This is a genomic window from Curtobacterium sp. USHLN213 (genome assembly GCF_037144815.1).
GTDB lineage: Bacteria > Actinomycetota > Actinomycetes > Actinomycetales > Microbacteriaceae > Curtobacterium.
Genome location: NZ_JBBCYQ010000005.1, coordinates 1 through 55,067 on the forward strand (window position 1 = coordinate 1; position 55,067 = coordinate 55,067).

Here is a 55,067-nt window from a genome sequence, read left to right on the forward strand (position 1 = left end):
CGGCGCGGCGCGCGGCGCGCGGCGCGGCGCGCGGCGCAAGCTGCCGGCGCACAATCAAAGTCACCCCGAACCGCGCGCATGCGCGGCTCGGGGTGACTTGCGTTGTGCGCCGCGCGCCGACGCGCAGCGTCGAACCACGAATCCGACGTCGAACCGCAACCGAAGGCCGGTTCGACGTCGGAAACGTGGTTCGAACGTGCGCCCGACGCCAGCCGCCGCGCGAGACGCCAGCTCGCGCGCGGCGCGCAAGCGCGCGAAGCGCAGCAGGGCGCGCAAGCGCGCGCCGCGCGCCCTGCGCTACGCGGACTTCTCGACGCGCTTCGCCCTCGGCCGCGGGACGATCGTCGGCGCAGCGTTCTCGAGCACCGACTCGCGGGTGATCACGACGCGTGCGACATCGTCGTCCGACGGCACGTCGAACATCACCGGCCCGAGCACCTCTTCGAGGATCGCCCGGAGCCCACGAGCACCCGTCTGCCGCAGTACCGCGAGATCAGCGATCGCCTCGAGCGCACCCCGATCGAACTCGAGCTCCACCCCGTCGATCTGGAACATCCGCTGGTACTGCTTCACGAGCGCGTTCTTCGGCTCGGTCAGGATCTGCATGAGCGCCGACTGGTCGAGCTGCGACACCGTGGTCACGACGGGGAGACGCCCGATGAACTCCGGGATGAGCCCGAACTTGTGCAGGTCCTCCGGCAGGACGTCGGCGTAGAGGTCCTGCTGGTCGAGCGGGCTGTGCAGGGGTGCACCGAAGCCGATGCCCCGCTTGCCGACGCGCGACGAGACGATGTCCTCGAGCCCGGCGAACGCCCCCGCCACGATGAACAGCACGTTCGTCGTGTCGATCTGGATGAACTCCTGGTGCGGGTGCTTCCGACCGCCCTGCGGCGGGACGGAGGCGACCGTGCCCTCGAGGATCTTGAGCAGCGCCTGCTGCACGCCTTCGCCCGAGACGTCGCGCGTGATCGACGGGTTCTCGGCCTTGCGGGCGATCTTGTCGACCTCGTCGATGTAGATGATGCCGGTCTCGGCACGCTTCACGTCGTAGTCGGCTGCCTGGATGAGCTTGAGCAGGATGTTCTCGACGTCTTCGCCGACGTACCCGGCCTCGGTCAGGGCAGTGGCGTCCGCGACGGCGAAGGGCACGTTGAGCCGCTTCGCGAGGGTCTGGGCGAGGTAGGTCTTGCCGCAGCCGGTCGGCCCGATGAGCAGGATGTTCGACTTCGCGATCTCGATGTCGTCACGGTCTTCGGCTGCGGTGATCTGCCCCTGCGCGCGGATGCGCTTGTAGTGGTTGTAGACCGCCACTGCGAGGGAGCGCTTCGCCGGGTCCTGCCCGATGACGTACTCCTGCAGGAAGTCGAAGATCTCGCGCGGCTTGGGGAGCTCGAAGTCACCGCTGGCGGTGTCCTCGCCGGCTTCGGCCAGTCGCTCTTCGATGATCTCGTTGCACAACTCGACGCACTCGTCGCAGATGTACACCCCGGGACCGGCGATCAGCTGCTGGACCTGCTTCTGGCTCTTGCCGCAGAAGGAGCACTTGAGCAGGTCAGCGCTCTCTCCGATGCGTGCCATGTCGGTGCCCTCCTTGGTAGACCGATGCAGGTCGACGACCTGCCCGACTCGTACCGAGCCTAATCGCAACCGGTGACACCGACCGCGACGCCGAGCCGGTTTCGCCCGGCGCGTTCGCCCAGGGCGTTCGATCCTGCTACCGTGTCCACGACTTCTCTACAAGTTGTAGAACCGCAGTCGCGGGTCGGAGGACCCGCAGTCCCGGAAGGAACCCCATGTCCAAGCGCCTCGCCGTCGTCGGCACCGCGACCCTCGGCGTCACCGCTGCGATCGTCCTCGGCACCGCGGGTGTCGCCAGCGCCCACGTCTCGGCGACGGCCACCTCGACCGCGGCGAACTCGTACACGACGGCGACCTTCTCGGTCCCGCACGGCTGCGACGGCTCCCCCACGACGAAGATCGAGTTCCAGGTGCCGGAGTCCGTCATCGAGGTCACGCCGACCGTCAACCCGAACTGGACGATCACGAAGGCCACGGCGCCGTACACGAGCCCGTCGGCCTCTGCGGACGACGAGTCCGCCGAGGACGCGGGCGAACGCGTCACGAGCATCACCTACACGGCGAAGACCCCGCTCCCCGCCGACGAGCGCGACACCTTCGCGCTGTCCTTCTCCCTGCCGGACGGCAAGCCCGGCGACCTCGTCGAGTTCCCCGTCCTGCAGACCTGCGAGAAGGGCTCCGTCGAGTGGAACCAGGAGCAGAAGGCCGGAGAAGCCGAGCCCGAGCACCCCGCGCCCTCGATCACGCTGACCGCGGCCGAGGCCACCGACGACGACGGTGACCCGGTCGCCGCCACCCCCACGGCCGCAGCGGCAGCGGAGTCCACGCCCGCCGACCCCGACCTCGTCGGACGCTTCCTCGGCCTCGGCGGCCTGGTGCTCGGCGCAGCCGCCCTGGTCGTCGCCGTCGCCGGCACCCGCCGTCGGAGCGCCTCCAAGTGACGGAGCGCGACACGTCGAAGGGGCGCGTCGCGTCGACGAGGCGCGTCACATCGACGGAGCGGTCACCGCGCCTCCGGCGGGCCTGGAGGCGCGGTGCCGGTGTCGCCGCCACCCTCGCCATCGCAGGCGGTGCGGTCCTCGGCCTGGCCGGCCCCGCCAGCGCGCACAACTACATGATCGCCTCGACCCCGAAGGTCGACGGCACGCTGACCGCGCTGCCGAAGGCCTTCGAGATCACGACGAACGACAAGCTGCTCGACATCGACGACACGAACTCGGGCTTCGCCTACCGGATCGTCGGCCCCGACGGGAAGTACTACGAGGACGGCTGCCTCGACGTGGACGGCCCCTCGATGACCACGACGGCCGCACTCGGCGCCTCGGGGAAGTACACCGTCGAGTGGCAGATCGTCTCCGCCGACGGGCACACCGTGTCCGACGAGTACCGCTTCACGTGGGACGCCCCCGCCGGGTTCACCCCGGCGAAGGGCTCGTCCACCCCGCCCGTCTGCGCCACGGCCGGCAGTGCGGCGAGTGCCAGTGCCGACACCACGGGCACCGCCTCGGGCGACACCGACTCCACGACGTCCGACGCCCTCTGGATCGGTGCCGGCGGCGTCGTGCTCGTCGGGCTCGTCGTCGCGCTCCTGCTGCTCCTGCGTCGTCGCCCCGCCCCCGCGGCCGACGACGACCCCACCGACGACTGACCGCACCGCACGACGAAGGCCCCGCACCGATCGGTGCGGGGCCTTCGTCGTGCGGGACGCCGGTCCTACTTGACGAGCGCCGGCAGGTTCTTGCGGCTCGTGAGGACCTGGTCGATCAGGCCGTACTCGAGCGCCTCTTCGGCGGACATGATCTTGTCGCGCTCGATGTCGTTGTTGACCTGCTCCGGCGTGCGGTTCGAGTGCTTCGACAGGGTCTCCTCGAGCCAGGTGCGCATGCGGAGGATCTCCGCTGCCTGGATCTCGATGTCGGAGGCCTGACCGCCGCCCTGCTGGACCGCCGGCTGGTGGATGAGCACGCGGGCGTTCGGGAGCGCCAGACGCTTGCCGGGGGTGCCGGCAGCGAGGAGCACCGACGCCGCCGAGGCAGCCTGACCGAGGCAGACCGTCTGGATCTGCGGACGGATGTACTGCATCGTGTCGTAGATCGCCGTCATCGCGGTGAACGAGCCACCGGGCGAGTTGATGTACATCACGATGTCGCGGTCCGGGTCCATCGACTCGAGCACGAGCAGCTGGGCCATGACGTCGTCGGCCGACGCGTCGTCGACCTGGACGCCGAGGAACACGATGCGGTCCTCGAACAGCTTCGCGTACGGGTCCTGCCGCTTGTAGCCGTAGGCCGTGCGCTCTTCGAAGCTCGGCAGGATGTACCGATCAGTGGGGGCCGGGACGTTCTGCGCGCCACCGAGCATGGGGAGATGCATTCTCGTTTCCTTTTCTTCGGTGGGTGGGGTCAGGACTGGGCGTCGGGCTCGGCCGCGTCGGTGAGGGTCTCGCCGTCGCCGACGGTGCCACCACCGCCGATGACCTCGGTCGACGATGCACGGAGGTGGTCGACGAAGCCGTACTCGAGGGCTTCCTGCGCCGTGAACCAGTTGTCGCGGTCGTTGTCCTTGAGGATCTGCTCGATCGACTTGCCGGTCTGCTCCGCCGTGAGCTCGGCCATCCGCTGCTTCATGTCGAGGATGACCTTCGCCTGCGTCTGGATGTCGGCGGCCGTGCCACCGAACCCACCCGACGGCTGGTGCAGGAGCACACGCGCGTTCGGGGTGATGTAGCGCTTGCCCGGGGTGCCCGACGAGAGCAGGAACTGCCCCATCGAGGCGGCGAGGCCGATGCCCACCGTGACGATGTCGTTCGGCACGAACTGCATCGTGTCGTAGATCGCCATACCGGCGGTGATCGAGCCACCGGGCGAGTTGATGTAGAGGTAGATGTCCTTCTCAGGGTCCTCGGCGGCGAGCATCAGCAGCTTGGCTGCGATCTCGTTCGAGTTGTCGTCGCGGACCTCGGAGCCGAGCCACACGATCCGGTCTCTCAGAAGGCGGTCAAAAACACTGGGGTTCAGTGTCGCTTCGGCCATGGAAAAGCTCCCGTTCAGTTGTCGCTTGTTGTCGAACTTATCGGGTGCAACGCACCACTTCTCGTCTGTTCGCTGTCGGCAATGCGGTGGTGCCGAAATACGGGACGGGAGGCGTGGTGCCAGCTGGCACCGCGCCTCCCGTCCGTCGTGCTGGTGGCGGCGAGATCGTTACTCGGCGTCCTCCGCAGGCGTCTGCGCGACCCCCGCCGTGAAGGCGGAGAGGTCGACGTCGTCACCGTTGGTGTCCTTGACGGTCACCTTGGAGAGGACGGTCGCGACGGCCTTGGAGCGCGCGACCTCGCCGACCATGCCCGGGATCTGCCCGTTCTGGTCGATGACCTTGATGAACTCGCCCGGCTCCATGCCGTACTGCGCAGCGGCCTGGATGAGGTACTGCGTGAGCTCTTCCTGCGAGACCTGGATCTCTTCCTTCTCGGCGATCGAGTCGAGCAGGATCTGCGAGCGGAAGGCCTTCTCGCTGGACTCGGAGACCTCCTTGCGGTGCTCGTCGTCCTCGAGGCGGTTCTCCTGCTCGAGGTGACGGTGCACCTCGTCCTCGATGAGCTGCTCCGAGATCGGGATGTTGACGTCCTCGATGAGCTTCTCGACGAGCTTGTCGCGAGCCGCGGCGCCCTGACCGAAGGTCTTGGACTTCGCGATCTGCTCCTTGAGGTCCGCCTTGAGCTCGTCGATCGTGTCGAACTGGCTGGCGATCTGCGCGAACTCGTCGTCGGCCTCGGGGAGCTCGCGCTCCTTGACGGCGGTGACGGTCACGGCGATCTGGGCGATCTCGCCTTCGCGGTCGCCACCGACGAGCTTCGACTCGAAGGTGGTGGACTCGCCGGCGGTGAGGGACTCGAGCGCCTCGTCGATGCCCTCGAGCAGGTCGCCGGAGCCGATCTCGTAGGAGACGCCGGTGGCCGAGTCGACCTCGTCGTCGCCGATGGTGGCGGTGAGGTCGATCTGGGCGAAGTCACCCGTCGTCGCCGGGCGGTCGACCGTGACGAGCGTGCCGAAGCGGGTGCGCAGGTTCTGCAGCTCCTCTTCGATCTCGTCGTCCGAGACCTCGACCGCGTCGACGGTGAGCTCGTACTTGTCGTACTCCGGCAGGTCGAACTCGGGGCGGACGTCCACCTCGAAGGTGAGGACGAGGTCGCCCGTGAAGTCCTTGACGTTCGGGAGCTCGGCGACATCGGCCTCGGCACGACCGAGGATGCGCAGCTCCTGCTGCTCCACCGCCTGGCGGTAGAAGTTGTCGATGGCGTCGCCGACGGCGTGGTTCAGGACCTCGCCGCGGCCGACGCGCTGGTCGACGATCGCCGGCGGGACCTTGCCCTTGCGGAAGCCGGGGATGTTGATCTGCTCGGCGATGTGCTTGTACGCGTGGTCGATGCTCGGCTTGAGATCTTCCGGCGTCACGTTCACGGTGAGCTTGACGCGGGTGTCGCTCACCTTGTCGACGGTGCTGGTGGCCAAGGGATGTTCTCCTGTTGGTTGACGTTCGTGTGGTCCTGGTCGGGGCGACAGGATTTGAACCTGCGACCTCCCGCTCCCAAAGCGGGCGCTCTACCAAGCTGAGCTACGCCCCGTTTGACTGGGCCAGGGGTGTCCGCGCACGCCGGTGGGGCGCATGCGACGCCGATGAGTCTAGCGGTCCCCGGGCGCGCGGTTCCCGGCAGGTTCGGAGCCGTCTTCGGCGTCGTCCTGCGCGCGTCGTCGCAGGCCCGTCCGCCATCGCACGCCGACGACGACCTGCACGCCGAGCGCGGCCACCGCGAGCAGGATGCCGGCGACGATGCGCCACGCGTGCAGGAGCGCGTGCGCGGGCTGGGTCTGCGGGTCCCCGAACAGCTCCGGCCGCAACGAGAGGACGATCGCCGCGAGGACGACCAGCACGTAGGAGAGCACGCGCGAGCGCTTGATCCGCCGGGCATTCCGGTCGGTCGGCGGGAGCACGACCCGGGACGACACGGTACGTGGTGACATGTCGGTGCTCGTTCGTCCGCTACGATGGTCGGGCTGCGCCTGGTGCGCAGGCGCGGGGATGTAGCTCAATGGTAGAGCCCCAGTCTTCCAAACTGGCCACGCGGGTTCGATTCCCGTCATCCCCTCCACTCCTCGATCTCGGCCCTTCCGGGCCGTCGATCGGTGTGCGGTGAACCGACTGCAAGGAAGTGTTTGCAACGAACTGTTTGCAAACATCTCTTTGCGGTGTACGGTCGAGCCATGACCGACGAGACCCGCATCCTCGACGTCGCCGCCCTCAAGGCGCTGGCGCACCCGCTCCGGGCGCGCCTGCTCGACCTGCTCTCCCAGAACGGCCCCTCGACCGCGACGTCGCTCGGCGCGAAGCTGGGCGAGTCGAGCGGCTCGACGAGCTACCACCTCCGGCAGCTCGAGCGCCACGGGTTCGTCCACGAGCTCCCCGACCGCGGCAACGCCCGCGAGCGCTGGTGGGAACGCACCGCCGGTCGGATCAGCATCGGCAGCCCCGACGAGGGCCCGGCCTCCCCCGCGCAGCAGACGGCGACGCAGCTCGCGAGCCTCGCCGTGATGGACGCCGAGAACGACCTGGTGCGCGAGTGGACCACCCGTGACCCCGACACCGTCCCGGCCGACTGGCGTGGCGTCTCGGGGTCGTCGACCTACGTCGCGCTCACTCCCGACGAGTACGGCGCGATGTGGCGGGAGTTCGAGGCCGTCATCGAGCGGTACCGCGCCATCCGCGGGCAGGCGGCCGATCTGCCCGAGGGCGTCCGTCGCGTGTTCGCCCAGGTCCGCAGCGTCCCGATCATCGACGAGGAGCCGACACCGTGACCACCTACCAGCCCCGCACGCTCCCGGTCCCGCCCATCTCGCCGATCGAGGTCCTGACCAACCGGCTCGGCACCGCGCTCGTCCGCTGGAGCCTCCGGCACGCCGAACGCCGTGCCCTCCGAGCCGTCACGGCCCGCGAACGCGCTCTCCGTCGCGCGCTCGGTGAGCAGGCCCCGGCGATCACGAGCACGACGACCGACCTGGTCGCGGCCGAGCTCCGTCGGCGCTGGTGACCCGCCCGGCACGACCACCGTCCGCGGACCTCAGGGACCTGCGAGCTCGAGGGTGATCGCCGGTTCGTCGCCCAGCTCGACACCCGCTCGGCGACGTTCCGCGGCCCGGAGGGGCACGAGGTACCCGCCGTCCTTCGGGAAGAGCGAGGTCGTCCAGGTCACCGACCCGATCGTCACGCGGGCGGGGATCACGCCCCAGCCGTAGGTGAGCATCGGAGCGAGGTCGTGGATCACCTCGGCGGCGTCCGGCGGCACGACGGCGTAGAAGAACGGCGCCGGACCGCGCCACTCGATGACCTCGCCGGTGAACTGGAGCTCCACGTCGCGATCGTACGGCGCACCGCACGCGGACGGGCGGGTTCGGCCGCGTTCGTGACCGTTCCGGTTCACGAATCCCGGGTTCCGCGAACCAGGACGGTCAACGCGCACGCGCGCATCCTGCTCCAGCGACGGGAGGCGAGGGACGGGACGGACGCGCCCCGCGCCTCCTGGACCGTGCCGAGGAGACGCGGGGCGCGAGCCGCCGCACCGGACGCGACGTCAGTGGTACGTCGCGGCCTGCCCGTAGAGCACCTGCGTCATCGACGACACGTACGACGAGACGTCACCGTCCGGCAGGTTGTACGTCATGAAGACGCCGTACCCGTCGGCCTTCGTGCGCTGTGCGAGCGACACCGCGGTGGACTGCGCCGTGTTCTGGATGTCGACCGCGGCGGCGGACAGCTTCGCCTTCCCGAGGCCCGGGATCGACGGCGCCGAGTAGGTCCCGTAGTACGGGTTCCAGGCGTAGTCGAGCTTCGAGCCGATGGTGCTGCTCGACGACGAGAGCGACGAGGACGCCGGGCCGATGTCGTAGAACGAGATGAGCTTGCCGGGCATCTGGGCACGGAGCGCGGTGATGAGCCAGCCGATCGACTGCTGGTTCGGCTGCGGCGTGCCGTTCGTGCCGTAGTCGGAGTACTCGTCGTCGAGGTCGACCCCGTCGAGGCCGTACTTCGTGACCGTGGCGGTGACCTGGGACGCGAAGTCCGCGGCGGCGGCCTGGGTCGGGAAGTTCGCGATCCCGGCGCCCTGGTGGTTGCCGAGGATCGACAGCGAGACCTTGATGCCCTTGGCCTGCAGCGGCTTGATCTGCGTCGCCGCGGCGTCGAGCGTCGCCTGCACCTTGTCGTTGTTGTACAGAACGGCCTTCGAGCCGTTCCAGTTGATGTTCGCGGCGAAGATGATCGCCACGTCGAACGCGTTCGCCCCGTTCGCCAGCTGGTAGCGGCCGACGTTCGCGAGCTGGTCGTTGTTGACCTCGACGTACGCGATGCTCGTGGGCCCGGACTTCGTCGCGCTGGTCGCAGACGCGGTCGCTCGCGCCGGGACGGCGGTCGCTGCGGACGGCACGAGTGGTGCCGCGACCATCGCGGCGATGGCCGCCACGATGCCGAACTTCATCGTCTTCTTCATCACATTCCTCCTTGAATGGGTCGGTCGTTCAGTTGTGTGGGAAGCGGAAGGTCCGCACCTCGTAGGCGTCGACGGCGAACGAGGACGCGTCGACGGTCCCGGCCGAGGCCAGTGGCTCTTCGAGCAAGGTGACCTCCGCCCCCGCACCGAACGGGCCGTCGACCACGATCCCGCCGGTCCCCCGCTGCCCGGACGGCTCGTACACCCGCACGACCAGGTCGCCGGACCGGTCGTCGGCGAGCTTGACGCTCGACAGCACGACGTCCCCGGAGACCTGCACGAGCGGGTCGAACCCGTGCCCACCGGTGGTCACCCGCGCAGCGGCGTTCATGACCACGCCGGCCGCCGTCGCCCCGAGCTGGTCGGTGCCGATGACGATCCCGTACCGGTGCGTCTGCACGCCCTGGTCGGTCTCGGGGTCGGGGAACCGCGGTGCCCGCAGCAGCGAGAGCCGCACGGTGGTGGTCACGTGCCCGTCGACGGCGTCGCGCGTGGTGTCGAACCCGTGGATCGAGTCGTTCACGAGGGCGACGCCGAAACCCGGCTCGGACACGAGCACGTAGCGGTGCATCGAGGTCTCGAACTTCGCGGCCTCCCACGAGGTGTTCGTGTGCGTCACCCGCTTCTGCGCCCCGAACTGTGTCTCGGCGACGGTGTGCTCGGCGCGGACGTCGAGCGGGAACGCGACCTTGAGGAACTTCTCGGTCTCGTGCCAGTCGGTCGTCTGGTCGAACTCCAGCGTGCGGGAGTCCGGCGCGAGCACGAGCTCCTGCCGGACCGTCGAGTCGCCGAACGCCCGCTCGACGACGACGCGCGCGACGCCGTCCGCGTCGACCGAACCGTGCAGCCCGGTGACCGACACGAGGTCCTCGACCCGGTTCCGGTAGTACCGGTCGACGTCCCAGGCGTCCCACATGTTCGGGAAGTCCTGGTGCAGCTGCAGCAGGTTCGCCGCCTGCCCGGGAGCGATCGCCTCACGCCCGGTCGCCCGGTCGACGGCGCTCGTCACGAGCCCCTGCGCGTCGACGACGACCCGGACGAGGTCGTTGGCGAGCACGTAGCCGCCGTCCTCCTCGGTCAGTGCCACGGCGGTCGGCTCCGGCACGTCGGTCGCCAAGACCGCGCCCTGCGCGGGTGCACCGGCCTGGAGGAACGGGGCCGGGTTCACGACGACGGCCGCGTCCCCGGTACCGGCGAGCGCCGACAGCGCCTGGTCGATGATCGCGGTCAGGGCGCGGTCCGTCTCGGCGTACTTCGCGACCGCTTCGCGGTGCACCCACGCGATCGAGGTCCCCGGCAGGATGTCGTGGAACTGCTGGAGCAGGACCTGCTGCCAGAGCGCGTCGAGCTCGTCGTACGGGTACTCGAACTCGGTCCGGGATGCGGCGGTCGTGGCCCAGAGTTCGGCCTCGATGAGGAGCTGCTCGGAACGGCGGTTGCCCTGCTTCGTGCCGTGCTGGCTGGTCAGGGTCGCACGGTGCAGCTCGAGGTAGAGCTCCCCCACCCACACCGGCGGGTCGGGCAGCTCGGACTTCGCCCGGTCGAAGAACGTGTCCGGGTGCTCCCAGCGGACCTTCGCACTCCCCTCGAGGTCGGCGAGGCGCTTCGCCGTGCCGGTCATCTCGCGGGTCGTGCCACCGCCGCCGTCGCCCCAGCCGACCGGCGCGATCGACCCCGAGGCGAGCCGGTTCTCGCGGAACTGCCGGGAGGCCTTCGCGACCTCGCTGCCGGACAGCCGCGAGTTGTACGTGTCCATCGACGGAAAGTGCGAGAACACCCGCGACCCGTCGATGCCCTCCCAGAGGAAGGTGTGGTGCGGGAACTTGTTCACCTGGTTCCACGAGATCTTCTGCGTGAAGAACCACTCGAAGCCCGCGCGACGCATGAGCTGCGGCAGGGCCGGGGAGTACCCGAAGCTGTCCGGCAGCCAGACCCCCTTCGGCCGGATCCCGAACTCGCGCTCGAAGAACCGCTGCCCCTGGGAGAACTGACGGACGATGCTCTCGCCCGTCGGCATCACGGTGTCGGACTCGACCCACATGCCGCCGATCGGCAGGAAGCGTCCGGCCGCCACGGCGGCCTTGACCCGGGCGTAGACCTCGGGCCGGTGCTCCTTGATCCACGCGTACTGCTGCGCGCTCGACATGCCGTACAGGAAGTCGTCGGTCTGGTCGATGAGCTCGGTCATCGTCGAGGTGGTGCGGGCGACCTTGCGGATCGTCTCGCGGACCGGCCAGAGCCAGGCGGAGTCGATGTGCGCGTGCCCGACGGCGGAGATCGTGTGGGCGGAGGCCTCGGCGGGCGCGGCGAGGACGTCCGCGAGGGCCGCTCGGGCCTCGGGGGCGGTCGCGGCGATGTGCTGCAGGTCGAGCCGGTCGAGGGCGTCGTCGAGCGCCTGCAGGATCCGCATCCGCCGCGGCCCCTCCGGGAGCTCGGCCTGCAGTTCGAGCAGGACGTCGATGTCGAGCGCGAGTTCGTGCACCTCGGACTCGAAGACGGCGAGGTCCATCCGGCGACTCGTGTAGAGGCGCGTCGACGACGAGGTCTGGACGTCGCCCTCCTGCGTCGGGAGGAAGGGGTGGTAGTCGAGCAGGACGGGGTTCGACGCCGCCTCGACGAAGAGCTCGACGGTCTCGCCGCCGACGGCCTCCTCCGCGACGAGCACCCACTGGTTCCGGGGGTTGATCGACTTCACAGGCGTGCCGTCCGCGCGGTAGACGAGTCCCTCGCACTGGAACCCGGGCATGTTCTTGTCGAAGCCGAGGTCGACGACGGCCTCCACACGGCGGCCGGCCCACTCGTCCGGCACGGTCCCGGTCAGCCGGAACCACGTCGTCCCCCATGCTGCACCCCACGTCGTCCCCACCTCGTACGGCGTGAACTCGAGCGCGAGCCCGGCGGCGGGCGCGATCGGCTCCCCCGGCAGCTCGTGCCACGCGGTCTCGAGCGGCGTCGCGGTGGCGTGCACCGCCGGCAGGATGCGTTCGTCGAGGACGCGTCGCGCCCGGCCGGTGGTGAGGGGGATGTCGTCGTGCATGGGGACCTTCCTGTCGTGCGGTGCTGCTGGACGTGCGGGTGTGCGGGGTGTGCGGGGTGTGCGGGGTGTGCGGCTCAGGCCATCGTGGCCGGGTGGGCCACCGACAGGAGCTCGGTGGCGGTGTCCTCGGGGACGTCGACGTACCGGGTGATGCCCCGGGCGGCGAGCAGCGCGTGGTCGTCGACCCGCGAGCGCAGGACCACCTGGGGCCCGCGTCCGTCCGGTGCCGTCGAGGCGAGGTCGAGCCAGGCGGCGGCGAACCGGCCGCCCGGCGCGCAGTCGGCCCGGAGCCCGCCGCGTTCGGTGCCGTCCGCGAGCACGTCGTCAAGCACGAGGGCGGTGGCCGGCGGCGCGGACACGGCACCGGTCGTGTCGGCCCGGCCGCGGGTGCCGTGCTCGCGGGCGAGGGCGGCGAAGGCCTCCCCCGCCGGCTTCAGCCGACCGTCGTTCGTGAAGAGGCCGAGGTCGTACTCGAGCTCCGGGAAGTCCGCGAGCGACCGCGAGACGTCGTGCGAGCACCACCACGTGACGCCGAGCACGTGCTGCGCGTCGAGCACGTGCCGAATCGTCTGCTCGGTGAACGCGGCGGCGTCGGCGGGGTCGACCACGTTCGTCGGGGCGCCCACCTCCTGCAGCCAGTTCGGGCGCTCGGGGTCGCGGTTCCACGCGCTCGCGAGCTGCAGCAGGTACTCGCCGTGGCGGACCGAGCCGGCCCCGAGTGCGCCGTGCAGGGTCGCCGAGCCGTTGAACACCCACGAGTGCGTGACGGTCGCGTCGCCGTGGTCGGCCGCGTGTTCGGGGCCGAACGGCTGGGCGTCGTCGTACCAGGCCGCGTCGTACTGCGCGACGGTGACCAGGGGCCGTGGACGCGACCCGGTGCCGGGGCGGGCGGGCGGTGCCGAGCCGAGCCGCGCCTCCAGGCCGACCGGACTCGACAGCCCGGCCCGCGCTGCCGCGACCATCGCTGCCGCCCACGCGTGCCCCTGCTCCGCCGTGATGTCGTGCGGCGTCGGGTGCGGCGCGTGCGCGAACTGGTTCACCTCGTTGCCGATGGTGATCCCGAGCAGGTTCGGCTTGTCGGCGACGGACGCGGCGAGCGCCTCGACGTAGGCCGCCGTCGACGCGACCACGTCCGGGTCGGTGAACATGTTCCGGCGGTGCCAGCTCTCGAGCCACGAGGGCACGAAGTCGAAGCTCGACAGGTGCCCCTGCAGCGCGTCGACGTTGACGTCGAGCCCGAACGAGCCCGCGATGTCGACGACCGTCGCGACGTCCCGGAGCGCCGACGGCCGGATGAGCGTCCGGTTCGGCTGCACGACCGGCCAGAGCGGGAAGATCCGCACGTGGTCCGCGCCGAGCGACGCGATCTGCTCCATGTCCCGCGCCGTGTCCGACGGCGAGAAGTCGAGCCACGAGTGGAACCAGCCGACCGAGGGGGTGTGGTTGACGCCGAAGCGCATCAGCCCTTCACCCCGCCCTCTTCGACGCCCTTGAAGAAGAACCGCTGCAGGATCGCGAAGATCACCGCGATCGGGATGAACGCGATCATCGTGCCGGCCGCGATCATGCGCTGGTCGGTCGCGAACGTGCCCTGCAGGTACTGCAGCCCGACGGTCAGCGTCAGCTTGTCCGGCGACTGCAGCACGATGAGCGGCCAGAGGAAGTCGTCCCACGCGCCGATGAACGAGAAGATCGCGATGACGGCGATGGTCCCCTGCACGGCGGGCAGCGAGATGTACCGGAGCCGCTGCAGGGCGTTCGCGCCGTCCATCACGGCTGCCTGGTCGATCTCCTCGGGGATCTGCCGGAACGCGTTGAACATGAGCAGGACGTTGAGCGCCGCGATCATGCCGGGCAGGGCGACGCCGACGAGGGAGTCGGCGAGGCCGAGGTCCTTCACTGTGACGAACTGGGAGATGATCGTCGCCTCGCCCGGGAGCACCAGGGTGGCCAGGAAGAGCCCGAGCACGGCCTTGCGGAAGCGCCACTGCAGCCGGGCCAGCGCGAAGCCCGCGAGGGTCGCGAACACGATGTTGCCGAGCACGTCGATCGCGGCGACGACGAGGGAGTTGCCGATGTACCCGAACACGGGGATCGCTTCGCCCACCCGCAGGTAGTTGCCGAAGGTCGGCTGCGTGGGGATGAAGGACGGGTTCGCCGTGTAGATGTCCTCCCCCGTGCCCTTCAGCGAGGTCGACAGCTGCCAGAGGAACGGCCCGATCGTGATGAAGAGGACCACGACGAGCAGGACGTAGCGGAGCACCTTCTCGCGGGTGGACATGACGCCCCACGCGGCGCGGCGCCGCTTGCGCCCGTTGCGTCCGTTGCGTCCGTTGCGTCCGTTGCGTCCGTTCGGCCGGGAGGCGCGGCTCCCGTCGGTCGCGCCGGTCACGTCCGGCGCGGGTGCGGCCGCGCCGGCGGCGCCCCCGAGGACGGGTTCGGTGGTCGAGGTCGTGTTGGTCACTTGTCCGCCTTGCTGTTCATCCGGGCGAGGGCGAGCATCGGGATGAGCGTCACGACGAAGAGCAGGAGGCTCAGGGCGGACGCGTAGCCGAGGTTGCCGGTGAAGCCGCGGGCGTACTGCTGGATGAGCATGACGAGCGAGTTGTCCTGCCCGCCCGGTCCGCCGGTGCCGTTGGTGAGGATGTAGAGCTCGCTGAACACCCGGAGCGCGCTCACGCACACGAGGATGCCGACGAGGGTCATGGTCCCCCGGACACCGGGCATGGTCACCGACCAGAACCGGCGGACGGAGCCGGCGCCGTCGAGGGCCGCGGCTTCGTGCAGGTCCTTGCCGACGTTCCCGAGGGCCGCCAGGAAGATGATCATGTAGTACCCGAGGCCCTTCCAGACCGTCAGGCTGATCGCGCTGAAGACGAGCAGCCACCGGTCGGTGAGGAACGGGATGGAGCTCTGCACGATCCCGAGGGACTGCGCCATCTCGTTGATGACCCCGCGGTCGTCGAGGATCCAGTTCCAGATGAGCCCGACGACCACGGCGCTGGCGATCACCGGCGTGTAGTACGCGGTCCGGAAGAACGCGATGCCGGGGAGCTTCCGCTCGACGAGCACCGCCATGAGCAGCGGGAGCACCGTCAGCAGCGGCAGGCACACCGCCATGTAGATGACGCTGTTGAGGAGCGCCTCCCACACCTGCGGGTCGGCGAGCAGCGTCTCGAAGTTCTCGAGGCCCACCCACTGGCTCACGCCCCCGAGCGGGCTGGCGTTCGTGAACGACAGCCGGACGGTGTTGATCGACGGCCAGAGACTGAACGCGAGCAACCAGACGAGCGCCGGCAGGACGAGCAGCCAGGGCGTGAACCAGCGGTTGGCGCGCATCAGCTGTTCGCCAGCAGGCTGTTCATCTTGGTCTGCGCGGTCTGCAGCGCCTTTTCGGGCGTCGTGCCGCCCTTCATCGCCAGCGCGATCTGCTGGTCGAGGAAGTCGGTCATCGCCGAGTTCGCCTCGACCGGGTTGAGGTTCTTCGCCGTCTTCAGGGCGTCGTTGGCGAGCACGCGGGCCTTGGCCTCGACGGTGCCGTCGTCCTTCGAGAAGTACGGGTCCGACTGCGACGAGGTGGTCGACGGGAAGATGTTGACCAGGTGCGCGAAGGCCTCCTGGTTCTTCGCGTTCGTCATGAAGGCGGCGAGCGCCTCGGCCGTGGCGATGTGCTTGCTCTTCGCGCTGACGCTGAGGCCCTGCACGTAGAGCGGCGGGTTGTCGAGGGCCGACGACACGACGATGTTGCCCTTGAGCGAGGGGTTGTTCTTCTCGAAGTCGCTGATCGCGGTTGCGCCACCGGTGGTCCAGGCGACCTTGCCCTGCGTGAACAGGGTGGAGTTGCCGAGGTAGTCGGTGTTCAGGACGGACGAGGGCATCAGGCCCTCCTTGTAGGCCTTCGCGTACTTCGCGATGAGGTCGGCCGCCTTCGACGAGTTCGCGAAGGTGAACTTCGTGCCCTGGTCGTTGATGATCTTGACGCCGGCGAGCGAGAAGTCCGACAGGCCGGGCTTGCGGCTCATCAGGTAGTCGTCCGGGCACTTCTGGTGCATGGTCTCGGCCTGCGCGAAGAGCTCGTCGGTCGTCTTCGGCGGGTTCGCCGGGTCGAGGCCGCACTGCTCGAACATCGTCTTGTTCCAGTAGTCGACGTCCGTGTTGAGGTACCACGGGTAGCCGAAGGTGCCGTCGACGCCCTTGTAGTTGTACGCGGCGAGCGCGCCCTTGACGTAGGTGCTCGAGAGCTTCGAGTCGTCCTTCGCGACGTCCTGCAGGAAGCCGCGCTTGGCGAGGGGCAGGGCGATGTCCGGCGGCAGGTTGATCACGTCGGGCAGGGAGTTCGACGACGCCTGGCTGAGGACCTTGTCGGCGTAGCCGTCGCCGGGCTGGTCGACGAGCTTCACCTTCGCGTCCGGGTACTTCGCCTCGAAGTCCTTGATCACGCCGTTGAGGTAGTCCGTGTAGGTCGGGGTCAGCGCCCAGGTCTGCAGGGTGATGGATCCGTCGACCTTGCCGCTCCCGCCGCCGCTGCCCGCGCTGCTGCCGCTCGAGCACGCGGTCAGCACGAGGGCCGTGACGGCCGCTCCGGCGAGGATCGCGAGGGCGCGTCCCGTCGTCCTGCGTGTGGTGTTCTTCATCGCTCGTGACTCCTTCGTCGTGGTGCGCGTCGTGCTGAACCGGTTCAGTCCCCGTCACCGATCCGTGTGAATGGAGCGATGATTTCCGACTAAAGCGTTATAGTCAACCCCGTGGCCCAGAACCGTCGTACGACGATCGCCGACATCGCCGCACGAGCCGGCGTGTCCATCAGCGCGGTCTCGTTCGCGCTCAACGACCGCCCCGGCGTGTCCGACGAGACCCGCGCGCGGGTGCAGGCCATCGCCCGCGAACTCGACTGGCAGCCGCACACCGCCGCACGGGCCCTGGGCGGTGCGAAGGCCGGGTCGATCGGCTTCGTGCTGAACCGGCCGGCCCGGACACTCGGCACCGAGTCGTTCTTCGGCGACCTCATCTCGGGGATCCAGCTCGGGCTCGCCGGCAGTCACGTCGGCATGAACCTCCTCGTCGCGCGGGACGCCGCCGAGGAGCTCCAGACCTACCGGGACTGGTGGCGCGGACACCGGGTCGACGGCGTGATCGTGATCGACCCCCGCCGCGACGACGACCGGCTCACGCTGCTCACCGAGCTCGGGATGCCCACCGTCGTCGTCGGGTCGCACCCCTCGGCCGAGCCCGCGGCACCGACGGTCTGGATCGACGACTCCGACGCGACCGACACCGTGCTGCGGTACCTCCACGCGCTCGGGCACCGGCGGATCGCGCACGTCGCCGGACGACCGGAGTTCGAGCACACGGCGATGCGGATCGACCGCCTCCGCGAGTTCACCGCGGCCGAGGGGCTCGAGGACGCCGTGTCGATCCCGACCGACTACTCCGCCGAGGCCGGGGCGAGCGCGACCAGGTCCCTGCTCTCGCGGAGCGTCCGCCCCACCGCGATCGTGTACGACAACGACGTGCTCGCGGTCGCCGGACTGGGCGTGGCGAGCGAGATGGGCGTGCGCGTGCCGGGTGACGTCTCGATCGTGTCGTTCGACGACTCGGCGATGGTCCGGCTCGTGCGGCCGTCGATCACCTCGCTCACGCGTGACACGGTCGAGCTCGGGCAGCGGGCAGCGACGCTCCTGCGCGAGCAGATCGACGCCGGCTCGCCGCTGCCGTCGCGCCCGGGGCCGTCGCTGACGCTCAGCGTGCGCGAGTCGACCGGCCGCGTGCACCCCTGACCCGCCTGCGGCGCAGGCCCGTCGACACGCCGATCCCGGGCGCCGCGTGCGCACGGGCAGCGCGGCCGACTTGACGCCGGTTCGAACACACGTTCGAATACTCTCGTGGGACGGCGTCGCGAGAACCGGTGGCAGCCCCCGGAACACCCGGAGGTCGAGCGTCCGCGCGCCTACTCCCTCTCCGAGGACGCCCGCGGTCCGGACGTCTGCCACGCCGTCACCCCCGTGCCGGTCTGGGCGTGGATCCAGTTCCCCACGTTCCACGTCCGCGTGAAGGCCTTCGCGAAGAGCTGGACCCGCGATGCCGTACTCGTCGAGTGGGCGCAGTTCGGGCAGCAGGCGAACGCGTGGGTGTGGCGGTCCGCGGTGAAGCACCGCACCCTGCGTGCCGACGCGTCGCGGCGCAGTCCGCAGAACGCACCACGTTGACTTCCCCCGACATCGCGAGGATCGTTTACGGAACACCGGTACAGCAAGTAACTCACTGATCGAGACATTCGGTCCGAGTGCTGACGCTGGGAGGAGGCACCATGAAGAAGAGCGAGGTGCCGTCCTGGGTCGCCCACGTGCTCACCCCGCCCGAGGTCATCGCGGCCTACGTCGAACGACGGGTCAACGACCCGGCGTTGCTGACGGGTGAACACACGGAACCCACGTACGCGGACTTCCTCCGCGACGAGTAGACGGTCTTTCCGGAGGCGCGGCACACGTTCTTGACTCACGGAACGGGATCCGCGCCTCCCGTTCGACCGCCCCGACCACGACGCGCGGACAGCGTCACGCCCACGCTCGCGGCGGTGACGCACGCGAGGGCGACGACCTCGAGCAGCGCGAGCGCCTCGTGCAGGATCAGCAGGCCCGCGAGGGCTGCGATCGCCGGCCCGAGGCTCTGCAGCACCCCGAAGACACGGGTCGGCATCCGCCGGAGCGCGAGCATCTCGAGCGCGTAGGGCAGGACGCTCGACAGCACGGCGACGCCGCCGAACACGAGGAGGAGCACCGGTTCACGGACGACCCCGTCGACCGCCGACCGGAGCCCGAACGGCAGCGACACGAGCATCGCGACGAGCATCGACACGGCGAGCCCGTCCACGCCGGGGATCGCGGCGCCCACGTGCCGGTTCATGACGATGTAGCCCGCCCAGCACCCCGCGGCGAGGACGGCGAACACGACACCGCCCACCGCGGTCACCGCCGCCGGACCGACCCCGAGCAGCACGACCCCGGCGAGCGCCAGCACCGCCCAGAGCACGTCGCGCCACCGTCGGGTGTGCACGAGGGAGAGGGCGAGCGGGCCGAGGAACTCGATCGTCACCGCGACCCCGATCGGGATGCTCGCGAACGCCACGTAGATGAAGACGTTCATGCCGCCGAGCGCCAGCCCGAGGCCGATCGCACCGAGCCACTGCTGCCGGGTCCAGTGCCGGACGCGCGGCCGGACCACGAGCGCGAGGACGACGGCCCCGATGACGAGCCGCAGTGTGGCGGCACCGACCGAGCCGACGTCGTCGAACCGGGTCTTCGCGATCGCGGCGCCGAGCTGCACGGACACCATCGCCGCGAGGGCGAGGAGCGGCGCCGGGACGCGGTTCACCGGTGCGCCGTCACCCGAGGTAGGCGAGCACGGCGAGGACCCGACGGTGGTCCTCGCCCGTGTCCTCGAGCGCGAGCTTGCCGAAGATGCTCGAGACGTGCTTCTCGACCGCGCCGGTGCCGATCACGAGCGCGCGGGCGATCGCGGCGTTGGTGCGGCCCTCGGCCATCAGCCCGAGGACGTCCCGCTCGCGCGGCGTGAGCGCTGCGAGCGGATCACGGCGGCGGCTCATGAGCTGGGTGACGACCTCGGGGTCGAGGACGGTGCCGCCGGCGGCGATGCGGCGGACGGCGTCGTCGATCTCCTCGAGCCGGGTGACGCGGTCCTTGAGCAGGTAGCCGATGCCGGTCGCGCCCGCCGCGAGAACGTCCTCGGCGTAGGTGGCCTCGACGTACTGGGACAGCAGGAGCACGCCGGTGCGCGGAGCCCGGCGCCGGGTCTCGACCGCGGCGCGGACGCCCTCGTCGGTGAAGGTCGGTGGCATCCGCACGTCCATCACCACGACGTCGGGGGCACCGTCGGGGAGCGTGGCGAGGAAGGAGTCGGCGTCGGCGTACTGCCCGATGACGTCGATGCCCGCTTCGTCGAGCACCCGCGAGAGTCCTTCGCGCAGGAGCACGGCGTCGTCGACGACGACGGCCCGGATGCGTGCTGCATCCGGGCCGTCGCTCATGCCGACCAGCCTAGTGGGAGCGCGGACGCTCCCGGGGGCTCACGAGCGCGTCGTGGGCACGCCGTTCAGGGCGCCGAGCGGGATCCGTGCCGTCGCCTCGGTCGGACCGCCCTCGGGGCTCGAGACCGTCAGCTCGCCGTCGAGGGCGCGCATCCGGCCCATCAGCCCCTCGATGCCGTGCCCCTCCTGCGGGCGGGCCCCACCGCGGCCGTCGTCGGTGACGCTGACCGTGAGGTACCAGAGTCCGGAGGCGTCGACCACGAGTCCGAGGTACACCCCGGCGGTCGAGGCACCGGCGTGCTTCGTGGTGTTCGTCAGCAGCTCGCTCACCGTGAAGTACACGTTGCGCTGGATCTCGGTCGCGAGCTCGAGCCCGTCGGGCAGGCGGACGTCCAGGCCGACGGGGATCGGGGTCCGGGCGACGAGGGCCTCGAGCGCGGCGACGAGCCCGCGGTCGAGCAGGATGGGCGGTGCGAACCCGCGGGACAGGGCACGCAGTTCGTCGAGGGCGTCCTGGGCGTGCTCCGACGCCTCGCCGATGAGCTGCTTCGCCTTCACCGGGTCCTTGTCGAAGGCGCGCTCGGCCGCGGACAGGTCCATGCGCAGGCGGACGAGTCGCTGCTGCGGGCCGTCGTGCAGGTCGCGCTCGATCTGGCGGAGTGCCTGGCCCTCGGCGGTGACGGCACCGGCACGGGAGGCCTGGAGCCCGGCGACCCGACGCTCGAGCTGCTCCGCACGGAACCCGCCGAGCAGACCGAAGTCGATCCAGAAGTGCGCGATCACGGAACCGCGGGCCCACAGCGGGAAGAGCACCACCGAGGCGGCCATCGACAGGAGTCCGAGGAACCCGAAGCCCACGACGGACGTCATGTCCCACCCGAAGTACTGCGCGCTCATGCCGTTCACGAACGCGACCCCGGCGAGGCCGATCGGCCAGAGGAAGCCGGCGAGGAGCAGTGCGCCGGCACCCACCGTGCAGAGCGCCGCGATCGGGTACACGACCGCCGCGTGCAGCAGGTACAGCCAGTAGTGCGGGTTGGCGACGGCCGAACCCGTGCGCGTCCACCAGTTCTGCTGCCACCGGGGCGTCCAGTCGACCGGTCGGATCGGGCGGCTGTCGGCCCACCCGATGCGGAGCTTCTCGAACTGGCCGAGCCACCGCGCGACGAACAGCGCGATGAAGAACATCAGCAGGACGAACGGGTTGAAGAGGTCGCGGAAGCCGCCGCCGAAGATCGCCGCGGGGAACGCGGCGTAGAGCGTGCAGAGCAGCACCGCCGTGAGGGCCATGTAGCCGAAGTCGCGCGGCAGGCGCTTCCACGCCTCGCGGTAGAACGCACCGGCGGTCATGCCCGTGCCCGATCCGGACCCACCGGGCGCGGTCGGGTGTGCCGGCGGGACGCTCGGGCCCTGGCCGCTCGCGGGCGGCGTCGACGACCACGTCGGGGGCGTCTGGTTCGGCTGTGCGGGCATCGGTTCGGTGGCTCCTGGCGGGACGGAGTCGTGCAGCGGGACGGTCTCGGCCTGGTCGAGGCGGGCGGTGTCGGTCATGACACCAAGCCTCGCGATCACCGGCTCGATCCCCCATCCTGCCCCCTCCCGAACCGGAGGTGGGGTTATCCCCCGCACCGGCCGGCGGCGGTGTTCGTCGCCACGGTCGTGGCGGGTGTCTGCGGAGCGGTCGTGCTCGTGGCCGCCCTGCGGTCCCGGGACCGCCGCGCCATCGCGTTCGGGGTCGCGGCGCTCGTGGCGTTCGGCGTGCTGACCGTCCGTGGTCTGCGCGGACCGCAGCGCGTGCTCGGCTGGGTCGTGACGATCGCCGCGGCGCTGTGGTTCGTCGTGTCCGTCCTGACACAGACGGTCCCGCCGCCCTCCACCGCGCAGGAGGTCCTCGCCGTCGTGTACGCGGTCCCCGGCGTGCTGCAGGCGGTCGTGTTCCTCGCGGCGGCCGTCCTCGTCGCCGTGCCCCTGCTCCGCCCGGTCGGTGCCGGCGCGGGGTCGCTCTGGTCCTCCGCCGAGGTCCGCTGACCCGCACGCTCCACAGATCGGACACCGGCGCCCTCGCCCGGGTGTCCGACATGGCAGCGTCATGGCGTGGAAGATGCACTCCGAGCACTGGTGGACGCCGTCGGCCTCGACGTTCAATACGGCGACGAGGTCCTCGCCGACGACGAGCGCTGGACGCTCGACCTCGGCTCGACGACCGACCACGTCTGGGTTGCGTCGACCGCCCGCACCGAGGTGTGGCTCCGACGCGGCGACGACGTCTGGGTGGTCTCGCCGGGGACCGCAGCGATCGTCGCGCCGGGAGTTCCGGTGACGGTGGGCACCGGCCCGGATCGCTCACCAGCACCGACGGCCGACGGCCGACGATGCGTGGTGCAGTCCGACGGGCGTCCACCTCGGGACCGCGTCGTTCGGCCCGTTCGTCGACGAAGCGCTCGGGCTCGGCGCGCTCGTCCACACCGAGCCACCCGAGGCACCGCACGAGGACATCGTGCTCGCCCTCGCCCACATCGCGTCGCTCGTCGGCGGCCGGTGGAGGGCATCGCGCCGGGACGCCCTCGCGCGTGTCGTCGTCATGACCGTGCTCGGCGACAACCCACCGTCGTTCCTCGCGGATGCGAGCCTGACGACGTGCATCGATCGGCTCCTCGACGGCGGCGACCCCGTGCCGATCGACGAGCTGCGGCGCGGCACCGGCATGTCGGCGAGCACCGTGCGGCGCCGGTTCCGCGCGACGACCGGCTGCTCGCCCGAGGAGCTCCGACGGTGGTTCCGGTCGCTCGCCCTCCGTGCCGCACTCGCCGCCGACGACGCCGACCCGGCCGCCGTCGCTGCCCACGCCGGGTTCAGCACCACGAGTTCGATGCGGCGCTCGCTCCGGCGCGTGCGAGCGCCCGATGTCCGTGTTCCATCCGCGCTCTGACCGTTCTGGTTCGCGGATCCCGGGATCCGCGAACCAGGACGGTCAATCGCCGGACAGAACGTGCGGTCGCCCGGGGCTCACGCGCCGAGCGACGCCAGCCGTTCGGAGCGACGGGCGGCCTGCTCGACCGGGTCCGGCACGGGTGCCGCCTGGATGAGCCGCCGCGTGTACGGGTCCTGCGGCGCGCGCAGGATCGCGTCGCGGCTCCCCTGCTCGGCGACCCGTCCGCCGTGCAGCACCACGACCCGGTCGCAGAGCGTGTCCACCACGGCCAGGTCGTGCGTGACGAAGAGGCAGGCGAACCCGAGTCGTTCCTGGAGCTCCCGGAAGACGTCGAGCACCCGTGCCTGCACCGAGACGTCGAGCGCGCTGGTGGGCTCGTCCGCGATGAGCAGCGCGGGGTCCAACGCGACGGCACGGGCGATCGCGACGCGCTGCCGCTGGCCGCCGGAGAGCTCGTGCGGGAAGCGCTCGCGGAAGCCGCCGTCGAGCCCGACGTCCGCGAGCAGGCGCTCCACCCGCTCCCGGACCTCGTCCGCGGGCAGTCCGAGGATCTGCCGGAGCGGTTCGGCGACCGTCTGCCCGACCGTGTACCGCGGGTTCAGGGAACGCAGCGGGTTCTGGAAGACGACGCCGACGCGACGGCGCATGGCACGCCGGGAGGCACGGTGCGCGCCCGCCACGTCCGTCCCCTCGACGAGGACGGCGCCCGCGGTGATCGGTGCGAGTCCGACGGCGGCTCGGCCGATGGTGGTCTTGCCGCTGCCGGACTCCCCGACCAGGCCGACGATCTCTCCCCGGCCGACGGTGAACGACACGTCGTCGACCGCACGGAAGCGCCCACGGAGTGCTCCGCCGTACTCGACCACGAGGTGCCGGACGTCCAGGACGGGTGCGGCGACCTCCGCGGCGGGGTCGACCCGCGCCTCCTGGACCACACCGGTGCCCATCCGCGGGACGGCGGCGAGGAGTTCGCGCGTGTAGTCGGCGGCGGGTGCGGCGAAGACCGCGCTCGCCGAGCCGGTCTCGACCACGCTTCCGCGGCGCATCACCACCACGCGGTCGGCGATGTCCGCCACGACGCCCATGTCGTGCGTGATGAGGAGAATCGCGGTCCCGGTGCGTTCGCGCAGCCTGCGGAGGACGCCGAGGACCTCGGCCTGCACGGTCACGTCGAGCGCGGTCGTCGGCTCGTCCGCGATGAGGAGGTCCGGGTCGGCCGCGAGCGCCATCGCGATCATGACGCGCTGGCACTGGCCGCCGGAGAGTTCGTGCGGGTACTGGCCGAGTCGGCGTTCGGGCTCCGGGACCTCGACGGCGCGGAGGAGGTCGAGCGACCGTTCCCGCACCGCGGCACGGTCGAGGCCGTCCTCGGCGCGACGGACGGCCTCGGCGAGCTGGAACCCGACCGTGAAGACCGGGTTCAATGCGGCGGACGGGTCCTGGAAGATCATCGAGACCCGGCGGCCACGTGCGGCTCGGAGGGTGCGCTCGTCGGCGCCGAGGACCTCGAGGTCACCGAGGCGGATGCTGCCGGTGGCACGTGCGCCGTCCGGGGCGATGCCCATCGCCGTCATAGCGGTCATGCTCTTGCCGGAGCCGGACTCGCCGACGACGGCGACCACCTCGCCGCGACCGACGGTGAACGAGGCGTCGTCGACCGCACGGACCACGGTGCCGTCGACGTCGAACGTGACGCTGAGGTGCTCGACGGTGAGGACGTCGCTCATGGGGTCTCCGATCGGTCGGGGTGGTCGCGGGCGTCCTTGAACGCCTCCCACTCCTCGAGCATCTTGCGGTGGTAGCCCTGCAGCCACTGCATGTAGTCGCGGCCGTTGAGCAGGCGCTCGCGGACCTCGGCGTCGACGTCGCCGGAACCGGTCCGGCCCGCCGCCTCGACGACGGCGAGACCGTGGCCGATGATGTCGCGCTGGCGGTCGAGGTACTTCCGCTCGCTCGCGAGCCAGGACCCCCACACGTCGGCCTCGGCGCGGAAGTAGTGGCTGCGCTCGCCGGGGACGGTGTGCCGCTTCACGAAGCCGGAGTCGACGAGCCGCCTGGTCGCCATCGACACCGAGCCCGAGCTGGCGCCGAGGGCGGCCTGCAGGTCGGCGGACGACGAGTGCGGAGCGCGCGTCATCATGAGGTACCCGAGCACCCGGGCGTCGGTGAGGGGCATGCCCGCGGCGTCGTTGAGCATGAGGGCGAACTCCTCGACGAAGGTCTGCCGCTCCGGTTCGAGGACGACGTCGTCGACGGGGTGCTCGTCGGTGTGCGCGCGGACACCGGCGCGGTCGTCGCCGCTCACGGTGCCAGTCCAGCCGCGACCTCGGGTCGCTCGGACGGGATCGTCCAGGGTTCCTCGCTCATGCCGCCGCCTCCGCGGATCGACACCACGGTGCCGTCGGCGTCGCGCTCGTAGGCGATGTCCTCGTCGATCGACCCGAAGCGGTTGCCGTGGGTCATCCGGAGCGTGTCGGCGTCGACGACCTCGAGCCGGGTCGGAGTGTCGAGCGGCTCGGGGCCCGACGGGTCGACCTCGACGAGTCGGTCCCCGATCCGGGCGATGTCGGTGACGCCCCACGGGTTCGCGAAGCGCCCCGTGAACGTGTCGGTGTCGACATCGTCGGGCACCGGCGTCCCGGGGGCGTCGTCGTCCGCCGCGGCGTCGAGCATCCGGATGATCGCGGTGGCGATGAGCGTCGCCGGGCCGGCCGCGGCGCTGGTGAGCACCGAGACGACGAGACCGGAGGCCGGGTCGAACATCGACTGCGTGATGTGCCCGGGGAAGCCGCCGGAGTGGCCGCGGATCTCCCGGCCACCGATCCGGTCGACGATGAACCCGGCACCGTAGCCGCGCGCCGCGGGGTCGTCCGTCGCGCTCCACGCCTTGCGCTGAGCGAGCCGCTTCGAGTGGTCGTCGAGCAGGGTGCCCTGCCCGATGACGTGCTGCGAGAAGTACCGGACGAGGTCGGAGGCGGTGCCGTGGAAGCCCGTCGCCGCTGCCATCGCGCGGGTGTCGACGTGGTCGATCCGCCGACGCTGCCGAGCGACGTGGAACCCGGTGTACCCGACCACGAAGTCGTCGGCGCGCGCGGGGTCCCAGTCGGGCCCGGTGTTCCGCAGGCCGAGCGGTTCGGTGATCGACTCGCGGACGAAGTCGTTGTACGACCGACCGGACACCGCGGCGATGACGAGTCCGAGCAGGGAGTACCCGAGGTTCGAGTAGTTGAACGACGATCCGGTGGGCACCTTCTGCCCGCGGTCGAGGACGAGCGCGAGGAGTTCCTGTTCGTCCGGGAAGGGCCGGAGCAGCGACCAGTAGTCGCCGTCGTGACCGTCCCGGATCACGCCGGCCCCCATCTCCATGAGCTCCCGGATCGTCGCGTCGGCGAGGGGCGAGCCGCCGTCGACGAGCGCCGGGAGATACGTGCCCACCGTGTCGTCGAGCCGCAGCGACCCGCGCTCGGCGAGCTGCAGGAGCGCGGTGGCGGTGAAGGTCTTCGAGTGCGAGGCGATGCGGAACAGGTCGGTGGTGGTGAGGCGGCGCCCGGCCTCGACGTCCGCGTAGCCCCAGGCCTCGTCGAAGAGGACCTCGTTGCCGAACCCGATCGCGACCTGCACGCCGGGGACGCGGAGCTGCCACACCTTGTACGACACCCACTCGTGGATGTAGGGCAGGGTCTTCCGGTAGGCGGCGAGGGTGTCTGTCACGGTGGTCCTTTCGAGGGGCGGTGGGTCGAGTCTGACGGATCAGCGCCGTCGTGGGTCGAGCGCGGCGCGCAGCGTGTCCCCGAGCGCGATGACGCAGAGCACCGTCACGGCGAGGAACACCGCGGGCGCGATGAGCATGTGCGGCGCTCGGAGGAACTGGCTCGTCGCGGCGGAGAGCTGCAGCCCCCACGAGATCGCCGGACTCTCGAGCCCGATGCCGAGGTACGTCAGGGACGACTCCGACACGATCACGCCGCCGACGGTGATCGTCGCGAGCACGAGCAGGGGCGAGATCGAGGACGGCAGGACGTACCGCGTCGTGATCCGCCACGTGGAGAGCCCCATCGTCCGCGCGGCGAGCACGAACTCGGCGTTCCGGACGCTCCGCACGCTCGACCGCACGAGCCGGGCCATCGTCGGCCAGCCGAACAGCGCGAGCACGAGCGAGACCGTCAGCACCGAGCGCTCCCCCACGCTGTTCAGGACGACGACGGCGCCGAGCAGGAACGGGAAGCCGAGGAACACGTCGGTGAGCCGCGCGAGCACCGCGTCGACCCAGCCGCCGACCATGCCCGCGACGGTGCCGACGACGACGGCGACGACCCCGGCGAGGACCGTGGTGAGCACGGCGACGGCGATCGACGAGCGCGTCCCGTAGACGACGTTGGCGTACACGTCGCAGCCCTGCAGGTCGAAGCCGAACGGGTGACCGCCGGTCGGCGACGCGCCGCTCCGACCGAGGTCGCACACCCGCGGGTCGCCGTGGCCGAAGAAGCCGGCGAAGAACCCCGGGAAGACTGCGACGAGCACGACGACGGCGAGGACCCCGGCCGGCAGCCAGAACCCCGGACGACGGACGGCCGCACGCAGGGGACGCCGCTTCGTGACGACGGACGACGGGACGGTCGCGCCGATGGCGGAGGTGGTCATGCGGAGGCTCCTGTCCGGACGCGCGGGTCGAGTGCGGCGTGCAGCAGGTCGACGAGCACGCTCGTGACGAGGAACACCAGGATGAGTGCCGTCGAGATGCCGACGACGACGGCCCCTTCGTGCGACCGGATGCCCTGGAACAGCAGGTTCCCGACACCGGGGAGGTTGAAGATGCCCTCGATGATCACGGTCCCGCCCATCAGGTAGCCCAGGTCCGTGGCGAGGTAGGTCGCCGTCGGGATGAGCGAGTTGCGCATCACGTGCACGCCGACGATCCGTCCCGGCGCGAGTCCCTTCGCCCGGGCGGTCCGCACGAAGTCCGCGTCGAGCGTCTCGATCATCGACGTCCGTGTCAGCCGGGACACCGCCGCGAGACCGAACAGCGCGATCACGAACGCCGGCAGCACGTAGGCCGTCGGCCACCCCGCCGTGGCGCCCGCGACCGGGAACCAGTGGAGCCGGACCGAGAACACGAGCTGCAGCGCGACGCCGAGCACGAAGACGGGGACGGCACCGACGACGATCGTCCCGACCAGGACCGTCTTGTCGAGGACGGTCCCGCGGCGGAGGGCCGAGACCACGCCGAGCCCGATGCCGAGCAGGATCTCGATCGCCCAGGCCGTCAGCGCGAGCGTGATGGTGACCGGCCAGCGCGAGGCCATCTGCTCGCCGACGGACTGGCCGCTGAAATCCGTGCCGAAGTCGCCGCGGAACAGCCCGGCGAGGTACTGCACGTACTGCAGCCACAGCGGCTGGTCGAGGTGGTACTCGGCGCGCAGCGCCCGGACGACGGCGTCGCTGAGTGGCCGGTCGCCGCCGAGCGCCTTGATGGGGTCTCCCGGCAGCGCGAACGTCATCGCGTAGATGAGGAAGGTCACCCCGAGGAAGACGACGACCAGGCCGCCGACCCGGCGACCGACGGCGAGCGCCGGGCGCATCACGCGCCTCCTGGCATGGTCGTGGCCAGGGACGGACGGGAGGCGCGGGTCGGCCCCGCACCGTGCATGCCGTCGTCGCCTTCGGCGACGTGGCTCGCGCAGGCGAGGATCGCGCCGAACTGCACCCCCACCAGCTTGCTGATCGGGATCGGCTCCGCGCCGGTCGCCTCGTCGGCCTGCCAGGTCGCGTACCGCTGGGCGAGGCGGTCGCGGAGCCGCCGCAGCGGCGCGGGCGCGGTCCCCGCGGTCGTCTCGGCCTCGAGTGCCCGGAGCAGCATCCCGCCGTACCGCAGGCGGAAGCAGCGCACCAGGTCCTCGCAGCCGAACCGCTCGGCGACGGTGGCCGTCCGGTCCGCGGGCTCACGGTCGGCGCGGGCCCGGTCGGTGTCGGTCATCCCGGCGATCATCGGGATGAACGCGCGGGCCCCCTCGAGGAACGGTGACTCGATCGTGAGCATCGGCGAGGCGTCGTCGAGGATCTCCTGCAGTTCCGCGCCCGACGCACCGAGGTCGTCGGCGCAGCGGCGGAGCAGATCCGCGTAGGACTCCGACGTCGGGGTCTGGTCGTCGGCGTCCGGGTGGCTCCAGTACGGCAGCTCGGCGACCATGCACAGCGCACCGTGGCGCATCGCCCACGCGGCGCTGGACGCCCCGTGGATGTGCTCGCCGGGGTCGACGCCGAGGCCCTCGAGGTAGTCGTACGCCGTCTCGATGCCGTCCATCGCGAACACCGCCGGGGCGAGCTCCCGCAGGTACGGCGACTCCGGCTCACCCGTGTCCAGCAGGAGCCCCAGCGAGGCCGGCACCGCGTGCAGGGTGTCGATCACGTCCGGCAGGTCCTCGGACAGGTAGTAGTAGACCCCGCCCATCTCGCCGTTGTGCAGCGACACGAGCAGATCCGGCCGGGTGTCGTCGATGAGCCGCATGAACGCCAGGGTCTCCGGCAGCACCTGGTCGAAGTACACCGACCGGTAGCTGTTCGGGAACGTCCACTCCACCTGGCTGTCCGGCGCCGGACGGTAGAAGTGCCGCGCGTACCAGGCCCGGTCGAACGGGTCGCGGAACCACGCCTCGTTCAACCGCATGCCGTCCGGGTCGATCGTCGGGACGATGTGCCACGTCGTGTCCAGTGCCCGGGCCGTCGCCTCGTCGCCGACCATCGTCTCGGCGAGGTGCAGCGCCGTCCACGAGCCGATCGGTTCGTTCGGGTGCACGCCGCCGACGACGACGGCGGCGTGCGACCCGGAACCGATGCGGTAGGAGTGGAGTGGCTCGCCGAGCCGACTGGTGCCGATCCGGGTGACGGTGACCTGCTCCGGATGGGCCGCGGCGAGCGCGTCGAACCGGGCGTGCAGGTCGTCGACGAGCGGGAAGCCGTCGCGGTCGGGGACCTCGGCGACGAGGCGGAGGATGGTGCGCTGGTCCATGCGGTGGTGCCGGTCCCTACTTGACGGTGATCGCGGGGACGACCGGGCTGCCGTCGACCGCGGGCAGCGAGGCGATCTTGTCGCTCACCACGTACGAGTACTTGTCGAAGAACGTCGGGACGATCGGGAAGTCCTCGAGCACGGCCTTCTGCGTCTGGGCGTAGTAGTCGTTCGCCTCGTCCTGCGAGCCGGCGGAGTCCGCCTTCGCGAGGAGCTGGTCGACCTCGTCCGACTGGTAGTAGCCGGTGCAGGGGGCGCAGCCACCCGCGGAGGTGAACAGTGCGCGGAGGGTGTTCTGCTGGCTGGCGTAGAGCGCGCCCCAGTGCCCGAAGTGCGGCCCCTCGATCTTCTTGTCGGTGAGTTCGGAGTAGTACGAGGCCCAGTCGGTGGTGGCCTTCGCGACGGTGTCGACGCCGAGGTTCTGCCGGATCTGGTTCGCGTACGCCTGGTAGAGCGAGTCGAGGCCGTTGCCGCCGGGGTAGACGAGGGTGATGGTGCCGTCGAATCCGCCGGCCTTCGCGAGCAGCGCCTTGGCCTTCGTCGGCGAGAACTCGCACGCCTCGCCGCAGATGCCCTCCTCGGTCCCGGACATGTTCGGCGGGGTCAGCGCCGTGGCGGGTTCGTACAGCCCACCGTAGATCGCCTTGTTGACCTGCTTGCGGTTGATCGACATCGAGATCGCCCGGCGCACGTCGGGGTCCGAGTAGCGCTCGTCCCAGAGCGGGAAGCCGAGGTAGTCGATGCCGGGGGCGTCGAAGGAGTGCAGGCGGTCGCCGAAGTCCGCGCCGGCGCTCGTCATCTTGTCGGCCGGCAGGAAGAGGACGTCGGCGTTGCCCGCGAGGACGTCGGTGTAGGCGGTGTTCATGTCGGAGTAGCTCTTGAAGGTGACGTCCTTCGTCTTCGCCTTCGTGCCCTCGTAGCCCTTCCACGCGGTGACGGTGAACGGCTGGTTCGCCTTCCACGCCTCGGTCATCTCGTAGGGGCCGTTGCCGATCGGCTTCGCGTCGTAGGCCTTGAGGTCCTCGTACGCGGCCTCGGGCATCGGGTAGAACGCGGTCTGCGCCTGGCTGAGCTGGAGCGGGAACTGGCTGTCCGCGTGGTCGAGCGTCACGGTGAAGGTGTCCTTCCCGGTCACCTTGAGTCCCGACATCTCCTTGGTCTTCGGCGTACCGGACGCCGGGTTGAGGTCCTCGTAGCCGACGATCGCGGCGAGCTCCCCGCTGTTCTCCCACGCGTTCGGGCCGTAGGCGGTGTGGTTCCACGCCTTGACGTAGCTCTCCGGCGTGACCTCCTCGCCGTTCTGGAACGTCCACCCGTCGCGGAGGGTGATCGTCCACGTGGTGTTGTCGGTCGACTCCACGCTCTTCGCGGCGACGTCGTGGAGCTTCCCCTTCGAGTCGGTCTCGGTGAGCGGCGCGAACAGGCTGAGCACCTGGGTGAAGGCCACGGTCTGGCGACCCGGCGTGAGGTGGTCGGGCTCGCCGGTGGCGTAGACGAGGCTCCCGCCGGAGCCGGCCTGGTCGTCCGCGTTCCCGGTGGCCGAACAGCCCGTGGCCACCAGCGCCAGCGTGGCTGCTGCAGCCAGCGCGGCGATCGTCCTGCGTCGCATGTGTGCTCCTCGAGTCCCGCTCCCGGGTCCGGCCCGGTCGTCGTTGACCGAGAAGCTAGGCCCGGCGGAAACCCGAACACAAGACTTCTTTCAGTGATCTCTGAAAGCTTTACCGTTCTGAAACACACCGGAAACGGCGGCCCTCGCGCCGTGGTCACCGCGTGTGCCACGCTGGCGGGCATGCGACACACACCGCACTTCCTGATGACCGACGTCGACGAGGTGCGACGCCTCATCGGGGGCAACCCGTGGGCGACGATCGTCTCGCACACCGAGGCCGGGCTGGTCGCGTCGCACTACCCGTTCCTGCTCGAGACGCCCGCACCGGGCGGCGCTACCGACCCCGACCCCGACGGGCTCGTCCTCGTGTCGCACGTCGGCCGCCCGGACGAGGTGGCCCACGAACTCGGTCGACACGAGGTGCTCGTCGTGTTCCAGGGCCCGCACGGCTACGTCTCGCCCGCCTGGTACCCGCCGGAGCAGTTCGTGCCGACCTGGAACCACGTGACGGCGCACTGCTGGGGCACGCCGGAGATCCTGTCCGACGAGGAGAACTTCCGCGTCCTCGGCGAACTCGTCGACCACTTCGAGCGGGTGATGCCGGAGCCGGTCTCCCTCGAGGTCGACGAGGAGACGGCACGCCGGATGGCGAAGGGCACCGTCGGGATCCGCATCCGGGTCACCCGGTTCGACGCCCGCGCGAAGCTCTCCCAGAACAAGGCACCGGAGGTGGTGGACCGGATCGTCGCGGGGCTGCGCGGCGACGGACCGTACGCCTCGCCGGCACTCGCCGACGAGATGGAGCGTGCACACGGCCTGGAGGCGCGGTGAACGAGATCCTGCTCCGCACCGTCCGACGGGTGGGCACGTCCGGCGCCCCGTCCGACGTCCGGATCGTCGACGGGCTGGTCACCGCGATCGCGCCGGCCGGCACGCTCGACCCCACGGACGCCGACACCGACCTCGTCGAGACGGCCGGCGCCTGGCTCGGTCCCGGTCTCGTCGACCACCACGTGCACTTCGACCAGTGGGCCCTCGTCCGCCGTCGCGTCGACGTGTCGGCCTGCGACTCGGCGGAGGCGACCGCCGACCTGCTCGCGGAGGTGGCACGCACGGGTGTGGCGGACCGCGTCCTGATCGGCCACGGCTACCGCGACGGGATGTGGCCCCGCCCTGCACGACGTGCGCTGCTCGACCGGATCGAGCCGCGCCTCCCGATCGTCGTCATCAGCGGTGACCTGCACGCCGTCTGGTGCAACGCCGCTGCGCTGGAGCACTTCTCCGGCATCGTCGGCCGCCCGCTCGTCGCCGGCGACGACGGGGTGCTCCGCGAGCAGGACGCGTTCGACGTGACCGGCGCGCTCTCCCGCGTGCCGGACGAGGTGCTCGACGGCTTCGTCGCCGACGCCGTCGAGGCGGCCGCCGCCCGCGGCGTGACCCGGGTGACCGACCTCGAGATGACCTTCGGACTCGACCGCTGGACCCGCCGTGTGCAGGCCGGCACGGACGGCCTCCGCGTCGACTCCGGGGTCTACCCGGCCGACCTCGACGCCGCGATCCGTCGGGGACTCCGCACCGGCGACGTCGTCGACGGCACCCGCGGGCTCGTCCGGACGGGCCCGTTCAAGGTGATCACCGACGGCTCGCTCGGCACCCGGACGGCGGCGACGGCTTCCGGCGACGGCGTGCTCGTGTGGTCGTTCGAGGACCTCGTGGCGATGGTCCGTCGGGCGGTCGACGCCGGGCTCGTCCCCGCAGTGCACGCGATCGGTGACCGGGCGAACACCCTCGCGCTCGACGTCTTCGAGGCGGTGGGCGCACGCGGCACGATCGAGCACGCGCAGTTGCTGGCGGACACCGACTTGGAGCGGTTCGCACGGCTCGGGGTGGCCGCGTCGGTGCAGCCCGAGCACGCGATGGACGACCGCGACATCGCCGACCGCTACTGGGCCGGGATGACCGAGCGGGCGTTCCCGTTCGCGTCCCTCGACCGTGCCGGTGCCCGGCTGCTGCTCGGCTCGGACGCGCCGGTCGCGCCGCTCGACCCGTGGGTGTCGTTGGCCGCGGCCGTCGGACGCGACCGGGACGGCCGCGAGCCGTGGCACCCGGCCGAACGCCTCGGCGTGCTGACGGCCTGGCGCGGGTCGACCGAGGGCGGTCGGGTCGGGGTGGCCGTCGGCGACGTCGCGGACCTGGTGCTGCTCGAGGCGGACCCGCTCGCGGCGACCGGGTCCGGGCCGCTCCGGCGAGCACGGGTGCTGGCGACCGCGATCGCCGGACGGTTCACCTACCGGGACGTGTGACCGGCGCTACTTCTGGTCCTTCGGGCACCAGTAGAGCTTGCGGCCGGCCATGTCGGCCATCCGGATCTCGGTGCCGCACACCCGGCAGGGTTCGCCCTGACGGTGGTACACCCAGTGCCGGTCCTTCCGGGACCGGACGGCCTTCGCGTGCTCGCTCTTCGACAGGCCGTCCATGGTCAGCATGAGGCCGTCGCGGACACCCTCGTGCAGGAGCTTCGACCAGTCGTGCCAGAGCGCCTTCGCCTGCTTGACGGTGAGCTGCTTGCCCGGCTTGTAGGGGTCGATGCGCTGCCGGAACAGCAGCTCGGCGCGGTAGATGTTGCCGATGCCGCTCACGACGGCCTGGTCCATGAGCAGCTGCCCGATCGCGACGTTCCGCTTCCGGACGTTGTCGACGAAGGTCTTCTCGGCCTCGGGGCCGTCGTCGTTGATCGGGTCCGGGCCGAGCTTGTCGAGCGCCTTCTGCACGCCGGCCGGGTCCTCGACGACGCACGCCGTCGGGCCGCGGAGGTCGGCGACCGTGTCCTCGGTGAGCAGCCGCACGCGCACCTGTCCGACGGGGTCCGGCGGGAACGCCTCGATCGGGTCCTCGACCTTCTCCTGCTCGGCCATCCGGTAGCGGGCGAGGCGGGGAGCGCCGATCGACGTCAGGGACTCCTCGCCGTCGTCGTCCGACAGCGCCCCGGCGGTGGAGAGGTCCCCCGCGAAGTCCCACGCCCCGTAGAGGCCGAGGTGGACGCGCAGGAACCGATCGCCCTCGAACTCGAGGAACATCTGCTTGCCGACGGCCCGGGCAGCGACCATGCGCGAGCCGTCGAGCTGGGCGGCACCGGCGGCGAACCGTCCCTGCGGACTCGACACCTCGCAGCGTTTGCCGACGAAGTGCCGGGTGAACTGGTTGGCGATGCGGTGGACGGAGTGACCCTCGGGCATTGCTCTTGTCTACTCGGCCTTACTGGTCGATCTGCTTGCCGGCGATCAGACCGGTGGTCTCGTACTCGGCGAGCTGCGCGATGCGGCGGGCGTGACGCTCCTCGCCCGAGAACGGCTCGGCGATGAACAGGTCGACGAACCGGATCGCTTCGTCCTCGGTGTGCTGGCGGGCGCCGATCGAGATGACGTTGGCGTCGTTGTGCTGGCGGGCGAGGAGCGCGGTGGACTCGTTCCACACGAGCGCGGCGCGGACGCCCTCGACCTTGTTCGCGGCGATCTGCTCGCCGTTGCCGGACCCCCCGAACACGACACCGAGCGCCTGGACGCCCGCACGCTGGTCCTGCACCACGGCGTGCGCGGCGTTGATGCAGAACGAGGGGTAGTCGTCGAGCGCGTCGTACTCGGTCGGACCGTGGTCCACCACCTCGTGCCCGGCCTCCGTCAGGTGGGTGGCGAGGGTCTTGTTGAACTCGAGGCCGGCGTGGTCCGTTCCGAGGTGGATGCGCATGGGATCGATCCTATTCCTGCGACTACTGCCCCCGGACCACGACCACGACGTACCGCGTGGGCTCCTCGCCCGGGTTCCGGTAGACGACGTCGGCGGGGTCCCCGAGCTCGATGCGGTCCCCCGCGGCGAGCCGCGTCGGCTCGCCGCCGACGACGAGTTCGAGCACGCCGTCGACCACCCAGATGCAGTGGCGCAGGAACGCGTACGCGGACGCCGGGTAGGCCACTTCGCGGCCGGACGGGAGGCGCACCTCGGTGACGTCCGCGGGGAAGGCCGCACTCGAGATCGGTCGACGCCGGTACCCGGTCTCGGGATCGGTCCAGGAGTCGGCGGTCGCGCCGCGCTGGACGCCCCGCGCGTCGTCGGGATCGGTCGCCCGGGGCACCTCGTGGTCGAGGGACTCGTCGAGGAGCTGTGAGACCGTGAGTCCGAACGCTCCCGACAGCCGCCCGAGGATGGTCGCCGTCGGGCTCGACACCCCGCGTTCGACGCGGTTGATCATGGCGCGGGAGACCCCGGACTCCTCGGCGAGCTCGGTGAGGCTCCACTTCCGCTCCGTGCGGAGGCGCTGCAGGCGCTCGCCGAGCCGTCGCTGGTCGGCGTCGTCCGCCGTTTCCGGTTCCGACTCCGGTGCGTCTACGATGTGAGACATGACGACAGCATATGCGACGAACGGGTCGGGTCCGGTCACCGTCCGGGAGTGCGAGCCGCGCGACCTCGACGTCGTCCACGCGCTGCACGTCGACGCCGTCCTGCACTCCACCGCCATCTGGCAGGAGGAGCCGCACTCCCGCTCGTACTTCGACGGCTGGCTCGCCGGGCGTCGCGCCGACGGCTGGCCGGTCCTCGTCGCCGAGGTCGATGGGCAGGTCGCCGGCTACGCGACGTACTCGCAGTGGCGGCCGCACCAGGGGTACCGGCTGACGGTGGAGCACAGCGTGTACGTCGTCGAGGCGTTCCGTGGGCGGGGCATCGCGACCGTGCTCATGGACGCCCTCGTCGCACGGGCACGGGCGGAGGGGCGGCACGTCCTGATGGCGGGGATCTGCAGCGAGAACGCGGGGTCGATCGCCCTGCACACCAAGCTCGGGTTCGACACGGTCGCCGTCGTGCCCGAGGTCGGACGCAAGTTCGACCGCTGGCTCGACCTGACGCTCATGCGGCTGCCGCTCGCCTGAGCCGGGCCGGCGGGGCGGACGCGAGCCGCGCCTCCTGGCCCCCGCGCACAACCAAAGCGCATCCGAACCGGACGTTCCCGCGGTTCGGGTGCACTCCGGTTGTGCGGCGACCATCCGCGCCGCGTGCCGAGCGCTGCGGGCGCGACCCGCGCCTCCAGGCCGCCGCGCGCAGCAACCGGCCAGCAGCGAGCGTGACCGGACGGTTCCCGTGGTCGTGGCGCGTGACGGCGCGCAACCAAAGCGCATCCGAACCGGACGTTCCCGCGGTTCGGGTGCACTCCGGTCGTGCGGCGACCATCCGCGCCGGGTGGCGGCGCCGCCGGGCCGACGTCAGTCGGTGGTGTCGAAGATCGGTCCGACGGTCCGCGAGCGCTTGAGCTCGAAGAAGCCCGGGTACTTGGCGACCGCGACGACGCCGTCCCAGAGGTCGAGCGCCTCCTGGCCCTTCGGCGCGGGCGAGATGACCGGGCCGAAGAATGCGGTGCCCTCGACGGCGATGACCGGCGTGCCGACGTCCTGGCCGACCCGGTCGATGCCGTCCTGGTGGCTGACACGGACGGCCTGGTCGACCTCGTCCGTCCAGGCGTACTCGAGCAGGTCGGCGTCGAGGCCGAGCTCCGCGAGCACCGCCGGCACGACCTGCTCCGGGTCCTGCTCCTGGCGGTGGTGGATGTGCTCGCCGAGCGCGTCGTAGAGCGGCTTGACGATCTCCTGGCCGAGGCGGAGCCGTGCAGCGGTCACGATGCGCGGGTAGACCTGCCCGGCCACGAGCCGCTCGCGGTAGGTGTCCGGGACGTCCTGGTCCTCGTTGAGGACGAACAGGCTCATCACGTTCCAGGTGACGTCGAGGTCGCGGTGCCGGGCGACCTCGCCGACCCAGCGGCTCGTCATCCAGGCCCAGGGGCAGTTCGGGTCGAACCAGAACTCCACAGCGGTGCGGTCGGCGGTCGTCTTGTCCACAGTCGTGTCGGTCACGGATGCGAGCGTACGCGTGCTCGCTAGGCTGGAGGCGACCGTCCCGCCGGTGCACGACGCCGTGCCGGGACCCCCCTCACGCGGACAAGGACCGTCCGTGTGCAACCGCGAAGATGGAGCGTCCGTGCCCGGAGAGAACCTCACCCGAATCGAAGCCCAGGAACGTGCCGCGATCGTCGACGTGCAGACGTACGACGTCGAGCTCGACCTGACCCGCGGCGCCGAGACGTTCGGCAGCACCACGCGGGTGCGCTTCACCGCCACCGCCGGTGCGTCCACGTTCATCGACGCCATCACGAAGTCGGTGCACTCGATCACGCTGAACGGCACGGCGCTCGACGTCGCCGCCGTGAACGACGGGGTCCGCATCCAGCTCGACGGACTGCAGGAGCAGAACGAGCTCGTGGTCGTCAGCGACGCGCTCTACACGAACACGGGCGAGGGCCTGCACCGCTTCGTCGACCCGGTCGACGACGAGGTGTACCTGTACTCCCAGTTCGAGGTGCCCGACTCGCGTCGCATGTTCGCCGTGTTCGAGCAGCCCGACCTCAAGGCCGAGTTCACCTTCACCGTGACGGCGCCGTCCCGGTGGCAGGTCGTCTCGAACTCCCCCACGCCCGAGCCGCACGTCGACGGCGACATCGCCACGTGGGCCTTCCCCCCGACGGCGAAGATCTCGAGCTACATCACCGCGCTCGTCGCCGGCCCGTACGAGGTCGTTCGCGACGAACTGACGAGCCGCGACGGTCGGACCATCCCGCTGGGCGTCTTCGCGCGGAAGTCGCTGGCCGAGTACCTCGACCCCGAGTACGTCTTCGAGACCACGAAGAAGGGCTTCGCCTACTACGAGGAGAAGTTCGACGTCCCGTACCCCTTCGAGAAGTACGACCAGCTGTTCGTGCCGGAGTTCAACGCCGGCGCGATGGAGAACGCCGGGGCCGTCACCTTCACCGAGACCTACGTCTTCCGGTCGAAGGTGACCGACGCCATCAAGGAGCGCCGGGTCGTCACGATCCTGCACGAGCTCGCCCACATGTGGTTCGGCGACCTCGTCACCATGAAGTGGTGGAACGACCTGTGGCTCAACGAGTCCTTCGCCGAGTGGGCCTCGACGATCGCCACGGCCGAGGCCACCGAGTGGACCGAGGCGTGGACCACGTTCCAGGCGATGGAGAAGTCCTGGGCCTACCGCCAGGACCAGCTCCCCTCGACCCACCCGATCGTCGCGACGATCAACGACCTCGAGGACGTCCAGGTCAACTTCGACGGCATCACGTACGCCAAGGGCGGCTCCGTCCTGAAGCAGCTCGTGGCGTGGGTCGGCATCGACGCGTTCTTCGCGGGCGTCTCGGCGTACTTCAAGAAGCACCACCACTCGAACACCGAGCTGCGCGACCTGCTCGTCGAGCTCGAGGCCACCAGCGGCCGTGACCTCTCCGAGTGGTCGAAGGCCTGGCTCGAGACCGCCGGGGTGAACACGCTCCGCCCCGAGATCGAGGTCGACGAGTCCGGCGCGATCACGTCGTTCGCCGTGCTGCAGGAAGCGCCGGCCGACTACCCGACGCTCCGTCCGCACCGTCTGGCGATCGGCGTCTACGCCGTCACGCAGGACGCGGACGCACCGTTCGGCGCCGACACCGCGTCCTCCGGCGGCAAGCTCGAGCGCGTGCACCGCGTCGAGATCGACGTCGACGGTGCCCGCACCGAGGTCCCGGAGCTCGTCGGCGTGCAGCGCGGCGACCTCGTGCTCCTCAACGACGACGACCTCGCCTACGCCAAGATCCGTCTCGACGAGCACTCGCGCCGGACCGCCATCGAGCACCTCGCCTCGATCGCGAACCCCCTCGCCCGCTCGATCGTGTGGGGCGCGATGTGGGACGCCACGCGTGACGCCGAGTCGCCCGCCAGCGACTACGTCCGCCTGGTGCTCGGCAACATCGCCACCGAGACCGAGTCGACCACGATCCGCACGACGCTCTCGCAGCTGCTCCTGACCGCGCGCAACTACGTCGCGCCGGCGAAGGTCGACCAGACCGTGCGCACCGTCGGCGACACGCTCTGGAACCTCGCGTCGAGCGCCGAGGCCGGTTCCGACGCGCAGTTCCAGTTCGTGAAGTTCTTCGCGCAGATCGCCTCCACGCCCGAGCACGTGGCCACCCTGAGCGGTCTGCGCGACGGGTCGGTGACGCTGAACGGGCTCGAGATCGACACCGACCTGCGCTGGGAGCTGCTCGAGGGCCTCGTGCTCGCGGGTGCCGCCTCCGGTGCCGAGGTCGACGCCGAGCTCGCTGCGGACAAGACCGCGTCGGGCGAGCAGGCCGCCGCGCGCGCCCGTGCGACGATCCCGACGGCCGAGGGCAAGCTCGCGGCGTTCTCGTCGCTCGTGGACTCGTCCGAGCTGCCCAACGCGATCGTGCGCCAGACCACGGTCGGGTACCAGCACGTGAACAGCCCGGTCGTGCTCGAGGGGCTCGTCCCGAAGTACTTCGACGTGCTCACGCGCATCTGGGCCGAGCGCAGCTACCACATGGCCGACACCATCGTCTCGGGGCTCTACCCGGCGCCGCTCGCGTCGGCCGAGCTGCGGGACGCCGCGGCCGCGTGGCTCGAGGCGCACCCGGAGACCCCGGCGCTGCGTCGCATCGTGTCCGAGAGCCTGGCGGGGACCGAGCGTGCCCTGCGGGTCCAGGCGGCGGACGCCTGAGTCTCGGATGAGGATCGGCGGGGTCCTGGCGTTCCCCAGCGGACACCAGGGCCCCGCCCTCTAGCATCGACCGGATCATGATCTTGGCTGCAGTTCCCTCCCCGACCCCGTCAGGCCCGGCAGAGGCCGTCTCGCAGACGTTCGGCGAGTTCGTCGACACCTGGCACGTCCCGATCACGATCGTCATCACGATCCTCGCCGCGCTGGTCCTGCGGATCATCCTGCGGCACTCGATCAAGGGCGTCGTCGACCGCGTCGTGAACGGCGTGAAGAAGCGCCAGGGCGCGACCGACACGCAGGCACTCATCGCGTCGCCGATCCAGACCGCCCGCGTCGTCCAGCGCACCCGCACGCTCGGCAGCGTGCTCGAGAACCTCGCGACGGTGATCGTCGTCGTGCTCGCACTCGTCGTCATCATCCCGCTCGTCATCCCGAACGCGGCCGTCGGGATCGTCGGTGGCGCCTCGCTCGTCGCCGCCGGGCTCGCGGTCGGCGCACAGAGCATCGTGCGCGACCTGCTCTCCGGCGTGTTCATGATCCTCGAGGACCAGGCCGGCGTCGGCGACGTCGTCGACACCGGCCAGGCCACCGGCGTCGTCGAGAACGTCGGGCTGCGGGTCATGCAGATCCGCGACGTGAACGGCATCCTCTGGTTCGTGCCGAACGGGCAGATCCTGCGCGTCGGCAACCTCTCACAGGGCTGGTCGCGCGTCCTCGTCGACATCACGGTCCCGTACGACACCGACATCGACGCCGTGCAGGACGCCCTCCTCAAGGCCGCGGTCACGATGTCGCAGGAGCCCCGGTGGCGCCAACGCATCGTCGAGAAGCCGGAGATCTGGGGCCTGCAGTCGATCACGGACGCCGGCATGGTGTTCCGGCTCGTCGTGAAGACGCGGGCGTCCGAGCTCGACGTCGTCGGCCGCGAGCTCCGCGTCCGACTGAAGCACGCCGTCGACGAACTCGGCGTGACCCTGCCCGCGATGGCGATGATCATGCCCGCCGGGTGGGAGAACGCGACCTCGATCAACGGTCTGCGCACCGTGCGGACCCAGCCCACGCCGGCGCCGACCAAGCCCCGACGCGGCCGCAAGAACGTCCTCGGTCAGCCGATCCGGACCGACGACCCCGACGCCGGGAAGGACCCGCGATGACCGACCCCACCCCGCCCGCACAGCCGATCACGCTGCGGGTCGGCGAGCACGGCGCCTCGGCCACCGGCTCCCTCTACGAGCGCATCGGCGGCGCACCCACCTTCGACCGGCTCGTCCGGCGCTTCTACGAGGGCGTGCAGCAGGACGACGTCATCTGGCCGATGTACCCGGCGGACGACCTCGAGGGGGCGATCTGGCGTCTCTCGGCCTTCCTGCAGCAGTACTGGGGCGGCCCGGGGACCTACAGCGAAGAACGCGGGCACCCCCGTCTGCGGATGCGGCACATGCCGTTCCGGATCACGTCCGAGGCCCGTGAGCGCTGGCTCCACCACATGCGCGAGGCGGTCGAGTCCCTCCAGCTCGCGCCCCTCGACGAGGCAGAGCTCTGGGCCTACCTCGACCGGGCGGCACACGCCATGACGAACACGTTCGACTGACGGACGTGCGCGGCTGACGGACTGGAGGCGCGGTGCCAGCTGGCACCGTCCCTCCTGGCACGGCCGTCACCCCGCTGGCGCGGTGCGCCGGTACCGGCCGGTGGGGCCCACCTCCAGTCCGTCACCGGTCGCGTCAGCGGACGTAGGAGCCGTCGGCGAGGTCCTCGACGAGCGGGGGCCGGGTCGGGTTCCACCCGAACGCGCTGCGCGCGTGGGCGCCCGAGGCCTCCTGGTGGAGCAGCAGCGCGTCGGCGTACTCGGTGCCGAGACGCTCGCGGCTGGCGTCCACGCTCTCGGCCACGATCGGCGAACCGTGCGCTCCCGCCTCCGCGATCTCGCGGACCGTCGGGTTGTCCCCGGTGTCCGCGACGACGTAGCCGTCCTGCTCACCGCGGTGCAGGGCGAGGACGTAGAGCTCGCCGAGGTCGTCGGTGTGCACCGTCGTCCAGCGCTGCGAACCGTCACCGACGAGTCGGACCTCGTGCTCGCCGTCCCCGACGAACATCGCGGGGATGCCGGCGCCGCGGCCGTAGACGATGCCGGGGGCGATGATCGTCGTCCGGACGTTGCTCGCCCGCACGGTCGCCTCGTTCGGCACGCGCCAGGCGGTCAGTGCCGGCGGCGACAGCGGCGACTGCTCGGAGATGTCGGTCGAGTCGCCGAAGGTGAAGATCCCGCCGGTGTGCACGAACGGCTTCGGGGTGCCCTCGAGCGCCGCGAGCACGGTCGCGATGAAGTCCGCGTCGATGCCCTGGGCCGAGGCCGTGTGCACGACGGCGTCCGCCTCGTGTGCGAGCCGGCGGACGACGTCGGTGTCGGTGACGTCACCGACGAGGGCGCGGCCACCCGCGTCGCGGACCGCCTGTGCCTTCTCGTCCGTGCGGACGAGGGCGGTGACCTCGTGCTCGTGGGCGACGAGTGCGCGGAGGACCGAGGAACCGATGTACCCGGACGCGCCGGTGAGGAAGACGTGCATGGAGCCAGCCAACCACGACCGGTCCGGGAACCGGCTGCCTACGAGTTGAGGGTCCAGGCGCGACGCTTGACGAGCACGTGCCCGCGCGAGGTGGTCAGGCGGCTCCACGGTCCGGTCTCGAAGAGCCGCACCGGGTCGTGGCCGAGGAAGCCGAGGCTCTCTCCCGCGAAGCCCGCGCCGGCGGGGACGTGCTCGATGCCCGCGACCGGACGGCCCCAGACCTCGGAACGGACCTTGCGGACGATGGCCTCGCCGGCGTTCGTCGGGACGGCGTCGGCGACCTCGGCGATGCCGTCGCGCGCGGCACGGCGGAGGAGCTCCGGCGAGACGTCGGGCAGCGGGACCCAGCCACCGCGGGGCGGGGAGATCGCTGCCCAGGTGACGGTGTGGACCTCGAGCGGGAGTTCCACCTCGATCGGGGTCGCCCGGGTGGGGTCGGCGCCGTCGGCGTGCTCGGCGTCGTGCGCGTCGGCGAGCAGCCGCAGGCGTTCCTGCAGCGAGGCCAGCGGGACGACCGCGTCGACGGTCGCCGGCTGCGCGAGCGAGAACGTCCGCAGGCCGAGGACCGTCGGCAGTTCGTCGAGCAGCCCGAGCGGGTAGAGGATCGCGGTGTAGACCGCGAGGACGCCGGAGTCCGCGATGAGTCGGACGGAGCCGTCCTCGATGCGGGCGGCCCGTCCGAGGTAGGTGCGCAGGTCCCCGAGGGAGGCTGCGTCGGGAAGCGTGAACGAGGTGCCCATGTCACCCAGCAGCCTACCGGGCACGGCTCGGCGCCGGGGCGTTCGTAGACTGCTCGGTGTGAACGGCGAACCGGACTTCCTGCGGACCCTCAGACTCGAGGACACCGGCGCGAGCACCGGCGAGACCATCCTCACCGGCGCGAGCCACTGGTCCCCCGGCGGCCGGGTGTTCGGCGGGCAGGTGCTCGCGCAGTGCATCGTCGCCGCGCAGGCCACCATCGAGGACCGCGACATCCACTCGATGCACGGCTACTTCCTCCGCCCCGGCGACATCGACGTCCCGATCACCTTCGGTGTGGAACGCATCCACGACGGGCGATCGTTCGCCGCGCGGCGGGTGCAGGCCTACCAGCGCGGTGTGCCGATCTTCTCGATGATCGCCTCGTTCCAGCGCCCGGACGTCGGCGTCGAGCACCAGGACCCGTTCCCCGTCGACGTGCCCGAACCGGAGTCCCTGCCCTCGGCCGCGTCGATCCTGTCGGCCATCGACCACCCGGTCGCTCGGGCGTGGGCCGAACGCTCCATCGACCTGCGGCACGTCGAGGGCCCGGTGTTCGTCGACGTCCAGGGCGAGCACATCGCCCACCAGGCGGTGTGGTTCCGGGTCGACGGCGACCTCCCCGCCGACCCGGCGCTGCACCGTGCCGTCCTCGCCTACGCGAGCGACCTGTCCATCCTCGAGCCGATCATGCGGCGTCACGGGGTGGCCTGGGGCACCCCCGGTGTGAAGAGCGCGAGCCTCGACCACGCGATGTGGTGGCACCGTGACGGCCGGGCCGACGAGTGGGTGCTCTACACGCAGGAGTCCCCGAGCGCGCAGGGCGGTCGGGGACTCGCGTTCGGGCGGATGTTCTCGCCGGACGGACGGCTGCTGGCTTCGGTCGCGCAGGAGGGGATGATGCGCGTCCCGCGCTGACCCGGCCGACGGTGCTGCAGTCCGTCCTACGGGCGGGAGAACTCCACCGGGGCTTCGACGTAGGCGGCGCACGCGTCCCGCTCGGCCTCGGTCAGCCGACGCGGACGGTTGCTGACGGCGTCGACCATCACGAGCGCGGTCGTCGCCCGGGTGTACAGCACCGCGGGCTCGTGCCCGACCGGCGACCAGACCTCGTACGAGACGTCGATGCTCGCGCCGCCGAGCCGCCCGATCCACATCTGGATGTCGAGCGGCTGCCGCAGGTACGGGATCGACGCGAGGTACTCGAGGCGCTGCGCCGCGATCACGGTCATGGTGCCGGAACCCGGCCGCCCGTCGATGATCGGCTCCGGGACCGACCCGTCCGGAGCGCGCTCCTCGGGGTCGGGTCCCCAGAACCCCACGATGCGCGCCTCTTCCAGGAGGCGCAGCATCGCGGAGTTGTTGACGTGACCGTAGGCGTCGATGTCGCTCCACCGCATGCGGACCGGAGCGTGCAACCGCGCCACGGTCAGTCGCGGGTGAGCTTGCGGTACGTCGCCCGACCCGGCTTCGCCGCGTCGGCGCCGAGCCGCTCGATCTTGTTCTCCTCGTACGCCTCGAAGTTGCCCTCGAACCAGTACCAGTTCGGCGTGCCGTCCTCGTTCAGGCCTTCCCACGCGAGGATGTGCGTCGCGATGCGGTCGAGGAACCACCGGTCGTGCGTGATGACCACGGCACAACCCGGGTACTCGAGCAGCGCGTTCTCGAGGCTGCCGAGGGTCTCGACGTCGAGGTCGTTCGTCGGCTCGTCGAGGAGCAGCAGGTTGCCGCCCTGCTTGAGCGTCAGCGCCAGGTTCAGACGGTTGCGCTCACCACCGGAGAGCACCCCGGCCTTCTTCTGCTGGTCCGGACCCTTGAACCCGAACTGCGACACGTACGCACGCGACGGGATCTCGGTCTTGCCGACCTGGATGTAGTCGAGCCCGTCGGACACGACCTCCCACAGGTTCTTGTTCGGGTCGATGCCACCACGGCTCTGGTCGACGTACGAGATGTCGACCGTGTCGCCGATCTTCAGCGTGCCGCCGTCGAGCGGCTCGAGGCCGACGATCGTCTTGAACAGCGTGGTCTTGCCGACGCCGTTCGGGCCGATCACGCCGACGATGCCGTTGCGGGGCAGCGTGAAGGACAGGTCGTCGATGATGATGCGCTCGCCGAACTGCTTGTGCAGCTTCTCGGCGTCGATGACCTGCGAGCCCAGGCGCGGGCCGACGGGGATGACGATCTCCTCGAAGTCGAGCTTGCGCGTGCGCTCGGCCTCGGTGACCATCTCCTCGTAGCGGGCGAGACGGGCCTTGGACTTCGCCTGGCGGCCCTTCGTGTTGCTGCGGACCCAGTCGAGCTCCGAGGAGAGGCGCTTCGCGAGCTTGGCGTCCTTCTTGCCCTGGACCTCGAGCCGGGCACGCTTCTTCTCGAGGTAGGTCGAGTAGTTGCCCTCGTACGGGTAGAGACGACCGCGGTCGACCTCGGCGATCCACTGCGCGACGTGGTCGAGGAAGTACCGGTCGTGGGTCACGGCCAGGACGGCACCGTGGTACTGCTGCAGGTGCTGCTCGAGCCAGAGGACGGACTCGGCGTCGAGGTGGTTGGTGGGCTCGTCGAGGAGGAGCAGGTCCGGCTTCTGGAGCAGCAGCTTGCAGAGCGCCACACGACGCTTCTCACCACCCGACAGGTGCGTGACGAGCTCGTCCCCCGGGGGGCACTGGAGCGCGGCCATGGCCTGCTCGAGCTGCGAGTCGAGGTCCCACGCGTCCGCCGCGTCGATGTCCTCCTGCAGGGTGCCCATCTCGGCGAGGAGCGCGTCGAAGTCGGCGTCCGGCTCGGCCATCTGCGCGGAGATCTCGTTGAAGCGCGTGATCTTCGCGTGGATCTCGCCGACGCCTTCCTGCACGTTCTCGAGCACCGTCTTCGACTCGTCGAGCTCCGGCTCCTGCATGAGGATGCCGACGGTGAAGCCCGGGGTGAGCTTCGCCTCGCCGTTGGACGGCTGGTCGAGACCCGCCATGATCTTCAGGATCGTCGACTTGCCCGCACCGTTCGGCCCGACGACGCCGATCTTGGCGCCGGGGAGGAACGACATCGTGACGTCGTCGAGGATCAGCTTGTCGCCGACCGCCTTGCGGGCGCGGACCATCTGGTAGATGTACTCAGCCATATCGCGCCAAGTGTACTGACAGTGCGGGGCGTCCGTCTGCCCGGTCGCCGGTTCGCCGGATCACGCACGGGGGCTGTTGCGCTCGCCGACTTCGACGTACCGTTTCCCCGCTCCGCACCGGGAGCACGGTCGATCGACCACCGGAGAGGATCAGGACATGTTCACCAAGCGTCTGCGCCGTCTCGCGCTCCCCCTCGCGGGAGCCACCGCGCTCACCGTCGCGCTGCTCGCCCCGGCGACGGCTGCCTCGGCAGCGTCGCCCGTCCCGCGCGGCAACCCCTACGTCCAGTACACCGCGCACCTCATCGAGAGCGGCTCGGGCACCGGGTACTCGTCGTACATCAACGTCCACGACGCCCACAACAACGCGTTCGCCGTGGGGATCCAGTCCGACACCGCCTCGTCCGTGAGCAAGGGGCAGCCCCGGTTCATCTGGGAGCGGGTGCAGAACGGCAAGTTCACGTACGGCTACATGGGCGGCGCCTCGCACAGCAAGACGTCGGTCGGGCTGCGCTGGTACAAGAACGACGTCGCGTCGGTCATCCTCAACAACCGCACGGTCGGCACGATCGCCCTGAACCTCGACGGGCGGCTCTTCTTCAACGCCGAGGCGAACGCCCGGCTCAACGGTGACGTCGTGCACTCGCAGGTGAACGACATCTCGATCAAGGTCGGCGACTCGTCCGGTCGGACGGGGCTCGCCGGCACGTGGAACACGAGCTTCTCGTTCCACGGGCTCAAGGCGAAGCAGACGAACAGCCCGAAGGTCCAGGGTGCGAGCTTCTCGATCGACGGACGGGTCTCGGGGCTCCCCCGCGGCGGCAACTGGGACACGACCGAGGTCGCGGGCATCGCGATGATCGCCCAGAACTGGCGGTAGGCACCCGGGAGCGGGGGCGGGGACCGGCTCAGGCCGCGGCACGCTCGTCCCCGTCCACCACCGGGTCGACGCCCACGACGACGTCGAACTCGTGACCGATCGCCGCCGCGGCGTGGCGAGCGGCCTCGGCGCCGTCGGGCAGTTCCTCGCGGACGTCCGGCTCCGTCGGGTCGGGGTCGACACCCGGTACGGGGGTGCGGTCCGTGCCCGCCGTGCCGACCTCGCCGGTGAGCGGGTCGACGTTCGGCAGGACGCCCGAGGTGCTCCCCGGAGGCGCGGTCGCCTCACCCGTGTGCCGCGGGACGCGGACCCAGTTGCTGATGCCCCAGGCGAGGTCGTGCCCGAGTGCCTCTGCGTCGATCTCGACGGAGGTGCCGCCGCGACCGTCCCGCTCCCACGTCCGGATGCGGATGCGCCCGGTGACGACGATGCGGTCGCCCTTCTTCAGGGAACGGTGCACGTTGGCCGCGAGCGATCGGAAGGCCGTGACGGTGTACCAGTTCGTGGCGCCGTTGGTCCAGGTCGAGGTCGCCCGGTCCCAGCGTCGGGACGGTGAGGCGAGGCGCATGCTCGTGATGGCGATGCCGGTGTCGGTCACGAGGTGACGTGGCTCGGTGGCGATGATCCCGCAGACGGTGATGGTGTCGTTCATGCGTCGATCGTCATCGAGCCCCGGGTCGCGGAAGCGACCCGGGGCTCGATCTGTGACTAGATGACTCGATCAGGTGCGTTGTGGAGGACGAGTCCCCCGCGCCTCCTGGTCGAGACGTGGGCACCGCGCGTTCAGTGCGCGCGGAACTCGGGTCGGTCCGCCAACGGGCCGAGCGCTGCGTGCACAGCACCCTTCGCCGACTCGAGCGACGGGTACGTCCCACCGCCCGCGCTCCGACCGTAGAGCTCGACGCGGAACCCGCCGTCTGCTCGGTGGATGCTGCCGACCGCTCCCGCTGGTCCGACCGCGACCCAGGTCCCGGTGTTGTTCGTCATCGTTCGACCACCTCCTCGTGGCCCCGACGTCCGGAGTCTCAGGACGCCAGGATGTACTGACTGTAGGCCTTGCGGACCTTGTTCACCTTGGGCAGCGCCACCGCGAGGCAGTAGCCCTGACCGGGGTTCTTCGCGAAGAAGTCCTGGTGGTACTCCTCCGCACGGTAGAAGGTACCGAGCGGTTCGATCGTCGTCACGATGCCGCCGTCCCAGATGTCCGAGGCGCGCGCGATCGCCCGCTCGAACAGGGCCTTCTGGTCGTCGTCGGCCGGGAACATCGCCGAGCGGTACTGCGTGCCGACGTCGGCGCCCTGCCGGTTCAGCTGCCGCGGGTCGTGCAGCGTGAAGAACACGTCGAGGATGACGTCGGCCGGGATGACCGTCTCGTCGAAGGTGACCGCCACGGCCTCGGCGTGACCGGTCGTCCCCGTGCACACCGACTCGTACGAGGGGTTCTCGACCTCGCCGCCGACGTAGCCGGACACCACGTCCTGCACGCCCTGGAGCGTGCGGTACACGGCGTCGAGACACCAGAAACATCCACCTGCGAGCACGAACGTCGTCATGGCCGCAACCTACCGCTCCCCGCTCGGAGCGAGCCACGACCGGGGCACGCCTCCTCCACAACGCGCACTCCCCCGGCAGCGCTCCCCGGATCGTCCGAGCGCACTCGGCGTGTCGGTGGTCGGCCGTACCGTCGGGGACACACCGACGAGCAGGAGGCACCACGATGCAGACGACGAACGAACCGGTCTTCCGGATCCGTACCGCGCCCGTGGCCCGCTCGCGCGGCGACCTCCGGATCCTCGACGTCCGCGATGACCTCAGCCGCGTGACCCGGGCGAACGGCGAGATCGTCGGGTACGTGGACCGCGTCGACGTCGCCGGGGGCACCGCCTACCGCGCCCGTCGGTACGTGTCGACCGAACGACGCTTCGTCGAGCTCCCGAACGTGTGGTCAGCCGACGACGCCGTGGACTGCCTGCGCTGGGGCTGATCCGGCCCCACCGGACGACATGATGTTCCACATTGGAATCATGTCCGGTCGGATGCGCGGAACGCCGCCCGACCTCCCCGATGCCTGACCGTTTCGTGAGTAGGGTGCGCGCATGGACTGGTGGAACGACCTGACCGACTGGATCTCGTCCGACAACGGCTGGCGCGTGATCTCCGGCGCGCTCATCCCGTTCGTCGCGATCGTCGTGGCGGGCGTCATCGCGGCGCTCATCGGCCGCGGGGCGACGAAGCGGGTCGTGGCGATGCAGGAACGCGAAGCGCGGAACGCCGCCGTCGCGGGCATCGTCTCGGCTGCACGCAAGGCCGCGACCTGGGGTTCCCTCGGGCACGACGAGCGCGCGTACGCCGACCACCTCGCCGAGGACGCCGACATCCGACTCCGTCTGCTCCCCGTTGCCGGTGCGCCCCTCGCGGCGAACTGGACGCAGCACGAGATCGCGGACATCAAGAAGAACTCCTCGACCTTCAGCTTCCAGGCGGAGCAGTCGCTCGCCGAGTTCCGTGACCGCATCCTCGAGTGGCAGGCACGACCGAACCGGGCGCGCAAGCTCTTCAAGAGCGACCTCGAGCGCTGGAAGTTCGATTCGCCCGACCCCGACGCCGAGCTGATCACGCGGCAGCAGGACTGGAACGCCGACCAGGCCGCCCCCGCGCGACCCACGGACGCCGGCACGACCACCGCCGTCCCCGCCGAGCGTCCGACGCCGACGACGACCTCCCTCCGGCCCGCTCCGGCGAGCACGCCCGCCCCGGCGAGCACGGCCGCCGCAGCCTCCGGCACCGGCGCCGCCGCGGCAGGCACCACTGCTGCCCCGTCCGCGGGCGCAGGCTTCTCGGTCACCCGCGGCGGCTCCGCACCGGTCGACCCGAACGCGACGACGCCGATCTCGGACACCTCCAGCACGAACCGGACGACCCCGATCTCCGACACGAACGCCACGCGCGCGTACGGCGAGGGCGCGACCCGCGCGTACGGCGACGGCGCCGCCGCCCCGACCCGGGCGCCCCTGGGCTCACCGGCATCGCCCGCCGGCACGCGCGGCTCGGCGACCGAGTCGACCGCGTCCGGCACGGACACCGACAACGCCGACGCCGTCGACGACGTCCGGCCGAGCAGCCCTCGCGGCACCGACCGTCCCACCACGGCCCCCCGGAGCAGCGGGCCCCGCGGGGCGGACACGACCGGTCCCGACGCGAGCGCGACGCCGCCGGTCGCCAAGCCGACCTCGGCGGACGCGCACGTCAACCGCACCACGGAGTCCGACGCCCGCGGTGTCGACGCCTCGACGACCGCACACACCCGGTCGATCCCGACCCGCATCGCGGACGGCCCCGCCGAACCGGCCGACGCGAACGAGACCTCGGAAGCGCCCTACACGCAGCCGATCAGCGCGAGCGAGCTCCGTCGCCGCGCTGCCGACGACGACGAGTAGGCAGTCGCCGAACGACACGAAGGCCGCCGTCCCGATGGACGGCGGCCTTCGTCGTGTGTGCCCCCGGCAGGAATCGAACCCGCGGCACGGTGGGTAGAAACCACCTGCTCTATCCACTGAGCTACGGAGGCGGACGGCCCCGATTCTATCCGCGACCCTCACCGAGGTGCTGCACGAACCGGTCGACCTCCCGCTGCGACCGGAGGTGGACGATGCGCAGGTGCGGCGCGGTCTCGACGAGCTCGGGCACCCGACGACGCGTCACGTTCCGGGTGCTGATGCCCCAGCGGAGGATGTGGCCGCGATCGGTGAAGAACGTCCACAGCGACGGTTCGACGTTGCCGTTCCACATCTCGATGCGCCCGAACCGACGGTGGAGCGTCCGACGCAGCAGCCGCCAGAACGCCTGGGCAGTCGGCAGGTCGATCCACACGAGCGTGTCCGCACGCTCCGCCAGCATCGCCCGGACGGAGGTGTACTGCCACTCCGTCACCCACGCGGGTTCGCTCGTGTACCGCTCGACGTCGGCAACGAAGGTGTCCCGCGGGACCCAGCCGGGCCCGTGGTATAGCGCGTCGATCTCGGTGTGCGGGATCCCGAGGACCCGGCCGATCCGCCCTGCCGTGGTGGTCTTCCCGACGCCCGTGGTGCCGGCGACGAGGACGCGACGGGGCACCGGGTCCAGGGGGTCGTCGGCGCCGAGCACTCGTCGACCCTAGCCCGCGGTGAGGTCGTAGACCGTGACGCCTCCGATCGTCGACGAGGTGAAGGTCGACTCGACCCACTCGGAGATCTTCGACGCCGCGTCGCTGCCGCCGTTCGACTGCCCGACGCTGCCGGCGATGAAGTAGTGGATCTTCCCAGCAGCGACGTCTGCCTGAAACTCCTCGAGGGTGGGTGACGGGTCCGAGCCGTTGAAGCCGCCGATGGGCATCACCGAGGCGCCCGTGGCGAGCTGGTAGGTCGCGGCACTGTTCGACCCGATGGTGGCGGCGACCCAGGTGTAGTCGTCGGCGTCCTCCAGGAGCGCCCTCCGCAGCGTCGAGGAGACCTCGGTGGACCCGCCGAGCAGGCTCCCGGCACCACCGAACCCGCCGCCACCCGCACGACCCGTCCCGGTCCCGGTCCCCGTCCCGCCACCGGTCCCCGTCCCGGTCCCGCCACCGGCCCCGGTCCCGGTCCCGCCACCGGTCCCGCCGGCCGCGCCCGCCCCACCCGGTCCACCGGTCCCGCCGGCCGCGCCCGCCCCACCCGGTCCGCCGGTCCCGCCGACGCCACCCGCGCCTCCAGGACCGCCGAACCCGCCGCCACCGCCACCGCGGGCCCCGCCACCAAACCCGCCGCCACCGAAGCCGCCGCCCGCGACGGTCGGTCCGGCCGAGGGCAGCGCCCCGGTGTGGGCGGTCGTCACCGTGTCGATCGAGTACGCCGCCGGTCCGAGCAGCGCCGTGACGACCGCGCCGACGACCGCGCCGACCACCGCGACGCTGCCGACCGGACGGGACCACCTCGCGAGCCCGCCGCCCCGCACCGGCACCAGCACCGCCCCCGCCGTCACCACCCCGACCACGAGCACCACCCACCGGATCCACGGCTGCCAGCCCGACGCCGCCGTCAGCAGGTGCCACTGCCACACCACCGTGACGACCACCGCGAACGCCGCCGTCCCACGCCACCACCACGACGCGCGCCGCTCCCACAGCACCCCGGTGCCGATGCCCACGAGCCCGGCGATGTACGGCGCGAGCGCGACCGTGTAGTACGGGTGGAAGATCCCGCCCATGAAGCTGAACACCAGCCCGGTCACGAGCAGCGACCCACCCAGCGCGATGACCGTGGCGAGGCGGGAGCGAGCGGACGGCGTCCGCTGCCGGAACCCGATCGCGACGAGCGCCGCCACGAGCAGGACCAGTGCGGTGGGCAGCAGCCAGGTGATCTGCCCGGCGAACTCCGACCCGAACAGCCGCAGCACCCCGGTGGCGCCCCAGGAGCCGGCTCCGGCAGTTCCGCCGCCCCCGGTCACGCTGCCGGTCTCGTCGCCGGTGACCCGCCCGAGGCCGTTGTAGCCGAAGGTGAGCTCGAGGAACGAGTTCGTCTGCGACCCGCCGATGTACGGGCGGGACGACGAGGGCACGAGTTCCACCACGGCGACCCACCACCCGCCGGCGACGACCACGGCGAGGGCTGCCCACAGCAGGTGCACGACGCGCTTCACGAACGGCAGCGACGAGCAGGACAGGTACACGCCGACGAGCACGGGCAGGATGAGGAACCCCTGCAGCTGCTTCGTCAGGAAGGCGATCCCGACAGCCACGCCGGCCAGGACGACCCATCGCAGACGCCCGCTCTCGACGCCACGCAGGACGAGCCAGAGCGACAGCACCATGAGCAGGGTGAGCAGTGCGTCCGGGTTGTTGAAGCGGAACATCAGGGTCGCGACCGGGGTCGTCGCGAGTGCGGCGCCCGCGACGAGCGCGGCCCCGGCGGAGAACCGCCGCCGGACGATGACGTACAGCAGTGCCACGGTCCCGACGCCCATCAGGGCCTCCGGCACGAGGATCGCCCACGAGTTGAGGCCGAACAGGCGCACGGACAGCTCCATCACCCAGAGGAACGCCGGCGGCTTGTCGACCGTGATCGAGTTGCCCGCGTCCGAGGAGCCGTAGAAGAACGCCTCCCAGCTCTGGCTCCCCGCCTGCACGGCCGCCGAGTAGAACGCGTTCGCGTACCCGTTCACCCCGAGGTTCACCAGGTACAGGACGGCCGTCGCGACCAGCAGGCCGAAGAAGGCAGGACGTTCCCACCGTGCTCGCTGGACGGCGGGTGTGCGGGAGCTGATGCGCATGGTCCCAGCGTCACCGGATCGGCTTTCGGCATCCGTTGGCAGCGCTGTGGAAGCGCCGGGAGGCGCGGCGTGCGTCCGCCGGGTCGGGTTCCGGAACGGTTCGGCGCGCGTCTGCCTGGTGTTCGCCTCCGCGACACCGCGGCTTCGTAGCGTCCCGAGCATGCGCCCCACCGGTTCCGTCGTCGCGGTCGTCCCGGCCCGTGCGGGGTCGAAGGGCATCCCGGGCAAGAACCTCCGCCCCGTCGCCGGGCGCTCCCTGGTCCGTCGCGCGGTCGAGTCCGCCCGAGCAGCGACGACGATCGACACCGTCGTGGTCTCGACGGACGGCGACGCCATCGCCGCCGAGGCCGTGTCCGCCGGCGCCCGGGTCGTCCGGCGTCCGGCAGCGCTCGCCGGGGACGAGGCCTCGTCGGAGTCCGCGCTGCTGCACGTCCTCGACACGCTCGCGGCCGCGGGCGAGGAGCCCGACGTCGTCGTGTTCCTGCAGGCGACCTCGCCGTTCATCGACCCGGCCGACCTCGACGCCGCCGTCACCCGGGTCCGCGACGGCCACGTCGACTCGGTGTTCGCCGCGGCGCCCTCGCACGCGTTCCTCTGGCGCATCGGCGCCGACGGCTCCGCCCGCGCCGTGAACCACGACCAGGCCGTCCGCCCCCGGCGGCAGGACCGCGAGCCGGAGTTCCGCGAGACGGGCGCGTTCTACGCCTTCCGGGCCGCCGCCTTCCGCGAGCACCGCCACCGGTTCCACGGCCGCGTCGAACTCGTCGTAGTCGACGGTGCCGGAGCGATCGACGTCGACGACCCGGCCGACCTCGCGCTGGCGTCCGCCCTCGCACCACGGCTCGACCGTCCCGCGCACCGATCCGACGAGCACGCACCAGACCACCGTCCGGCCACCGAGCCGCACGTCCCCGCACCGAACGGAGCACCATGACCGTCACCATCGGCACGTCCACGATCGGCGCGGGCCACCCCGCGTACCTCATCGGCGAGATCGGCCTGAACCACAACGGCGACGTCGACATCGCCAAGCGACTCATCGACGTCGCGGCCGACGCCGGGCTGCAGGCCGTGAAGTTCCAGAAGCGGACGCCGGAGATCTCCACGCCCGAGCACATGAAGCAGACGCCGCGCAGCACGC

At 70.9% G+C, this 55,067-nt stretch carries 56 protein-coding genes and 3 tRNA genes (1 of these 59 running past the window's edge); 22 read left to right on the forward strand and 37 right to left on the reverse strand.

Annotated elements, in window-relative coordinates; translation table 11 throughout:
* Positions 1 to 297 precede the first annotated feature (297 nt).
* A complete protein-coding gene (gene clpX, locus WFH25_RS08190; protein WP_022907244.1) occupies positions 298 to 1,578 on the reverse strand; it encodes an ATP-dependent Clp protease ATP-binding subunit ClpX in 1,281 nt (426 codons plus the stop codon).
* A 215-nt stretch (positions 1,579 to 1,793) separates the two neighbouring features.
* Between clpX and WFH25_RS08195 the strand changes: the two genes are divergently transcribed.
* Complete coding sequence (locus WFH25_RS08195; RefSeq protein ID WP_336697348.1) at positions 1,794 to 2,519, forward strand: YcnI family copper-binding membrane protein; 726 nt, start codon at positions 1,794 to 1,796, stop codon at positions 2,517 to 2,519.
* Positions 2,516 to 3,226: a copper resistance CopC family protein gene (locus tag WFH25_RS08200; RefSeq protein WP_336697349.1), complete on the forward strand. Its 711-nt coding sequence runs from the start codon at positions 2,516 to 2,518 to the stop codon at positions 3,224 to 3,226. The genes WFH25_RS08195 and WFH25_RS08200 overlap by 4 nt, the downstream gene beginning before the upstream one ends.
* Positions 3,227 to 3,291: 65 nt before the next feature.
* Here WFH25_RS08200 and WFH25_RS08205 read toward each other — a convergent pair whose 3' ends face one another.
* The 5 genes from WFH25_RS08205 to WFH25_RS08225 form a co-directional block, all read right to left on the reverse strand.
* Entirely contained in the window at positions 3,292 to 3,951 is a 660-nt protein-coding gene (locus WFH25_RS08205) for an ATP-dependent Clp protease proteolytic subunit (protein WP_070416572.1), read from the reverse strand.
* A 29-nt stretch (positions 3,952 to 3,980) separates the two neighbouring features.
* A complete protein-coding gene (locus tag WFH25_RS08210) occupies positions 3,981 to 4,610 on the reverse strand; it encodes an ATP-dependent Clp protease proteolytic subunit (RefSeq protein ID WP_336697350.1) in 630 nt (209 codons plus the stop codon).
* Between the two features lie 168 nt (positions 4,611 to 4,778).
* Positions 4,779 to 6,086, reverse strand: coding sequence for a trigger factor (tig, locus tag WFH25_RS08215; RefSeq protein WP_336697351.1), 1,308 nt, complete (start codon positions 6,084 to 6,086; stop codon positions 4,779 to 4,781).
* A gap of 36 nt (positions 6,087 to 6,122) precedes the next feature.
* Positions 6,123 to 6,199 (reverse strand) — tRNA-Pro (locus WFH25_RS08220).
* 58 nt (positions 6,200 to 6,257) lie between these two features.
* Positions 6,258 to 6,596 (reverse strand): hypothetical protein, encoded by a 339-nt coding sequence (locus tag WFH25_RS08225; RefSeq protein WP_336697352.1) that lies wholly within the window; start codon positions 6,594 to 6,596, stop codon positions 6,258 to 6,260.
* Positions 6,597 to 6,650: 54 nt separating this feature from the next.
* Between WFH25_RS08225 and WFH25_RS08230 the strand changes: the two genes are divergently transcribed.
* From WFH25_RS08230 to WFH25_RS08240, 3 genes are all read left to right on the forward strand, one after another.
* Positions 6,651 to 6,724: transfer RNA gene (locus WFH25_RS08230), tRNA-Gly, on the forward strand.
* Between the two features lie 112 nt (positions 6,725 to 6,836).
* Positions 6,837 to 7,427 (forward strand): ArsR/SmtB family transcription factor, encoded by a 591-nt coding sequence (locus WFH25_RS08235; protein WP_071295888.1) that lies wholly within the window; start codon positions 6,837 to 6,839, stop codon positions 7,425 to 7,427.
* Positions 7,424 to 7,660 (forward strand): hypothetical protein, encoded by a 237-nt coding sequence (locus tag WFH25_RS08240; protein WP_336697353.1) that lies wholly within the window; start codon positions 7,424 to 7,426, stop codon positions 7,658 to 7,660. The genes WFH25_RS08235 and WFH25_RS08240 overlap by 4 nt, the downstream gene beginning before the upstream one ends.
* A 30-nt stretch (positions 7,661 to 7,690) precedes the next feature.
* On the opposite strand, the gene WFH25_RS08245 is transcribed toward WFH25_RS08240, so the two are convergent.
* The 7 genes from WFH25_RS08245 to WFH25_RS08275 all read right to left on the reverse strand — a co-directional run bounded on the left by WFH25_RS08245 (position 7,691) and on the right by WFH25_RS08275 (position 16,786).
* On the reverse strand, positions 7,691 to 7,981 hold the full coding sequence (locus tag WFH25_RS08245) for a DUF1905 domain-containing protein (RefSeq protein ID WP_070416579.1): 291 nt from the start codon (positions 7,979 to 7,981) through the stop codon (positions 7,691 to 7,693).
* A gap of 219 nt (positions 7,982 to 8,200) precedes the next feature.
* Complete coding sequence (locus tag WFH25_RS08250; RefSeq protein ID WP_336697355.1) at positions 8,201 to 9,115, reverse strand: endo-beta-N-acetylglucosaminidase H; 915 nt, start codon at positions 9,113 to 9,115, stop codon at positions 8,201 to 8,203.
* A gap of 28 nt (positions 9,116 to 9,143) precedes the next feature.
* A complete protein-coding gene (locus WFH25_RS08255; protein WP_336697356.1) occupies positions 9,144 to 12,152 on the reverse strand; it encodes an alpha-mannosidase in 3,009 nt (1,002 codons plus the stop codon).
* Between the two features lie 74 nt (positions 12,153 to 12,226).
* Positions 12,227 to 13,612 (reverse strand): glycoside hydrolase 5 family protein, encoded by a 1,386-nt coding sequence (locus WFH25_RS08260; protein WP_336697357.1) that lies wholly within the window; start codon positions 13,610 to 13,612, stop codon positions 12,227 to 12,229.
* Positions 13,612 to 14,616 carry a carbohydrate ABC transporter permease gene (locus WFH25_RS08265; RefSeq protein ID WP_336697358.1) on the reverse strand — a complete coding sequence of 335 codons (1,005 nt, stop codon included), beginning with the start codon at positions 14,614 to 14,616 and terminating at the stop codon, positions 13,612 to 13,614. The genes WFH25_RS08260 and WFH25_RS08265 overlap by 1 nt, the downstream gene beginning before the upstream one ends.
* A complete protein-coding gene (locus tag WFH25_RS08270; RefSeq protein ID WP_071295894.1) occupies positions 14,613 to 15,491 on the reverse strand; it encodes a carbohydrate ABC transporter permease in 879 nt (292 codons plus the stop codon). The genes WFH25_RS08265 and WFH25_RS08270 overlap by 4 nt, the downstream gene beginning before the upstream one ends.
* Positions 15,491 to 16,786, reverse strand: coding sequence for an ABC transporter substrate-binding protein (locus WFH25_RS08275; protein WP_336697359.1), 1,296 nt, complete (start codon positions 16,784 to 16,786; stop codon positions 15,491 to 15,493). Before WFH25_RS08275 ends, WFH25_RS08270 begins: the two co-directional genes overlap by 1 nt.
* A 111-nt stretch (positions 16,787 to 16,897) precedes the next feature.
* Here WFH25_RS08275 and WFH25_RS08280 point away from each other — a divergent pair, with 111 nt between their 5' ends.
* The 3 genes from WFH25_RS08280 to WFH25_RS08290 all read left to right on the forward strand — a co-directional run bounded on the left by WFH25_RS08280 (position 16,898) and on the right by WFH25_RS08290 (position 18,612).
* Positions 16,898 to 17,929 carry a LacI family DNA-binding transcriptional regulator gene (locus WFH25_RS08280; RefSeq protein ID WP_336697360.1) on the forward strand — a complete coding sequence of 344 codons (1,032 nt, stop codon included), beginning with the start codon at positions 16,898 to 16,900 and terminating at the stop codon, positions 17,927 to 17,929.
* Between the two features lie 105 nt (positions 17,930 to 18,034).
* Entirely contained in the window at positions 18,035 to 18,358 is a 324-nt protein-coding gene (locus tag WFH25_RS08285) for a hypothetical protein (protein WP_336697361.1), read from the forward strand.
* 101 nt (positions 18,359 to 18,459) lie between these two features.
* Entirely contained in the window at positions 18,460 to 18,612 is a 153-nt protein-coding gene (locus WFH25_RS08290; protein WP_156794738.1) for a hypothetical protein, read from the forward strand.
* Positions 18,613 to 18,647: 35 nt separating this feature from the next.
* Here WFH25_RS08290 and WFH25_RS08295 read toward each other — a convergent pair whose 3' ends face one another.
* Genes WFH25_RS08295 through WFH25_RS08305 form a run of 3 tightly spaced genes read right to left on the reverse strand, consistent with a single transcriptional unit; the run spans position 18,648 to position 21,747 of the window.
* Positions 18,648 to 19,523, reverse strand: coding sequence for an EamA family transporter (locus WFH25_RS08295; protein ID WP_336697363.1), 876 nt, complete (start codon positions 19,521 to 19,523; stop codon positions 18,648 to 18,650).
* Positions 19,524 to 19,533: 10 nt separating this feature from the next.
* Positions 19,534 to 20,196: a response regulator transcription factor gene (locus WFH25_RS08300; protein WP_070416588.1), complete on the reverse strand. Its 663-nt coding sequence runs from the start codon at positions 20,194 to 20,196 to the stop codon at positions 19,534 to 19,536.
* A gap of 39 nt (positions 20,197 to 20,235) precedes the next feature.
* The gene (locus WFH25_RS08305) at positions 20,236 to 21,747 is read right to left on the reverse strand and encodes a sensor histidine kinase (RefSeq protein WP_336697364.1); all 1,512 of its coding nucleotides are present in this window, start codon (positions 21,745 to 21,747) and stop codon (positions 20,236 to 20,238) included.
* A 90-nt stretch (positions 21,748 to 21,837) separates the two neighbouring features.
* On the opposite strand from WFH25_RS08305, the gene WFH25_RS08310 reads away from it, so the two are divergent.
* Positions 21,838 to 22,224, forward strand: coding sequence for a hypothetical protein (locus WFH25_RS08310; RefSeq protein WP_336697365.1), 387 nt, complete (start codon positions 21,838 to 21,840; stop codon positions 22,222 to 22,224).
* A gap of 469 nt (positions 22,225 to 22,693) precedes the next feature.
* The gene (locus WFH25_RS08315; protein WP_336697367.1) at positions 22,694 to 23,125 is read left to right on the forward strand and encodes a helix-turn-helix domain-containing protein; all 432 of its coding nucleotides are present in this window, start codon (positions 22,694 to 22,696) and stop codon (positions 23,123 to 23,125) included.
* Between the two features lie 77 nt (positions 23,126 to 23,202).
* Here WFH25_RS08315 and WFH25_RS08320 read toward each other — a convergent pair whose 3' ends face one another.
* From WFH25_RS08320 to WFH25_RS08350, 7 genes are read right to left on the reverse strand one after another with little or no spacing between them, the layout of a single operon-like run.
* Complete coding sequence (locus WFH25_RS08320; RefSeq protein ID WP_336697369.1) at positions 23,203 to 24,855, reverse strand: ABC transporter ATP-binding protein; 1,653 nt, start codon at positions 24,853 to 24,855, stop codon at positions 23,203 to 23,205.
* Complete coding sequence (locus WFH25_RS08325; RefSeq protein ID WP_092384056.1) at positions 24,852 to 25,433, reverse strand: GbsR/MarR family transcriptional regulator; 582 nt, start codon at positions 25,431 to 25,433, stop codon at positions 24,852 to 24,854. Before WFH25_RS08325 ends, WFH25_RS08320 begins: the two co-directional genes overlap by 4 nt.
* A complete protein-coding gene (locus tag WFH25_RS08330; RefSeq protein WP_336697370.1) occupies positions 25,430 to 26,839 on the reverse strand; it encodes a serine hydrolase in 1,410 nt (469 codons plus the stop codon). The genes WFH25_RS08325 and WFH25_RS08330 overlap by 4 nt, the downstream gene beginning before the upstream one ends.
* A 39-nt stretch (positions 26,840 to 26,878) precedes the next feature.
* Complete coding sequence (locus WFH25_RS08335) at positions 26,879 to 27,769, reverse strand: ABC transporter permease (RefSeq protein WP_092384058.1); 891 nt, start codon at positions 27,767 to 27,769, stop codon at positions 26,879 to 26,881.
* A complete protein-coding gene (locus tag WFH25_RS08340; RefSeq protein ID WP_092384060.1) occupies positions 27,766 to 28,707 on the reverse strand; it encodes an ABC transporter permease in 942 nt (313 codons plus the stop codon). Before WFH25_RS08340 ends, WFH25_RS08335 begins: the two co-directional genes overlap by 4 nt.
* Complete coding sequence (locus WFH25_RS08345) at positions 28,707 to 30,134, reverse strand: M14 family zinc carboxypeptidase (protein WP_336697373.1); 1,428 nt, start codon at positions 30,132 to 30,134, stop codon at positions 28,707 to 28,709. Before WFH25_RS08345 ends, WFH25_RS08340 begins: the two co-directional genes overlap by 1 nt.
* 16 nt (positions 30,135 to 30,150) lie before the next feature.
* On the reverse strand, positions 30,151 to 31,743 hold the full coding sequence (locus WFH25_RS08350; protein WP_229085062.1) for a peptide ABC transporter substrate-binding protein: 1,593 nt from the start codon (positions 31,741 to 31,743) through the stop codon (positions 30,151 to 30,153).
* Between the two features lie 180 nt (positions 31,744 to 31,923).
* On the opposite strand from WFH25_RS08350, the gene WFH25_RS08355 reads away from it, so the two are divergent.
* Positions 31,924 to 32,574, forward strand: a complete 651-nt coding sequence (locus tag WFH25_RS08355; RefSeq protein WP_336697374.1) for an FMN-binding negative transcriptional regulator — start codon at positions 31,924 to 31,926, stop codon at positions 32,572 to 32,574.
* Entirely contained in the window at positions 32,571 to 34,046 is a 1,476-nt protein-coding gene (locus tag WFH25_RS08360; protein ID WP_336697375.1) for an amidohydrolase, read from the forward strand. Before WFH25_RS08355 ends, WFH25_RS08360 begins: the two co-directional genes overlap by 4 nt.
* Before the next feature lie 6 nt (positions 34,047 to 34,052).
* On the opposite strand, the gene WFH25_RS08365 is transcribed toward WFH25_RS08360, so the two are convergent.
* From WFH25_RS08365 to WFH25_RS08375, 3 genes are read right to left on the reverse strand one after another with little or no spacing between them, the layout of a single operon-like run.
* Positions 34,053 to 34,979: an Fpg/Nei family DNA glycosylase gene (locus tag WFH25_RS08365; protein WP_336697377.1), complete on the reverse strand. Its 927-nt coding sequence runs from the start codon at positions 34,977 to 34,979 to the stop codon at positions 34,053 to 34,055.
* 19 nt (positions 34,980 to 34,998) lie between these two features.
* Positions 34,999 to 35,487 carry a ribose-5-phosphate isomerase gene (locus WFH25_RS08370; protein ID WP_070416594.1) on the reverse strand — a complete coding sequence of 163 codons (489 nt, stop codon included), beginning with the start codon at positions 35,485 to 35,487 and terminating at the stop codon, positions 34,999 to 35,001.
* Between the two features lie 22 nt (positions 35,488 to 35,509).
* On the reverse strand, positions 35,510 to 36,139 hold the full coding sequence (locus WFH25_RS08375) for a helix-turn-helix domain-containing protein (RefSeq protein WP_083413707.1): 630 nt from the start codon (positions 36,137 to 36,139) through the stop codon (positions 35,510 to 35,512).
* Between WFH25_RS08375 and WFH25_RS08380 the strand changes: the two genes are divergently transcribed.
* The gene (locus WFH25_RS08380; protein ID WP_336697380.1) at positions 36,138 to 36,665 is read left to right on the forward strand and encodes a GNAT family N-acetyltransferase; all 528 of its coding nucleotides are present in this window, start codon (positions 36,138 to 36,140) and stop codon (positions 36,663 to 36,665) included. The two genes, WFH25_RS08375 and WFH25_RS08380, sit on opposite strands and share 2 nt — an antisense overlap.
* Before the next feature lie 330 nt (positions 36,666 to 36,995).
* On the opposite strand, the gene WFH25_RS08385 is transcribed toward WFH25_RS08380, so the two are convergent.
* Positions 36,996 to 37,556 (reverse strand): mycothiol-dependent nitroreductase Rv2466c family protein, encoded by a 561-nt coding sequence (locus tag WFH25_RS08385; protein WP_229085137.1) that lies wholly within the window; start codon positions 37,554 to 37,556, stop codon positions 36,996 to 36,998.
* A gap of 208 nt (positions 37,557 to 37,764) precedes the next feature.
* Here WFH25_RS08385 and pepN point away from each other — a divergent pair, with 208 nt between their 5' ends.
* The 3 genes from pepN to WFH25_RS08400 all read left to right on the forward strand — a co-directional run bounded on the left by pepN (position 37,765) and on the right by WFH25_RS08400 (position 41,935).
* Positions 37,765 to 40,344 carry an aminopeptidase N gene (gene pepN / locus WFH25_RS08390; RefSeq protein ID WP_336697382.1) on the forward strand — a complete coding sequence of 860 codons (2,580 nt, stop codon included), beginning with the start codon at positions 37,765 to 37,767 and terminating at the stop codon, positions 40,342 to 40,344.
* A gap of 77 nt (positions 40,345 to 40,421) precedes the next feature.
* A complete protein-coding gene (locus WFH25_RS08395) occupies positions 40,422 to 41,498 on the forward strand; it encodes a mechanosensitive ion channel family protein (RefSeq protein ID WP_092384072.1) in 1,077 nt (358 codons plus the stop codon).
* On the forward strand, positions 41,495 to 41,935 hold the full coding sequence (locus WFH25_RS08400; protein ID WP_229085056.1) for a globin: 441 nt from the start codon (positions 41,495 to 41,497) through the stop codon (positions 41,933 to 41,935). Before WFH25_RS08395 ends, WFH25_RS08400 begins: the two co-directional genes overlap by 4 nt.
* A 133-nt stretch (positions 41,936 to 42,068) precedes the next feature.
* Here the strand turns inward: WFH25_RS08400 and WFH25_RS08405 are convergent, their stop codons facing one another.
* Together WFH25_RS08405 and WFH25_RS08410 are read right to left on the reverse strand one after the other, a co-directional pair.
* Positions 42,069 to 42,911: an NAD(P)H-binding protein gene (locus WFH25_RS08405; protein WP_336697385.1), complete on the reverse strand. Its 843-nt coding sequence runs from the start codon at positions 42,909 to 42,911 to the stop codon at positions 42,069 to 42,071.
* Positions 42,912 to 42,949: 38 nt separating this feature from the next.
* On the reverse strand, positions 42,950 to 43,651 hold the full coding sequence (locus WFH25_RS08410; RefSeq protein WP_071295907.1) for a hypothetical protein: 702 nt from the start codon (positions 43,649 to 43,651) through the stop codon (positions 42,950 to 42,952).
* 58 nt (positions 43,652 to 43,709) lie between these two features.
* On the opposite strand from WFH25_RS08410, the gene WFH25_RS08415 reads away from it, so the two are divergent.
* Positions 43,710 to 44,567: an acyl-CoA thioesterase gene (locus WFH25_RS08415; protein ID WP_071295908.1), complete on the forward strand. Its 858-nt coding sequence runs from the start codon at positions 43,710 to 43,712 to the stop codon at positions 44,565 to 44,567.
* Positions 44,568 to 44,593: 26 nt separating this feature from the next.
* Here WFH25_RS08415 and WFH25_RS08420 read toward each other — a convergent pair whose 3' ends face one another.
* Entirely contained in the window at positions 44,594 to 45,049 is a 456-nt protein-coding gene (locus WFH25_RS08420) for an acyl-CoA thioesterase (protein ID WP_070416602.1), read from the reverse strand.
* A 29-nt stretch (positions 45,050 to 45,078) separates the two neighbouring features.
* Positions 45,079 to 46,764 carry an energy-dependent translational throttle protein EttA gene (gene ettA / locus WFH25_RS08425; protein ID WP_071295909.1) on the reverse strand — a complete coding sequence of 562 codons (1,686 nt, stop codon included), beginning with the start codon at positions 46,762 to 46,764 and terminating at the stop codon, positions 45,079 to 45,081.
* 157 nt (positions 46,765 to 46,921) lie between these two features.
* On the opposite strand from ettA, the gene WFH25_RS08430 reads away from it, so the two are divergent.
* The gene (locus WFH25_RS08430) at positions 46,922 to 47,644 is read left to right on the forward strand and encodes a hypothetical protein (protein WP_070416604.1); all 723 of its coding nucleotides are present in this window, start codon (positions 46,922 to 46,924) and stop codon (positions 47,642 to 47,644) included.
* 28 nt (positions 47,645 to 47,672) lie between these two features.
* Here WFH25_RS08430 and WFH25_RS08435 read toward each other — a convergent pair whose 3' ends face one another.
* The 3 genes from WFH25_RS08435 to msrA all read right to left on the reverse strand — a co-directional run bounded on the left by WFH25_RS08435 (position 47,673) and on the right by msrA (position 49,197).
* A complete protein-coding gene (locus tag WFH25_RS08435) occupies positions 47,673 to 48,296 on the reverse strand; it encodes a single-stranded DNA-binding protein (RefSeq protein ID WP_070416605.1) in 624 nt (207 codons plus the stop codon).
* Between the two features lie 131 nt (positions 48,297 to 48,427).
* Positions 48,428 to 48,631: a hypothetical protein gene (locus WFH25_RS08440; RefSeq protein WP_070416606.1), complete on the reverse strand. Its 204-nt coding sequence runs from the start codon at positions 48,629 to 48,631 to the stop codon at positions 48,428 to 48,430.
* Positions 48,632 to 48,669: 38 nt separating this feature from the next.
* Positions 48,670 to 49,197 (reverse strand): peptide-methionine (S)-S-oxide reductase MsrA, encoded by a 528-nt coding sequence (gene msrA / locus WFH25_RS08445; protein WP_070416607.1) that lies wholly within the window; start codon positions 49,195 to 49,197, stop codon positions 48,670 to 48,672.
* A gap of 164 nt (positions 49,198 to 49,361) precedes the next feature.
* Here msrA and WFH25_RS08450 point away from each other — a divergent pair, with 164 nt between their 5' ends.
* Both WFH25_RS08450 and WFH25_RS08455 read left to right on the forward strand, forming a co-directional pair.
* Complete coding sequence (locus WFH25_RS08450) at positions 49,362 to 49,628, forward strand: hypothetical protein (protein WP_070416608.1); 267 nt, start codon at positions 49,362 to 49,364, stop codon at positions 49,626 to 49,628.
* Positions 49,629 to 49,740: 112 nt separating this feature from the next.
* On the forward strand, positions 49,741 to 51,081 hold the full coding sequence (locus WFH25_RS08455; protein WP_336697393.1) for a hypothetical protein: 1,341 nt from the start codon (positions 49,741 to 49,743) through the stop codon (positions 51,079 to 51,081).
* A gap of 58 nt (positions 51,082 to 51,139) precedes the next feature.
* Here WFH25_RS08455 and WFH25_RS08460 read toward each other — a convergent pair.
* The 3 genes from WFH25_RS08460 to WFH25_RS08470 form a co-directional block, all read right to left on the reverse strand.
* Positions 51,140 to 51,212: transfer RNA gene (locus tag WFH25_RS08460), tRNA-Arg, on the reverse strand.
* A 14-nt stretch (positions 51,213 to 51,226) separates the two neighbouring features.
* Positions 51,227 to 51,787, reverse strand: coding sequence for an AAA family ATPase (locus tag WFH25_RS08465; RefSeq protein ID WP_336697395.1), 561 nt, complete (start codon positions 51,785 to 51,787; stop codon positions 51,227 to 51,229).
* A 9-nt stretch (positions 51,788 to 51,796) separates the two neighbouring features.
* Positions 51,797 to 53,926: an ArnT family glycosyltransferase gene (locus tag WFH25_RS08470; RefSeq protein ID WP_336697397.1), complete on the reverse strand. Its 2,130-nt coding sequence runs from the start codon at positions 53,924 to 53,926 to the stop codon at positions 51,797 to 51,799.
* A 160-nt stretch (positions 53,927 to 54,086) separates the two neighbouring features.
* Here WFH25_RS08470 and WFH25_RS08475 point away from each other — a divergent pair, with 160 nt between their 5' ends.
* Positions 54,087 to 54,860, forward strand: coding sequence for an acylneuraminate cytidylyltransferase family protein (locus tag WFH25_RS08475; RefSeq protein WP_336697399.1), 774 nt, complete (start codon positions 54,087 to 54,089; stop codon positions 54,858 to 54,860).
* Positions 54,857 to 55,067, forward strand: partial view of an N-acetylneuraminate synthase family protein gene (locus WFH25_RS08480; RefSeq protein WP_071295915.1) — the 5' portion only. Its footprint extends 662 nt past the window's final position; the window shows 211 of its 873 coding nt (coding positions 1-211); its start codon is at positions 54,857 to 54,859; its stop codon lies beyond the right edge, outside the window. The genes WFH25_RS08475 and WFH25_RS08480 overlap by 4 nt, the downstream gene beginning before the upstream one ends.

Excerpts from the sequence above, each read along its gene's own strand:
- WFH25_RS08395 (WP_092384072.1), top strand. The coding sequence starts at position 40,422 with ATGATCTTGGCTGCAGTTCCCTCCCCGACCCCGTCAGGCCCGGCAGAG.
- WFH25_RS08300 (WP_070416588.1), bottom strand. The coding sequence starts at position 20,196 with ATGAGCGACGGCCCGGATGCAGCACGCATCCGGGCCGTCGTCGTCGAC.
- WFH25_RS08290 (WP_156794738.1), top strand. The coding sequence starts at position 18,460 with ATGAAGAAGAGCGAGGTGCCGTCCTGGGTCGCCCACGTGCTCACCCCG.
- WFH25_RS08205 (WP_070416572.1), bottom strand. The coding sequence starts at position 3,951 with ATGCATCTCCCCATGCTCGGTGGCGCGCAGAACGTCCCGGCCCCCACT.
- WFH25_RS08235 (WP_071295888.1), top strand. The coding sequence starts at position 6,837 with ATGACCGACGAGACCCGCATCCTCGACGTCGCCGCCCTCAAGGCGCTG.
- WFH25_RS08435 (WP_070416605.1), bottom strand. The coding sequence starts at position 48,296 with ATGAACGACACCATCACCGTCTGCGGGATCATCGCCACCGAGCCACGT.
- WFH25_RS08450 (WP_070416608.1), top strand. The coding sequence starts at position 49,362 with ATGCAGACGACGAACGAACCGGTCTTCCGGATCCGTACCGCGCCCGTG.
- WFH25_RS08305 (WP_336697364.1), bottom strand. The coding sequence starts at position 21,747 with ATGACCGACACCGCCCGCCTCGACCAGGCCGAGACCGTCCCGCTGCAC.
- WFH25_RS08430 (WP_070416604.1), top strand. The coding sequence starts at position 46,922 with ATGTTCACCAAGCGTCTGCGCCGTCTCGCGCTCCCCCTCGCGGGAGCC.
- msrA (WP_070416607.1), bottom strand. The coding sequence starts at position 49,197 with ATGACGACGTTCGTGCTCGCAGGTGGATGTTTCTGGTGTCTCGACGCC.
- WFH25_RS08350 (WP_229085062.1), bottom strand. The coding sequence starts at position 31,743 with ATGCGACGCAGGACGATCGCCGCGCTGGCTGCAGCAGCCACGCTGGCG.
- WFH25_RS08320 (WP_336697369.1), bottom strand. The coding sequence starts at position 24,855 with ATGAGCGACGTCCTCACCGTCGAGCACCTCAGCGTCACGTTCGACGTC.
- WFH25_RS08340 (WP_092384060.1), bottom strand. The coding sequence starts at position 28,707 with ATGCGCCCGGCGCTCGCCGTCGGTCGCCGGGTCGGCGGCCTGGTCGTC.
- WFH25_RS08365 (WP_336697377.1), bottom strand. The coding sequence starts at position 34,979 with ATGCCCGAGGGTCACTCCGTCCACCGCATCGCCAACCAGTTCACCCGG.
- WFH25_RS08400 (WP_229085056.1), top strand. The coding sequence starts at position 41,495 with ATGACCGACCCCACCCCGCCCGCACAGCCGATCACGCTGCGGGTCGGC.
- WFH25_RS08255 (WP_336697356.1), bottom strand. The coding sequence starts at position 12,152 with ATGCACGACGACATCCCCCTCACCACCGGCCGGGCGCGACGCGTCCTC.
- WFH25_RS08335 (WP_092384058.1), bottom strand. The coding sequence starts at position 27,769 with ATGACCACCTCCGCCATCGGCGCGACCGTCCCGTCGTCCGTCGTCACG.
- WFH25_RS08210 (WP_336697350.1), bottom strand. The coding sequence starts at position 4,610 with ATGGCCGAAGCGACACTGAACCCCAGTGTTTTTGACCGCCTTCTGAGA.
- WFH25_RS08385 (WP_229085137.1), bottom strand. The coding sequence starts at position 37,556 with ATGACGAGCCGCTGGGTCGGCGAGGTCGCCCGGCACCGCGACCTCGAC.
- WFH25_RS08225 (WP_336697352.1), bottom strand. The coding sequence starts at position 6,596 with ATGTCACCACGTACCGTGTCGTCCCGGGTCGTGCTCCCGCCGACCGAC.
- WFH25_RS08260 (WP_336697357.1), bottom strand. The coding sequence starts at position 13,612 with ATGCGCTTCGGCGTCAACCACACCCCCTCGGTCGGCTGGTTCCACTCG.
- WFH25_RS08370 (WP_070416594.1), bottom strand. The coding sequence starts at position 35,487 with ATGCGCATCCACCTCGGAACGGACCACGCCGGCCTCGAGTTCAACAAG.
- WFH25_RS08420 (WP_070416602.1), bottom strand. The coding sequence starts at position 45,049 with ATGCGGTGGAGCGACATCGACGCCTACGGTCACGTCAACAACTCCGCG.
- WFH25_RS08405 (WP_336697385.1), bottom strand. The coding sequence starts at position 42,911 with ATGCACGTCTTCCTCACCGGCGCGTCCGGGTACATCGGTTCCTCGGTC.
- WFH25_RS08455 (WP_336697393.1), top strand. The coding sequence starts at position 49,741 with ATGGACTGGTGGAACGACCTGACCGACTGGATCTCGTCCGACAACGGC.
- WFH25_RS08375 (WP_083413707.1), bottom strand. The coding sequence starts at position 36,139 with ATGTCTCACATCGTAGACGCACCGGAGTCGGAACCGGAAACGGCGGAC.
- WFH25_RS08250 (WP_336697355.1), bottom strand. The coding sequence starts at position 9,115 with ATGAAGAAGACGATGAAGTTCGGCATCGTGGCGGCCATCGCCGCGATG.
- WFH25_RS08345 (WP_336697373.1), bottom strand. The coding sequence starts at position 30,134 with ATGGACCAGCGCACCATCCTCCGCCTCGTCGCCGAGGTCCCCGACCGC.
- WFH25_RS08275 (WP_336697359.1), bottom strand. The coding sequence starts at position 16,786 with ATGAAGAACACCACACGCAGGACGACGGGACGCGCCCTCGCGATCCTC.
- WFH25_RS08410 (WP_071295907.1), bottom strand. The coding sequence starts at position 43,651 with ATGGGCACCTCGTTCACGCTTCCCGACGCAGCCTCCCTCGGGGACCTG.
- WFH25_RS08270 (WP_071295894.1), bottom strand. The coding sequence starts at position 15,491 with ATGCGCGCCAACCGCTGGTTCACGCCCTGGCTGCTCGTCCTGCCGGCG.
- WFH25_RS08475 (WP_336697399.1), top strand. The coding sequence starts at position 54,087 with ATGCGCCCCACCGGTTCCGTCGTCGCGGTCGTCCCGGCCCGTGCGGGG.
- WFH25_RS08355 (WP_336697374.1), top strand. The coding sequence starts at position 31,924 with ATGCGACACACACCGCACTTCCTGATGACCGACGTCGACGAGGTGCGA.
- clpX (WP_022907244.1), bottom strand. The coding sequence starts at position 1,578 with ATGGCACGCATCGGAGAGAGCGCTGACCTGCTCAAGTGCTCCTTCTGC.
- ettA (WP_071295909.1), bottom strand. The coding sequence starts at position 46,764 with ATGGCTGAGTACATCTACCAGATGGTCCGCGCCCGCAAGGCGGTCGGC.
- WFH25_RS08440 (WP_070416606.1), bottom strand. The coding sequence starts at position 48,631 with ATGACGAACAACACCGGGACCTGGGTCGCGGTCGGACCAGCGGGAGCG.
- WFH25_RS08195 (WP_336697348.1), top strand. The coding sequence starts at position 1,794 with ATGTCCAAGCGCCTCGCCGTCGTCGGCACCGCGACCCTCGGCGTCACC.
- WFH25_RS08380 (WP_336697380.1), top strand. The coding sequence starts at position 36,138 with ATGACGACAGCATATGCGACGAACGGGTCGGGTCCGGTCACCGTCCGG.
- WFH25_RS08470 (WP_336697397.1), bottom strand. The coding sequence starts at position 53,926 with ATGCGCATCAGCTCCCGCACACCCGCCGTCCAGCGAGCACGGTGGGAA.